Origin of the sequence: Actinoplanes sp. NPDC049265 (assembly GCF_043197135.1) — a bacterium.
Taxonomy (GTDB): domain Bacteria; phylum Actinomycetota; class Actinomycetes; order Mycobacteriales; family Micromonosporaceae; genus Actinoplanes.
In genome coordinates, this window is the sequence record NZ_JBICSP010000017.1 from 1 (window position 1) to 56,118 (window position 56,118).

Sequence of the window (56,118 nt, forward strand, 5' to 3'; positions counted from 1 at the left end):
TTGCCAAAGGAATCGCGAGGCAAAACAAAACCTCGCCATAATTGGCACTGGCTTATCTAGCACCCTGTTGAGTTCTCAAAGAACAACCACACACCAAACTAACGAACCTCAAACAGAGATCCGCGCTTGGGGCAACCGCTCCAATTTCCTGGTCTCCCAGGCAAACCCGCGCTGACACACACCATCTGAGATGGTCAAGTCGTTCGGGTTATCCGTCAGACCGGCCGATGATCGCTTAGCGATCCATCTGCCCGGCTCCTGCGGCTTTCCTACTCTAGCCGGTCGGTCTCGCTGGCGCAAATCCGGTTTCCCGTGCTTCACACCCTGCCTCGCCCGGTGCCTCCGACGAGCATAGCGCGCGTCTTTGGCGGTGGCCCGGTGGCTGTCCGAAGAATCCTCTTCGTCCGGCTCCGTGTGCCGGGGAGAAACTTACGCGACGGGTCCGTCGAAACGCAAATCGGCCCCCGGCCGTGCCAGAGTGGCAGGCATGACCGAGTCCTCCGCACCAGCCGGCGACGTCCTGTTTGGCCTGCTCTCGCCCGTGTGGCAGCTGGTCATCGGGCTCATGGTGCTGGTTACGGTCGTGGTCGCCGTCACCCGGCTCGTCCGCCGCGGCCCGTCCCGCATGGGCGGCGCGATGCTGCTCGTCGGCGGAGCCCTGGTCGGCGTCGCGGTGGTCAGCTACCTGGTAGCCCAGATCTAGAACGGGCCAGATGCCCGGTAGCCCAGCTCTGAAAGTGGTCAGCTACCTGGAGGCCCCGATCTAGAACTAGCCGGCCCGCCCGGGCCCAGATCTGAAAGTGGCCAGCTACCCGGTTGCCCAGATCTGGAACCGGATCTAGAAGAGGCGACGGTTGGCCAGGCTCGGCACCTCGGTTCGGATCTTCTCCACCCGGGACAGATCGAGATCGGCCGTGACGATGCCCACGACATCCGGCGCCTGAGCGATCACCGTCCCCCACGGGTCGATCACCATGCTGCGCCCGAAACACGTGCGGTCCGGTTCGTGGTCGCCGATCTGGCCGGCCGCCACGACGTAACACTGGTTCTCGATCGCCCGCGCCCGCAGCAGCACCTCCCAATGGTCACGCCCGGTATGCATCATGAACGCCGCCGGGACTACGACCACCTGCGCACCACCGTCCGCGAGGCGCCGGTACAGCTCGGGAAACCGCAGGTCATAACAGATCGAGAGCCCTAGGGGTACGCCCGCCACGGGCGCCACCACAACGTCCTCGCCGGCCGCCACGGTGCGTGATTCCTGGTACGAGACGCGACCCGGGATCTCCACGTCGTACAGATGGATCTTGCGATAGACCGCCACTCGCTCACCCGCCGGCGAAAAGACCAGCGACGTGTTGTAGGTGTGCTCGTCGTCCGGGCCGGTCTCGTGGAACGAGCCGGCATGCACCCAGATTCCGAGCTCCCCGGCCGCCGCCGCGAAGAACCGGGCGAATTCCCCGTCGACCCCTTCCGGCGGAGGCATCCCCTTGGCCCGGCCGAGATAGTCGACGTACTCGGGCAGCACGGCCAGCTCGGCCCCCGCCGCCGCGGCCCGCTCCAGCAGGCCGCGAGCCTCGGAGAGATTTCGCTCACGATCGTCCCGGGCATTCAGCTGGCACACCGCAACACGCATACCCCGAGACTAAGGCGGGTTTTACAACCCGGCCAAGAGCGAAGCGTGGTCCAACAGTGTGGCTGGCGCCGGCCTGGAGACGCGTCATACAGGGTCGTTTCCCGGACGCCGTCAGGCGCGCTCTGGGCCACGCCGCAGCCCTGGTCGGGTTATAAAGCGCGCGGCGGCGAGATGAGGAGCTCAGATCCGATGGGTACGAAACCAGCCGCCAGCAGCGCCCGGAGGCTCGACGCGTTCCCGGGCGAGCATTGAGCCCACACCGGGCGGCCGTCCGGGACGAGGTGGCGGGCGGCACGAGCCAGAGCACGGCCGTGACCGCTCCCCCAGGCGGCGGGATCCACCTCGAACGCCGTCTCCCAGCGCCCGGCCACCCCCCGGCCCAAGATCACGATGCCGTCGGAGGAGGCCCAGGCGCGTACGTCAGCGCGATATCGATGAGCCCGGGCCACCCGGTCATGTATGGAGTCATCGGCGCTCGCCAGCGCGATCTCCGGCGGTCCGGGCAGCGGGCCGGCCATCAGCAGTGCGTCGAGGTTGCCGGCCTCGCCGCGCAGTTGCTCCTCCAAGGCGTCGAGGAAGGCGGGGCGCAGCGGGTCGGCGAAGTCGCCGCGCATCCAGGAGTCGAGCCACCCGCGCCCGACGTCGGCCGCCACCACCACATGGCCCGGCAGAGACAGGACGGCCGCGTGGCCCGGGGCCGGCGCGGGCACCAGCTCGAGCCAGGGGTCGCCGGAAAGACGATCGCCCGCCTCGAGGCGGGCGATCACATTTTTGAGAGTCACGGTGGCGCCCGCGACGGTGCGGGTCAGGCCGACTTCTCCTCGCGCTCGCGGCGGGCGCGACGGCCCACGAACTCCCGCGGGACGATGGTCGGGTTGACGTTTTCGAGGACGACCTCGCGGGTGATGACCACGCGGGCGGCATCCGGGTTGCTCGGGACCTCGTACATCACAGAGAGCAGGACCTCTTCCATGATGGCGCGGAGACCGCGGGCGCCGGTGCCACGGAGCATGGCCTGGTCGGCGATGGCCTCGAGCGCGCCCTGGTCGAACTCCAACTCGACGCCGTCGAGTTCGAAGAGGCGCTGGTACTGCTTCACGTACGCGTTGCGGGGCTCCGTCAGGATCTTGATGAGGGCCTCGCGGTCGAGGTTGCGCACCGTGGTGATCACTGGGAGCCGGCCGATGAACTCGGGGATCAGGCCGAACTTCAGCATGTCCTCGGGCATGACCTTGCTGAAGATGTCGTCGGTGTTCCGCTCGGAGATCGAGCGCAGGTGCGCGCCGAAGCCGACCCCGCCCTGGCCCACGCGGGACTCGATGATCCGGTCCAGTCCAGCGAACGCGCCACCGACGATGAACAGCACGTTGGTGGTGTCGATCTGGATGAACTCCTGGTGCGGGTGCTTCCGGCCACCCTGCGGCGGGACGTTGGCCACCGTACCCTCGAGGATCTTGAGAAGTGCCTGCTGAACGCCCTCACCGGAAACATCGCGGGTGATCGACGGGTTCTCGCTCTTGCGGGCGATCTTGTCGACCTCGTCGATGTAGATGATGCCCTGCTCGGCCCGCTTCACGTCGTAGTCAGCGGCCTGGATGAGCTTGAGCAGGATGTTTTCCACATCCTCACCGACGTAACCGGCCTCGGTCAGCGCGGTGGCGTCGGCAATCGCGAACGGCACGTTGAGCATCCGGGCCAGCGTCTGCGCCAGGTGTGTCTTGCCGCAGCCGGTGGGGCCGATGAGCATGATGTTGGACTTGGCCACCTCGACGTCGCTGCCCGCTCCGGGAGCGCCGGTCGACTCGGCTTGAATCCGCTTGTAGTGGTTGTAGACGGCGACCGAGAGCGCCTTCTTGGCCTGTTCCTGCCCAACCACGTAGTTGTCGAGGAACTGGCAGATCTCCATCGGCTTGGGAAGCTCTTCCCACTTCACCTCGCCGGTCTCGGCCAGCTCTTCCTCGATGATCTCGTTGCAGAGGTCAATGCACTCGTCGCAGATGTAGACCCCAGGGCCCGCGATGAGTTTCTTGACCTGCTTCTGGGACTTCCCACAGAAGGAGCACTTCAGTAGGTCGCCACCGTCGCCGATCCGTGCCACCTACGTACTCCCTGCGCTCGATTTTGCTTCGTCCTTGCACAGCTCATCGTCTGCGGACCCGCGTTGCTGAGGTTGCACGCTCGACGTTACCCGCTGCTGGGCACTTCTCCGACCCCCCAAAACGGGCGTGTCAGGGGCCGGTCAGTCTAGCTCTTGACTGTCCGGCCCCCGATGGACGGTGTCAGCTACCCGCGCCCACGGTCTGCAGGCTCTTTTTGCGGCTGACGAGCACGGTGTCGACAAGACCGTACTCCTTGGTCTCATCGGCCGTCATGATCTTGTCGCGGTCGATGTCCTTGCGGACCTTCTCAACCGTCTGGCCCGAGTGCTTGGCCAGCAGCTCTTCCAGCTGGGTACGCATCCGCAGGATCTCGCGGGCCTGGATCTCGATGTCCGAGCCCTGGCCGTAGCCGCCCTCGGTGGCCGGCTGGTGGATGATGATCCGCGAGTGCGGCAGCGCCATCCGCTTACCCGGCGAACCGGCGGCCAGCAGCACCGCGGCCGCGCTGGCGGCCTGACCCAGACACACCGTGATGATGTCGGGACGGACGTACTGCATGGTGTCGTAGATGGCCGTCATGGCCGTGAACGAACCACCGGGCGAGTTGATGTACATGGTGATGTCGCGGTCCGGGTCCGTGCTCTCCAGCGTCAACAGCTGGGCCATCACGTCGTTGGCCGACGCGTCGTCCACCTGCACGCCGAGGAAGATGATCCGGTCCTCGAACATCTTGTTGTACGGGTTCGACTCCTTCACGCCGTACGACGTGCGCTCGACGAAGGAGGGCAGGACGTACCGGTTGTGGACGGGCGCGAACCCCGGAGGCATGGTCAGGTCGGTCATCGTTCTGCTCCTCAGTTCAGCGTCCCGGCGCCCTCGGGAACCTGAGTGGCCCCGGTGATCACCTTGTCGATGAAGCCGTAGTTCTTGGCCTCCTCGGCCGTGAACCAGCGGTCCCGGTCGGAGTCGGCCTCGATCTGCGCCTGGTCCTGGCCGGTGTGGAAGGACACCCGTTCCTGGAACATGCGCTTGGTGTAAAGCATCTGCTCGGCCTGGATGGCGATGTCGGCGGCCGTACCACCCATACCACCCGACGGCTGGTGCATCATGATCCGCGCGTGCGGCAGCGCGAAACGCTTGCCCGCGGTGCCCGCGCAGAGCAACAACTGCCCCATCGAGGCGGCCATGCCCATGGCCACGGTCTGAACGTCGTTGTCGATGAACTGCATCGTGTCGTAGATCGCCATGCCGGAGTAGACCGAGCCACCCGGTGAATTGATCCAGAGGTGGATGTCGCGCTCCGGGTCCTCGGCGGACAACAGCAGGAGCTGCGCGCAGATGCGGTTGGCGACCTGGTCGGTCACCTCGCTGCCGAGGAAGATGATGCGCTCACGCAGCAGCCGGTTGAAGACCGAGTCGTCGAGGTTGCCACTGAGTTCGCCGCCCCGCAGGACGGGACTCGCAGGGATGTGCAGGTCGGTCATGGCAGCCCTTCACCGCTGACTGAGCCGGCCGAGCGATCCGGCCGGCAAGTGGTCCTGATTTACGACCAACGTAACCGGTCGGATGCCCGGCGGCTTCCCGCTCGGGCGGGTGTTCGCTGTCAGCGCAGGGGTCAGTGGACGTGGCCCTCGTGGTCGTGACCCGCGTGCTCGGCCTCGTTGGCCTCGCGGAGGTCGTCCAGCGTCAGCGTGTTGCCCTCGGTGTCCTGCATGGTGACCTTTTCCAGGACCGAGGCCAGCGCCTTGCCCCGGCGCACGTCGCCGAACACCGCGGCCGCGTTACCCGACTGGACCAGCTGGTCGTAGTACTGCTGCGGGGACATCTGAGCGCGCTGGGCGCGGTGCACGATCTCGTGACCGAACTCGTCGTCGGAGACCTGGATGTCCTCGGCGTCGGCGACCGTGTCGAGCAACAGCTGGATCCGGACGCCCTCGGTGGCCGCCTCGGTCAGCTCGGTGTCGATCTGCTCCTCGGTCTTCTCCTCGGAGGCGAGGTAATCCTCCAGGGTGGCGCCGATCCGCTCGAGCTGGTCGGTCATGGCCTGCTTACGGCCGTCGACCTCGTCCTTGACGATGCCCTCGGGCGCCGGGATCTCGGCCGCCTCGACGAGCTGCTTGAGGGCTTCGTCACGGGCGGCGTAGATCTGCTCGACCTTCTTCACCCGGCCGAGCCGCTCGCGCAGGTCGCCGCGCAGCTCCTCGAGCGTGTCGAACTCGCTGGCGAGCTGGGCGAACTCGTCGTCGATCTCGGGCAGCTGCTTGTCCTTGACGCTGCGCACCTTGACCTCGACCTCGGCGTCCCGGCCGGCGAAGTCACCGCCGACCAGCTGTGTGGTGAAGGTCGCGTCGGCGTCGGCGGACAGGCCGACCAGCACCTCGTCGAGGCCCGGGAGCAGCTGCTTGCTGCCGACCTCGTGGGAGATGTTGGTGGCCGAGCCGCCCGGCACCTCCTCGCCGTCGACGGTCGCCCTGAGGTCGAGCTGGACGTAGTCGCCCTCGGCGGCCGGGCGGTCCACCGTCTTCAGCGTGGCGAAGCGCTCACGCAGCCCGTTGACCTGCTCGTCGATCTCGCTGTCGCCGATCTCGACGGCCGGCACGGTCACCGAGATGCCGGAGAGGTCGGGAATGGTGATCTCGGGGCGGACATCCACCTCGGCGGTGAACTTCAGCGGCTCGCCGTCGGTGAACTCGGTGATCTCCACCTCGGGCCGGCCCAGCGTCTTGACCTCGTGCTCGCGGACGGCGGCCAGGATCTGCTGCGGGATCGCCTCCTGCACGGCCTCGTTGAGGACCGCGCTCCGGCCGACCCGCTGGTCGATCACCGCCGCCGGGATCTTGCCCTTGCGGAAGCCCGGAATCTGCACCTGCGCGCCGATCTCCCGGTAGGCCTTCTGCAGGCTCGGCTTGAGCTCGTCGAACGGCACCTCGATGGCGAGCTTCACCCGGGTCGGGCTCAGAGTCTCGACGGTGCTCTTCACAGGCGTACTCCTTGTTACTTCGAATGGCTGTGTGACAGTCGGGGTGGCGGGATTTGAACCCACGGCCCCTCGCTCCCAAAGCGAGTGCGCTACCAAGCTGCGCCACACCCCGTGGCGGGGCCAGTGTATGCGGTCGGCGTCAGCGGGTGCGCTCCGGAGTCGCCCGAGCGACTCACGCGACCCGCTGAGGGGGTATCCGGTTCGCTTCGAGCAGCCGCATTCAGTACGCTGTCACAGCACCACGCGGGCGTAGCTCAATGGTAGAGCCTCAGTCTTCCAAACTGATTACGCGAGTTCGATTCTCGTCGCCCGCTCCATGTTCGAGCAGCTAGACAGCTCGGTCAAGCGACGAACGCCGCTCGAGCCGGCGCCTCGCTGGCCAATCGGCATCCTCAGCTAGAGCAAACTGAGTAACGGCTTCGATTTCGCGTCGCCTGCGCCGAGAAGTCGCAGCTCAGAGGCTCGTCGGCGACTCGGCTTCCGCATCAAGGCGAGTCACTACCACCCACCGTGCCTCGAACATCGTGCCCAACAATCCCGCCGCCAGCCCCGGCAAGCCGCTCGTGCGCCCGCCCAAAGGCAGACGCAGAACACGCCAGCCAGCGCTAACCCGCCCATGGATCATCAAGTGCGACCCCGCTCCCAAGAAGTCTGCCGTTTAGGCATTTGATCCGGTTGACGCTGCCCTCGACCGGCCCTGAGCTGAAGGGCAGGCTCAGCCCGGCGGTGTCAGGAGGGGACGAGGCCGCCGGCTCGCTCCTCGCGGAGCGAGCCGGCGGGGCACTACCGGTTCGGTTCGACCCTGATCATCCCCGGCGGATTGAGGGCCGCCGCTTCACCGGCGACGCTCTCGTTCGCCGCCGGCAGCCACACCTCGCGACCGACGACTCTCGGTAACTTCGACGCGATCACCACCACGCTCGGGAGGAGCGAAAGGAAAACCAGCGCGAAGGCCACAAGCCCCAGCACACCCGCCACGGTCCGACCGCCCGCGACGCCTCGCGTCCAGTCGAGAACCATGAACACGGCCGCGAGCACGAACAGCGCCAGGATCGCCGGGATCACCGCGTACTCGATCACCTTACGAAGTCGCGTGACAGCGGCGATCCGCTCCGCCGCATCTGAACCGAGTGGCAGTTCCACGGTTGCGGTCCGCGTCCAGGCCAGCCGCGGCATTGGCAACGCCACCGCGACCAGCTCACCGGTGCCCACCATCGGACTGACCGGCCAGCGGACCGCACCCAGATCGGCGAGCCGGATCCGCACGTCGACACGCGACTCCGGCATCAGCGACAGCCCAGGCGGTAAGAATAGTGTGCCCGGTTGCGCCAAACTCTCGACTTCCAGACGTGCATAGTCACCCAGAGACCCTTTCGCCGTAAACAACGATCCTCATAGATCTTTTCAGCAAACCAGGCGATCGCGCCGATGACGACCCCGATCACGGCAAACGCGGCGGGAACAACCGCGCCGATCCTGGTCGCGGCGTGTGGAGAGGCCATGGCCGCTAACACTCCCTGGATGCCGGCGTAGAAGAACATCCTGGTGGAGGCCCCGAAGCGGCGCCGCTCCCGAACCAGATTTGTTGGAAATTTGTTGGGGAACGACGCCGAACCTACCCGTCCCAGGCCGGACCGAGCCCCGACGATTTGTGGCCGGCTGGGTTTGCGCGGCGGGCCGGCGGGACGGCAGCGGGGGCAGGTTCTCAGGGTTGGGTGGTCTGCGAGGGGTTTTGCCTTGCCTTTGGGGCGGCGAAGGCGCGGGCTGCTACCAGGTTCAGGACCAGGGTCGCGGCGTTGGTGGCGGCTAGGCCCTGGGCGTTTGAGGTCTTGTTGTGGGCCCAGTCGCAGATGCCCTTTACCACGATCCAACTGACGCCCTCGCGGACCGATGACGCGTAGACCGCCGCGCCCTCCATCTCGCCGCCCTCGGCGTCGGGGTAGCGCGCCTTCAGCACTTCGCGCAGCGCCGACGAGTCGACCAGCACGTCCCACGAAAGCAGCACGCCGGGCCAGACACGCACGCCGGGAGGCGGTTCGGCGACCGCGAAACGCTCGACCAACTGGTGACCCGCGGTGACCACGTCGCCGCGGTCCCGGTCCTCGGTCTCGCCCGCCCGTACGTTGATCACCCGGAGCTGGCGGCCCACGATGACGTCGCCCAGGCGCTGGCGTTCCTCGTGCAGACCGAAGCAGATGCCGACCATGATGACGTGGCTCGGGTGCCACTCGTCGATGAGTCTCGGCACGCTGTAGGCGGCCGACACGGGGCTCGTGATGCCCATACCGACCTGGGCGAGCAGCACGTCCACGCCACCGATGAGGCCGAGCCGGTAGACCGGGTGGCCTTCGGAGAACTCCAGCACCGCCTCGGCGTCACCGTGCCGTCGGGCCTGGGCGAGCACCGCGGCCCGCTCGACCGGGGTGGCGACCACCAGGAGGAGTCGCCGCGGGCGCAGGGCCTCATCGATCGCCCGCCGGTACTCGCCGGTCAGCTTGCGCCGATAGCGCAGGTAGAAGACCAGGCACACGACGGCCATGGCGATCGTCATCGGGAGAAAGACACCGGCTATCAGGCCCGTGCTCCGGGACCAGAACGTCTCGGCGGTGAGCCCGTCCGGGTACTGCCAGATCAGCCGGTGGCCGACCCATTCGAGTGCCGCCGGGAACGTCACCGGGCGACCGGCGCACGGGCTGGCGCAGGCACCGCGCTCCCAGCCGGCCACGCTCGTCGCCATCGCGAACGCCATCGCGGCGACGCCCCCGAGCCAGAGGAAGAAGAACGCGCCGGTCTCGGTGACCCGGTGACTGCGCGCGGGCAATTGCCTGGGTGCCCGCAGGCTGAGTTCGGGGTCGGGCCGGCCGGTGTCGAGGTCGTCGGCCCAGGCCGCCACCCGGGCGCGCATGTCCCGGGTGGTGATTCCGTCGCGCGGGCAGGCCAGGGCCACGTCAGCGCCGCCGAGGGCGGTTAGCCGGCGCGCGACGTCGGCGAGCAGGGCGTGGCCCTGCTCGGGCCGGCCGATGTGGTGACAGAGGGCCATCGTCCACTGCTCGAACGGCGCCTGCTCGGCGGCCACCTGATCGACCCGCGGTCGTGGGCGGCCCAGCGCCCGCAGGCCCCGCCCGGCGAGCGCGAGCAGTGCCACCACCTGATCGGCGACGACGGCGAGGAGCAGGAGGAGTTCGACGAGTTCGAGCCCGAGCCAGGTCCAGGTGGGCCCGATCGTCCGGCGGATCGCGACGAGGACGCACGCCACCACCAGGAAGATCAGGAACTCGCCGACCATGATCGCCAGGTTCCAGTGCCGGTCGAGTACGCGCAGCAGCCGCCCCGAGCCCTCGACCGCACGATCGGCGGGCCGCCTGAGCATCGCGTAGGAGCCGGGGCCGTGCCAGATCAGGCGGCCGTCGCGATCGGCTCGCCGCAGCTGAAGCCAGATCGGACCGCGCGTACGGATGAGACCCAGCGTGCGAGGACGCAGCTGCCGGACCACATCGGATCCGCTCTCGGCTGCGCGCGCCCTGCGTGCCGCCGCCCGGAGGTCACCGATCGACGGCCGCTCAGCCATGAGACAACCATAGGAGACCCCACCCAGTGGGTAGGCCTACGACTACTGGGAGTCCGGCTTGCGGGGCGGCACGAGGGCGCGGGCCGAGGCCAGGGCGGCCAGGGCCGGGGTGCGGTAGGTGGAGATCACGCTTGGGCTCATGAGATGACGGTCGGCCGTGCGGGTTGCAACGCCGGGTGCCGGAGGGTTGCGTGATTTACCGTAATCAATTGACTACATAACGTACGCCTCGACCGCCTTGACATGTGACTGTTTGGTCTCATAACTTTGCGTCATGACGGATGACGACCGGGTGTTCAAGGCACTGGCCGATCCGAGCCGTCGGTTTCTGCTCGATCTTCTGTTTCAGCGCGACGGCCGCACGCTGACGGAACTCGAGTCCGAGCTGGAGATGACGCGCTTCGGCGTGGCGAAACACCTGAGGGTCCTTCAGGACGCGGGTCTGGTCGTGACGCGCCGCTCGGGCCGGGAGAAATTGCACTTCCTCAACACCGTGCCGATCCGCCTGATCCACGACCGGTGGATCGACAAATACACCGAACGCCAGGTCACGGCCCTGGTCGATCTCAAGAACGCGCTGGAGGACGAGGAATGACCACCACGACGACGCAGGTGCACCGCATCTGGATCAAGGCGACTCCGGAACGGATCTGGGCGGCCATCGCCGACCCAGAGTGGAACGGACGGTACGGGTACTCGGCCGTCGCGACCTACGAGCTCGAGGCGGGCGGGCGGTTCCGGCAGTACGCCAACGACGGCATGAAGGCGTACGCGACGCAGCACGGCTTCGAGATGCCCGAGGTGATCGCCGACGGTGAGGTGATCGAGGCCGACCCGCCGCGCCTGCTCAAGCAGACCTGGAAGCTGCAGATGGACCCGGGCACGGCGGCCGAGGCGTACTCGACCCTGACCTACGAGATCACCGAGTCGAAGTCCCAGCCGGGCACCTGCAAGCTGACCGTGATCCACGAGCTGCCGGAGTCGCCGGCCACCTTCGCCATGGTTGCGGGGAGTGACGAGGAGGGCGCCGGTGGTGGCTGGGCGTGGGTGCTCAGTGATCTCAAGTCGCTGGTCGAGACCGGCCGGGGCTTCAACGAGTAAGCCACCAGTGGTAGGCCTCGGCGGTATCCGCGCGGCGCGGATACCGCCGATCCTGGTCGCGCGTTGGTGGAAGGTTAAAACAACCCTATGACCCAGTTCCACGCGTCGACGACCCAGCCGGTCTGCCGCAGGTGCGCGACACCCACGCCGACCAGGAAGATCGCGGTGACCACATGCGAGGCCTTGGCGCTGCGGCGGACCCGGCCGAACTGCTTCTCCAGCACCTGACGGCCGACCAGCCGGCACAACGCGAACAGGCCGGCCGCGACCAGCAGGCTGCTCACGAAGACGATCACCGCGGTGGTCAGGTCGCCACTGGTCGAGATGACCCAGATGCCCCAGCAGACGAACGCGAAGAGCAGGCCGGCCGTCGTCCACTCGCCGCCCCGGCGCAGCTCACGCCAGGAGAACTCGCGGTGCTGCGCTGCCGGCGCGCCGGCACCGGGCCAGCCGACGCCGGTGGGCTCGTGCTCGGCCTGGAACTGGGCCGTGCGGGGGGTCACCGACGCGCGGCCCCGGGAGAACGGGCTCGGATCGGGTGGGACCGCCGCACCCGGCGGGACGGCCTGCGCGGTGGGCTGGTCGGCCCACGGGTCCTGTGGCGGCATGTCGAGCGTCCGCTCCGGCCACTGCGGTTGCTCCGGCATTGTGCTCCTCCCGGACGATTCCGATGCGGCAAACCTGACACCGCCCGCCTTCGAGAGTAACGAGGGCGCAAATCGTTGGCCTCGGCGTGCCCGGTCCGTTACACAGAACGGCATGACCACGGGAGATGACGTCGCCGTACGCGCCGCCACAGCGGACGACTGGGACGAGATCCACAGCCTGCTCAACCTGGTCTTCCACGATCCGGACGACGAGGAGGTGCGACGGGTCGAGGGGTCGGTCTACGAGCCCGAGCGCGGCCTGGTCGCCACCGACGGCCCGGTCATCGTCGGGCACGCGGCCGCGTACACCCGTGAACTGACCGTGCCCGGCGCCATCCTCCCGGCCGCCCACGTCACCCTGGTGGGTGTCGCACCCACGCACCGGCGGCGGGGCGTCCTGAGCCGGATGATGCGGCGGCAGCTGGCCGAGATCGCCGAGGCCGGGCGCGAGCCGATCGCGGTGCTGTGGGCCAGCGAGGGCCGGATCTATCCGCGGTACGGGTACGGCCTGGCCGCCCAGCGCCTCTCGCTGCACACCAACACCCGCGAGCTGAGCGTGCCCGGAACGCCCGCCGGCCGGCTCCGGCTGGTCGAGCCGGCCCAGGCCACCGGCGACTTCGCCAAGGTCTACGAGCAGTTGCGGGCCGACCGGGTCGGCTGGTCGTCCCGCGACGACCGATGGTGGCGGTTCGTGCTGGCCGACTACGCCTCCCGGCGGCAGGGTGGCACCGAGCGGCACGGCGTGGTGCACGAGGGCCCGGACGGCCTCACCGGCTATGCGACGTGGCGGACCAACGACGGCTGGGACGCGAACGGGCCGACCTCGAAGGTGAGCGTGAGCGAGGTGGTCGCGGCCGACCCCGAGACGTACGCCACCCTCTGGCGCTTCCTGCTGACCCTCGACCTGACCCGCTCGTTGCACGCCACCTGCCTGCCCCTCGACGACCCGATCCAGCACCTGGTCGACGAGCCCCGGCAGCTCGGCGCCCGGGTCCAGGACGGGCACTGGGTCCGGATCACCGACCTGCCGGCCGCGCTGACCGCCCGCCGGTACGCCACCGACGTCGACGTGGTGCTGGACGTCACCGACCCGCTGCTGCCGGGCAACACCGGCCGCTGGCGGGTGACCGGCGGCGCCTGCGAGCCGGCCACCGGCCCGGCCGACCTGGCCTGCACGATCACCGAGCTGGGCGCGGTCTACCTGGGCGGGACCACGCTCGCCGCGCTGGCGGCGGCCGGGCGGGTACGCGAGCTGACCCCGGGCGCGGTCAACCGGGCGTCGCGGGCCTTCGCCTGGCACCGGATGCCCCAACCGCTGCAGATCTTCTAAGGTTTGGGGATGACTGAGCCCGAGCGTCGCCGACGGAGGGTACGCACGTCACACACCCCGGAGCCGGTGGAGGAGCAGCCGGCCGAGCCGGTGGCCGAACGGCCGAAACGGGCCGGCGAGGACGCCGAGCGCGGGCTGCGGGGTCTCGTCGGCTCGGGGTCGTCGCAGGTCAGCGTGGGTGCCGCGATGCGCGCGCGGGACGCCGCCCGCCCCACCGACGAGCATTACGCCGAGGCCGCGAAGCTGCCCGTCGTTCGCCGGAACTGGACGCCCCGCGAGGAACTGCCCCGCAACCGCTAGCCGGCCGGGATCGGCGGCAGGGCACGGGTGCGCTCGTACTCGGCCAGCTGGTCGATCCGGCGCTGGTGGCGCTCGTCGCCGGAGAACGGCGTGGCCAGGAACGCGTCCACGAACGAGGCGGCTTCCTCCGGGGTGTGCTGGCGGGCGCCGATCGCGCAGACGTTCGCGTCGTTGTGCTGGCGGCCCAGCTCGGCGATCTCGACCTTCCAGACCAGGGCCGAGCGGACCCCGGCGACCTTGTTGGCGGCGATCTGCTCGCCGTTGCCGGAGCCGCCGATGACGACACCCAGGCTGCCCGGGTCGGCGACGGTCCGCGCCGCGGTGTGGAAGCAGAAGGCCGGGTAGTCGTCCTCCGGGTCGTACGCCTCGGGGCCGATGTCGGTGACGTCGTGTCCCTGCTTGCTCAGGTGCTCGACCAGGTAGTTCTTGAGCTCGAAGCCGGCGTGGTCGGAGCCGATGTACACGCGCATGGACACGATCCTTTCAGAAGGTCAGGGCGCTGCGCAGGACCGCCGCGATCTGATCGGCGGCGGCGCGGGCGGCATCGATGACGGCCAGCTTGCGGGCGAAGCCGTGGTTCATCTGGGCGTAGCAGGTGTGCACCACCGGGACGCCGGCGGTGACCAGCGCGTCGGCGTAGTCGGCACCCTCGTCGCGCAGCACGTCGTACTCGGCCGTGATGATCAGCGTGGGTGGCATCCCGGACAGGTCGGGGGTGGCCAGCGGAGCCACGTCGGGGGTGAACCGCAGCGCCGGATCGGGCACGTAGGCCGACCAGGCCAGCTGCATCGAGGCCTTGTCCAGGCCGTACTCGCCCAGCTCGGCGTAGGACTCGGAGGCGCACAGCGGGTCGAGCGCCGGGTAGATCAGCACCTGGTGGTCCAGTGGCGTCGCGGCGTCGCGCTGGCGGCGGGCCACGACGGTGGCGATCTGGCCGCCCGCGCTGTCGCCCGCGATCGCGATCCGGGACGGGTCCAGGCCGAGGTCCGCACCCTCTTTCCGGAGGTACGCGAGGACGGCCTCGACGTCGGAGTGGGCGGCCGGGAACGGATGCTCGGGGGTCAGCCGGTAGCCGACCGAGACCACGGCGCATCCCGACCGATGGGCGATCCGGCGGCAGAACCGGTCGAAGGTCTCGATGCTGCCGTACGCCCAGCCGCCGCCGTGCACGTACACCACCACCGGCAGGCCGGCCCCGGTGGCGTAGAGCCGGCAGGGCACACCGGAGGCCTCGAAGTCGGCCACCACCGGCAGCGGAAACGCCGGACCGCACTCGGCCTCGTTGGCCGCCTCCATCGCCTCGCGGACGAACCGCACCTGGGTCAGCGGGTCAGCCGCCAGCACCTCGGCGGACGGCCGCATCCGGAGTGCGGCCGCCGCCGAAACCTGTGGGTGCAGCATCAGCCCAGTTGGGCCAGGACCAGGCCGCCGCGCGCCTTGGGCGTGAACCAGGTGCTCTTGCGGGGCAGTTTCTGCCGCTGGAGGTTGACCGTGACGAAGTCGTCGACGGTCACCGGGGCGATCAGCACGGCCAGCTCGGAACGGGCCGCGTCGACCTCGGCGCGCAGCCACTCGGCCGAGTAGTCGCCGCCGACGTAGCTGACCCGCTTGTCACCCGGGTCGAGCCCGAGCACCCGGCCCAGCAGCACCCGCTCGACCCGGGCGTGGTCCAGGTTTTCCACAGCCGGTGCGTTGGGGTCGGCCGGCAGCTGGACGCTGTAGGTGCGGCCGTCCACGTACAGCTCGATCGTGCCCTTGGCCGGGATCTCCGCCGGCCGCGGCAGGTCGGTGACCGTCGCGCCGGCCGCGGTGAGCCGCTCGACCAGCTCGCCCGGCGGCACCGGCAACTCGCTGATCAACCGGTTGTAGGGCTGGATGGCGACCGACGCGGGCGTGGTGACCACGGCCAGGAAACGCGGCAGCCCGCCGGTCTGCGCGGCCAGGCTGCGGTGGTTGCCGTCGGCCACGACCAGCTCGCCACCGCCGGCCAGCGCCAGCAGTTCGTCCTGCCGCGGGCCCGGGGGCAAGGTCCAGATCTGATGGGTACGCCCGGACTGGTCGGTGTCGGTGGCGTCCGGCTCGCCGGCCGACTCGGTGGCGGCCAGCAGCGCCGCGTGCAGCTCGTCGCCGCGCCCGGTCTGCAGCAGCAGCACCGGCGACAGCAGGGTCTGAACGGTGCCGGCCAGCGCGACACGCTCGCGGACCTTGGCCAGGAACACGTCCTCGTTGCGGATGACCAGGCCGGGCTCGTCGGCACTGGTGGAGATCTGGTCGGTGTCGACCATCGTCCACAGGCCGACCGCGGGCTGTTCCCCCGGCGCGGTGATCCGGTAGAGCACCGCCACCTGCTCGGCCGCCGTGTAGTCGCCGCGCTCCTGCTGAGCCGAGAGCCGGGCGGCCGCGCCGGGCAGCGCGTCGGTGAAGGTCTGGCCGAGCGAGCCGGGCGCGAGATGTGGCATCTCGATGGCCAGGCTGCTCGCGGGGTTCGCCGCGATGATCGCGGTGATCTCGGAGTCGTCGGCGAATTCGTCGTAGTTCTGCGCGCCAGTCTGCGCGGCGGAGATCCAGGCCCGGCTGATCGGGTGGGCGACCGTCATGCGCGCAGGCTACCGGGCGGGCCGACGGTGCCGTCCCACCGGCATGTTGCCGCGTGACCGTTGCAACTGTGCTCGCCGCCAGTTGTCCATCGTCCGGTCGATCGGGAGGGCGACGACCGTCACCGGCGGCGCCACCATCGCCGCCACGTCCGGATCGGTCCACGTACCCCGGTGCACCGCGATCGTCGAGGTGGCGACGCTGTCGCTGGCACTCACAGCAACCCTCCGGGTCTCTCGTGTCGTTCACTCCATCCAACGACGCGATCAACCCTGAGGTGTGTTTTCAATCAAAGATCGGACCGAGGTCCCGGGTGCGTTTGAGCTCGAAGAACCCAGGCGTGCTCATGCACAACAGGACTCCGTCCCAGAGCTTGCCGGCGGCCTCCCCCTTCGGCGCCGGGGTGACCACCGGGCCGAAGATGGCCACCTTGTCGCCGTCCGGGCCGGGCGCGTGGATCACCGGGGTGCCGACGTCCATCCCGACCGGCTTCATGCCCTCGTCGTGGCTCGCCCGTAGCTTCTCGTCCCACCGGTCGCTGTCGGCCTCGGCGGCCAGCACCGGGTTCAGGCCGACGTCAGAGAGAGCCTCGGCGTACAGCTTCTCGCCGCGCTGGTACTTGTGCAGGTGGATCCGGGTGCCCAGGGCGGTGTAGAGGTCCCGCAGCACCTGCGGGCCGGCCGTCTCGGCGGCGGCGACGCACACCCGTACCGGGCCCCATGAGGTGTCCATCATCGCCCGGTAGTCGGCCGGCAGGTCGCGTCCGTCGTTCAGCACCGACAGGCTCATCACATGAAAAGTGATGTCCAGCGGACGCACCTTTTCGACCTCGAGCAGCCAGCGTGACGTCATCCAGGCCCAGGGACACACCGGGTCGAACCACATGTCGACCGTCTCACGTTCAGTCATGCTGGGATCCTCTCTCCGTAACGTGGCCTTCTCCAGGTGAGGTGCACCACGCCGCCAGGACATAGGGTGACGTGGAAAACTCTCGACGGGGGCCGGGTCGGTCCTTTGCGATGCGAATGGAGTGATCGTGGCCGGAGTTCGTAACCTGACCCAGGTCGAGGCCGCCGAGCGGGCCCGCCTGCTCGAGGTCGACGGGTACGACATCACCCTCGACCTGACCGACGGCTCGGGCAACCCGGGCGAGGTCACCTTCCGCTCCACCACCGAGGTCAGGTTCACCTGTGGTGAGCCCGGCGCCGAGACCTTCATCGAGGTGGCCGCGAGCGGCATCCGGTCGGCCACGCTGAACGGGACACCGGTAGACCTGTCCGGCTGGTCGGCCGAGGCGGGACTGACGCTCACCGGGCTGGCCGCGAGCAACACGCTGGTGGTGGACGCCGACTTCGCGTACTCGGCCAGTGGTCAGGGCCTGCAGCGCAGCATGGACCCGGTCGACAAGGAGATCTACCTCTACAGCCAGTTCGAGACGGCCGACGCGCAGCGGGTCTTCGCCTGCTTCGACCAGCCCGACCTGAAGAGCGTCTACACCTGGCACGCGACAGTCCCGGGCCACTGGCGGGTGATCTCCAACATGCCGGTCGACACCGAGGCCAAGGCCGGGGTCGGCGCCAAGACCGTGCACTTCCCGCCGTCAGTCCGGATGAGCTCGTACATCACGGCGCTGTGCGCGGGGCCGTACCACGAGGTCCGCGACGAGCACGACGGCATCTCGCTGGGCGCGTTCGTCCGCCAGTCGATGAAGCAATACCTCGACGCGGACGACATCTTCAACGTCACCAAGCAGGGCTTCGACTTCTTCCACGAGCAGTTCGGCGTGCGCTACCCGCTGCCCAAGTACGACCAGCTGTGGGTGCCCGACTTCAACGCCGGCGCGATGGAGAACTTCGGCTGCGTCACCCACGCCGAGGCCCACTACATCTTCCGGTCGCAGGTCACCGACTTCGAGTACGAGCAGCGCGCCAACACGATCCTGCACGAGCTGGCCCACATGTGGTTCGGCGACCTGGTCACCATGCGCTGGTGGAACGACCTGTGGCTGAACGAGTCGTTCGCCGAGTGGGCCAGCCACTGGTGCAACACCAGCGCCACCCGGTTCACCGACGCCTGGACGACGTTCCTGTCCATCCGGAAGAACTGGGGCTACCGCCAGGACCAGCTCTCCTCCACCCACCCGGTGTACTGCGAGATGCCCGACCTGGAAGCGGTCGAGGTCAACTTCGACGGCATCACGTACGCCAAGGGCGCCAGCGTGATCAAGCAGCTGGTCGCCTACGTCGGGCTGGACTCCTTCCGGGCCGGCCTGCGCGCCTACTTCGGCAAGCACATGTGGTCCAACGCGACCTTCGACGACCTGCTGACCGAGCTGGAGGCCGCGTCCGGCCGCGAACTGCGCAAGTTCGCCGCCCAGTGGCTGGAGACCGCCCAGGTCAACACCCTGCGCCCGGTGGTCGAGATCGCCGCCGACGGCACGTACGCCAACGTGGTGGTCCAGCAGGAGGCACCGGCCGAGTACCCGACGTTCCGCACCCACCGCATCGGCGTGGGCCTCTACGACCGGCGGGGCGACCAGCTGGTCCGCCGGGAGCTGCTGGAACTGGACGTGACCGGCGAACGTACCGAGATCACCCAGCTCACCGGCCGGCCCGCCGCCGACGTCCTCCTGCTCAACGACGACGACCTGACCTACGCCAAGCTCCGCCTGGACGATCGCTCGATGGCCGCCGTGGTCGACCACATCGCCGGCTTCGACTCCTCCCTGGCCCGGGCCCTGTGCTGGGCCGCCGCTTGGGACATGGTCCGCGACGCCGAGCTGGCCACCCGCGACTATGTGGCCCTGGCCTGCAGCGGCCTGCCCGCCGAGAAGGACATCAACCTGGTCACCGCGACCCTGCGCCAGACCCAGACCGCTCTGACCATGTACGCCGACCCGGCCTGGGCGCCGTCCGGCTGGGCCAAGCTGGCCGAGGTCGCGCATACCGCCCTCGCGGCGGCGACACCGGGCAGCGGTTTCCAGCTGGCCTGGGCCCGCGCCTACATCGCGTCCGGCCGCGGCGCCGGCGACCTCACCGCCCTGCGCGGCTGGCTGAACGGCGAGGGCGTGCCCGAGGGCCTGACCGTCGACACCGAGCTGCGCTGGTCGCTGCTGCAGGCTCTGGCCGCGCGGGGCGAGGCGACGGACGAGCAGATCGGGTACGAGCTCGACAATGACCGCACGGCCAGCGGGGAACGCGAGGCCGCGTACGCCCGGGCCCTGCTGCCGACCGCGGAGAACAAGGCCGAGGTGTGGTCGCGCCTGACCGGCGACGAGGAACTCCCCAACTGGCTGCACCGTTCGCTGCTCCAGGGTTTCCAACACTCGACCCAGATCGAGCTGACCAAGCCCTACGCCCAGCGCTTCTTCGACGTGATCGACACGGTCTGGAAGCGCTCGGACAGCGAGCCGGCTCAGGAGTTCGTCATGATGGCCTACCCGGCCTACCAGGTCAGCGACGAAACAGTGGCCCAGACGGACGCCTGGCTCTCCACCGAGGGCCACAACCCGTCCCTGCGCCGCCTGGTCGCCGAGGGCCGCGACGGCGTCGTCCGTGCCCTGCGGGCTCGCAAAAAGGACACCGCAACAGCCTGATCGTCACTTCGTCACCACCCAGCGTGCGTACGCTGGGTGTGTGACGACAGTGGCCCGCTGGACGGCTCCCGAGGGCCCGTGGACCGAGCCCGACCTGCGCCTGTTCCCCCAGGACGGCCACCGCTACGAAATAGTCGACGGCAGCCTCCACGTGACCCCGCCCTTGGACCAGCCGCACGAGGCCATAGTCCAAGCGGTGATCACCACGCTGCGCGGCGCCGCCCCCGAGGGCTGGTGGGTCTGCCCCCGCCTGGGCCTGGCCTTCGGCCCCCACCGCCTGATCCCCGACGTGACAGTCCTGCGCCCCGACTCATCCGGCACAGTCTGGGCCACCCCCACCGACGTAGCCCTGGTGATAGAGGTCGAGGACCCCACCAGCGCCCGCTACGACCGCCTCCTGAAACCTTCCCTGTACGCCGAGGCCGCCATCCCCCACTTCTGGCGAATCTCCAGCGGCCCCACAGTCCACACCCACACCCTGACCAACCAGGGCTACGACTTGCAGCAGTCAGTGACCCCGCCAAATCTAGTCCAGCTCACTGACCCGTACCCCGTACGGTTAGCCCCTTCAACCTGGACTTAGCCGCCCCACACCCCACGGACCCAAGCACATCCAAACCTGGACTCAGCACCCACCGCCCCCACTCACCCACGGGGTTCTAGAGCGCAACCAAAGTCGCATTTCGCCCAGCCGGCGACTTGGCCGCGAAAAGTACGAGGCGCAGCCGAAGTGCTTTTCGTGGCCAAGTCGCCGGCCGCCCCCAGGGCGAAATGCCGGAGGAGCGAAGCGACGACCAGCCAACTCAGCAGCCGCGTGCACCCAGCCCAGCCACTCCCACTGGACCTACCCGCCCAGCGTAAATATTCCCCCGCGCGCGGTCAGTGCTCCCTCGCGCGCGGTCAGTGCTTCCCCGCGTGGGGTCAGTGCTTCCCCGCGTGCGTAGCCAACTGATCGAGCCCAGCGAGCACGCCCCCCGCCAGATCCCCACCCGCGAACGACGCCGCCATGGAAAGAGCGGCCAGCTTCGCATCCCGATCGGAGATCCGCTTCCGCACGTCACTCCCGGTGACAATCTCCAGCACCCGCTGGTTGGGCGAAACAGCCACCAGCACAGCCCGGGCCGCCCCCTCGATCTGCCGGTGCAGCCCCTCAGCCGTCTCGCGAACCGGCTCGGCCAGTTCTCCCACGTAAACGCTGAAGATCAGCCCCGTCTGCTGGTCGGCGACCCGCAGAGCCTCATCCAGCCGCAGCAGCTGCCGGGTGGTGAACGGCCCATCGAGCGCATCGGCCGTGGCCTCGGTCAGCGTCGGCCCACCCGGGGACTCCACCGGGCTGGACGGATGCGGCTCGTGCGAGTGACCCTCGGGCCCGTCCACACCCGTGGTGGAGGAGAGGGCGACGGTTTCACCAGCGGTCACTTGCGCCTCCAACCGGACCGGGCCGAACGGGCCGGCCGGACGAGTCCTCGATTACCCCCGCCTCGATGGCAGGCGCGGTGCCGGCGCCGGCGGCGGGCCCTGTGCGCTCGGGCGCGGACAGGAACCACGTCGGCGCGAAGTCGTAGGGCCGGCCGGGCCGGTAGCGACGCGTGGGCCGCCCGGCGCTGCTGCCGGCACGGGCCAGCATGACCACGATCGCGACGACCGCGAGCGGGATCAGCAGGTAGACCAGAACGGTGCTCAACACGGACACGCCTTCACGGTAGCGGAGTGCGGTCCCTCCCACCGCGTCGGGTCTCTTCCTGCTTCTTCACCCCCGAAGGATCTACGCGGAATGCGCCGGGAGGTGCGAAAATCACCCTCACGCGCCGTTCGCGGAAGATCGTGTCCGAGGGGGAGCCCATGCGCAGATCGATGTTCGCCGCCGTCGCGGCCGCCGCCGTGCTGATCCTGTCTGTGCCCTCCGCCGCCACCGCGGCCGCCGCCGTCTTCGTGGAGATGAACCCGAGCACGGTGCGCCCGGGTGACGAGGTGGGCCTGCGGGCGAGCTGCACCGACAACCTGAACCCGGCCACGGTGGAGGCCGAGCCGTGGGGTTCCATCCAGGTCAAGCCCAGTTTCGGCTTCCTCACGGCGACCACGCGAGTGGCCCGGTCGACCAAGGCCGGCGACTACCGTGTGACCCTGCGCTGCCCCGATAAGAGTTCGGCCACGGCCGTCCTGCACGTGGTGGCCCGGATCGAGCCCGCGCAGGGGCCGGCCACCGGTGGGGGCGGCACCGCGCCGGGGCGGCAGGCGCCGTTGATGATCGGTGGGGGCGCCGGCGCGATAGTGGCCGGGATAGCGCTGGCCGTGTACGCCGCCCGCCGCCGGCGCCTGGGCTGATGAGTCCGGCCCGCCTGCCGGAGTCGGTGCGCCGCAAGCGCCCGGCCGAGATCGTGGTGCCCCGGCAGCGCCCGCCCGAGATCGACCCGCCGGCCCGGCCCCCGGCCCATCCGCCCCCGGCCGGCGACGCGCCGCGGCCACAGCCCCCGGCCGGCGACGCCCCGCCGAGGCGGCGCTTCCCCCGCGTACCCAAGCCTGGAAAAGCCCTCAACGCACGCGGCCGCCGGTTGCCGATCGGCTGGATCGCCGGCGGCCTGGTCTTTCTGGGTTTGTTCGGCGTCGGCATGGGCCTGGGCAACGCCACGGTGATCGACATCGGCGGCTGGTTCCGGGGGCCCGACAAGCCGCCGCCGCGCGCGTTCCCGGTGCTGGAGCCGAGCCGCCCGCTGCGGCTGACCATCCCGTCGATCAAGGTGGAGGCGCCGATCCTCGAGGTGGGGCTGGCCAAGGACGGCTCGGTCGACGTGCCGCCGCTGCAGCGCCACAACGAGGCCGGCTGGTTCGGCCAGGGTCCGACGCCGGGGCAGTTCGGTCCGGCGCTGATCGTCGGGCACGCGGACACCCGCACCGGGCCTTCGGTGTTCCACAGCCTGGCCAAGCTCAAGCCCGGCCAGGTCGTCGAGGTGCTGCGGGACGACCGCGAGGTGGCGCAGTTCACGGTCAACTCGGTGGAGAACTACGGCAAGGCGAAACTGCCGATCAAGCGCGTGTACGGCGACTATTCTCGCCCGTCGCTGCGCCTGGTGACGTGCGGCGGCGAGTGGCTGGGCGGCAGCCGCGGCTACAGCGACAACATCGTGGTCTTCGCCAGCCTGACCGGCACCAGGAAACGCTAGGCGGCCTCGGCCTCGGGGACCGCGGGCAGGTCGAGCCAGTCGGCCCAGCGCGGGTCGGGGGTGCGGTGGCCGAGGACCCGCCAGGCCACGCCGCGCGGGGCGGCCGGGGCCTGGTGGAGCCGCCAGCCCAGCTCGGCCGGCGTCTTGTCGCCCTTGCTGTGGTTGCACTTGGCGCACGCGGCCACGACGTTTTCCCAGGCGTGCAGGCCACCGCGGCTGCGCGGGAAGACGTGGTCGATGGTCTCGGCCGAGCCGCGGCAGTAGGCGCAGCGGCCGCCGTCGCGGGCGAAGATGGCCCGGCGGGAGAGGCCGATGTGGGTGCGGTACGGCACCCTGACGTAGCGGGTGAGGCGGACCACGCACGGGACGGGCAGCGTGTGATGGGCGCTGTGCAGCAACCCGTCACCGTCGGAGACGCACTCAGCCTTGGCGGTCAGCACCAGGATGGTCGCTCGACGCACCGATACGACGCACAGCGGCTCGTAGGTAGCGTTCAGAACCAACGCGGAAGAGCCCACTATGGGTCGTATGTCAGGCATCGCGATCACCTTTCAGGTGTGTTGCTGCTCACCGCTCCCGTTTAGCTTGTTACGTGTGCTGGACATGACGCCGGGGAAGCCCGGCGATCTCCGGTACCCGTGGGCCAATAGTCCCTGATGGTTGACGGAATTGCGAGCACAATCTGTGGCCGGGCGGTAAACGTCTGAGGTCACCCATGCGGATTAGCGGTTCAGCCGCCGCCGGTACGGTGGTCTCCCGTGTTGCCCTTAGCTCCCACACCACCCGGTCCGTCCACCCCGAGCGTCGACTTCTCGCCGAGCATCGAGGACATCACCAAGGGCTGCAACGCCGACGCGTTGTGCCGTCAGGTGTACGAGATGACCGGCAATCAGTGGCTGGCCAACAGCAGCTTCCTGATCATCGTGAAGCCGCTGCGGGTGATCGGGATCATCCTGGCCGCGATGCTGATCCGCTGGATCCTGCACCGGGCGATCCGCCGGCTGACCACGAGCACCTCCCGCGCGTCGATGCCGGCGCTGCTCAGGCCGTTGAAGGAACGGACCGAGGCCTCGGCCGAGGAGGGCCAGTTCATCCCGGAACGCCGGCGGCAGCGGGCCGAGGCGATCGGATCGGTGCTGCGCAGCTTCGTGACCGCGATCGTGTTCACCATCGCCGTGCTGCTGGTGATGAGTGAGTTCGGCTTCGACCTGGCACCCCTGCTGGCCAGCGCCGGCATCGTCGGCGTGGCGCTCGGTTTCGGCTCCCAGAGCCTGGTCAAGGACCTGATCGCCGGCCTGTTCATGCTGCTCGAGGACCAGTACGGGGTGGGCGACTCGGTCGACCTCGGCGACGCCAGCGGCGTGGTGGAGTCGGTCGGCCTGCGGATCACCACGGTTCGCGACGCGCGCGGCGTGCTCTGGTATGTGCGGAACGGCGAGATCCTGCGGGTCGGCAACAAGAGTCAGGGCTGGGCCATGGTGGTGATCGACATCCCGATCGGCTTCGTCGGCGCGGAGGAGGCGATCGCGGTGATGCGTACGGCCGCCCTGCGCGTCGCCGAGCAACCGGATCACGCCACCGAGTTCCTGGAACCGCCGGACGTGGTCGGCGTCGAGACGATCACGGTCGACGGCGCCACGATCCGGACCATCGCCAAGACCACCGCGGACGGGCAGATCTCGGTGCAGCGCGAGTTGCGCCGGGCGCTGAGCGACGCGCTGGACAGCTCGGGCATCTCCGGCCGGATCGCCGCCTCGCGTCTGCTCCCCCGCCCGGCGGCGCCCTACGGCACGGCCAGTGAAACGGGCGGTCCCCAGTAAAAGACACGAACGGGCGATGTCCCTTCTCGCCCGTTTGAGGACTAATCCAGCCGTACGCCCTAGCCACGAGTCGGCCGATCGGGCAGAATCCCGCACAGAGCATCTGCACGTGCAGCCTCAAGTACGCGTGCCTGTCGACGGGAAGCGGGGGCCGGGTGACCGACGACCGACCGGTGACATTCCGGGACGTCTTCGCCGTGTCCGAGTACCGCGCTGCCTATCTCGCCCTGATCGCCTCCTGGATCGGCGACTACCTGGCCCGGGCCGCGATCACCGTGCTGGTCTTCCAGGCGACCGAGTCGGTCATGCTGTCGGCGGCGGCCTTCGCCACCAGCTACCTACCCTGGCTGCTGTTCGGGCCGCTGCTGTCGGCGCTGGCCGAGCGGCACTCGTACCGATCGGTCATGGTCCTCGGCGACCTGGCTCGTACTGCGATGATTCTTGTCCTGGTCGTTCCCGGCGTGCCGTGGCCGGCGATCCTCGCCGTGCTGTTCGCGGTGACCCTGACCAGCGTGCCGATCCAGGCGGCGCGCTCGGCGCTGATGCCGCTCATGCTGACCCGGTCGCAGCTGGTCGTGGGCATGGCCGCGAACGCCACGACGATCCAGGCCGCGCAGGTCGGCGGCTACCTGATCGGCGCGACGGTCTCGGCCGCGGTGAACCCGCACCTGGCGATGATCGTCGTCGGCGCGCTGTTCGCCGCCTCGGCACTGCTGGTCGCGGCCGGGGTGCGACCGCGACCGCCCGCGGTTCCGGCCGAACAGCGCACCCACCTGCTGCGCGAGTCCGCGGCCGGGTTCCGGATGGTCTTCGGCAGCCCCGTCCTGCGGGCGATCGCCCTGCTCGCGTTCTCCATCTCGGCGTTCTCGATCGTGCCCGAGGGCCTGGCCGCGGCGTGGGCCGCGCAGGCCGATCCGGCGTCGGTGAGCCGGGGCGTCAGCCAGGGCATGATCATGGCGGCGGGCCCGGTCGGTTTCGTGATCGGCGGCCTGATCACCGGCCGCCTGGTCAGCCCGGCCACCCGGCACCGCCTGATCCGCCCGCTGACCGTGCTGGCCCCGCTGGTGCTGATCCCGGCCCTGGCCTCGCCACCGGTCCCCATGGTGGTGCTGCTCACGCTGCTCTCCGGCGCGGCGATGGGCGGACTGATGCCGACCCTGAACACGCAGTTCGTCCTCGGCCTGCCGCACGGCTACCGGGCGCGGGCGTTCGGCGTGGTGCAGCAGGGCCTTCAGGTCGCGCAGGGCGGTGCGGTCCTGCTCACCGGCGTCCTGGCCGACCACGCGCCCGTTCCGGTGGTGGTCGGGCTGTGGAGCGTCGCCGGCGTGATCCTGATGCTGCTGCAGGCCGCGCGCTGGCCGCGCGCCGCTCTGCACCCCGAGCCGGTCCCGGAGCCCGCGCCCACCGCCCGTCCGCGTTTACGCGAGGCGGCTGGCACGATGGATGCGTGACCGCACCCCGAGAGCTGCCCCTCACCCCGTCCTCCCCCAAACCCGCGGAACCCGTGGCGGAGGCCAGTTTCTTCGTGGCCGTGGGCGGTGAGCCGACGTTCCGGCGCCTGGTCGACAAGTTCTACGAGGGCGTGGCCACCGATCCCCTGCTCCGCCCGATGTATCCGGAGGAGGACCTGGGCCCGGCGGCCGACCGGCTGACCCTGTTCCTGATGCAGTACTGGGGCGGCCCGAACACCTACTCGGCGTCGCGCGGGCACCCGCGGCTGCGCATGCGCCATGCCCCGTTCGAGGTGACGCCGGCGGCCCGGGACGCCTGGCTCACGCATATGCGGGCCGCGGTCGACTCGCTCGGCCTGCCCGAACCGCACTATTCGGCCCTCTGGGACTATCTGGAAAGGGCTGCGTATTTCATGGTGAACGCCGAGTAAGAGGGTAAAACGCATCCAGGCCGGTACCTGGCTCGTTGTTCGGTTGATCGCCACCCGACCATGGAGCCGCCCTCATGCGCCGACGATTGTCCGCCACCGCCACCGCGTTATTGACGCTGACCGCCCTGACCGTCGCCGGGACACCGGCCTTCGCCGATCTGGCGCAGTCCAGGATCGTCTCCGACAATCCGGTCGACTTCACGCCTCATGTGCTCGACGGCACGGTGTGGACCATCACGGTGGTCGGTGACACGGTCGTCGTCGGCGGCAGCTTCACCAAGGTCACCAACAGCGCCAGGACGCAGACCTACGCAAGGCGCAACATCTTCGCGTACGGCCTGAGCGACGGCGCCGTCCGCTCGTTCGCCCCTACCGTCGACGGCGCGGTGTACGCCCTGGCGCCCGGCGCCGACGACACGGTCTACGTCGGCGGCGCGTTCAAGACCGTCAACGGCGCCGCCCAGCGTGGCCTGGCCCGGGTCTCGCTGACCAGCAGCGCACGGCAGGCCAATTTCACGGCCAAGCAGAACTGGGGCGACACCCGGGCGATGGCCGTCCGGGGCCGGTGGCTGTACGCCGGCGGCACCTTCTCGGCCGTCAACGGCACGGCACGGGCGGGCTTGGTGCGGATCAACGCCTTGACCGGCGCCGTGGACACCGGCTTCGACGCCAAACTGTCGGCCCCCGGCCTGGCCCGCACCCGGGTCGAGCACTTCGACATCACTCCGGACGGCACCAAGCTGGTAGCCATCGGCGCCCTGCTCAAGTCCGGAACCGCCGACCGCACCCAGATCGCCATGTTCGACGTCTCCGGTCCCACGGCATCCTTGTCCAGCTGGTACACCGACGCCTACAAGCCCGAGTGCATGGAGGGCTTCGACACGTACCTGCGCCAGGTCAAGTTCTCCCCCGACGGCTCCTACTTCGTGGTGGCGGCCACCGGCCGTGCCTCTTCCCCCACCACCCTCTGCGACTCGGCGGCCCGATTCGAGGTGGCGGGCGCGGGTAAGCACAACCCGACCTGGGTCCAGCGCACGGGCGGCGACTCGCTCTACGCGGTCGCGGTAACCGGCGCCGCGGTCTACGTAGGCGGCCACCAGCGCTACTTGGACAACCCCTACGGCACCGACGCCAAAGGCCCAGGCCCCGGCGCGGTCAAGCGCGAGGGCATCGGCGCCCTCAACCCCACCACGGGTAAGGCTCTCCCGTGGGACCCCACCCGCTCTCGCGGCGTGGGTGCGCGGGCTCTGGTCACGACCCCCAACGGCCTGCTGGTTGGCTCCGACACCGACAAACTGGGCAAGGAATACCACGGCCGAGTAGGCATGTTCCCGCTCACCTGATCCCCCACCCACGGGGTCCTAGAGCGCAACCAAGTCGCATTTCGCCCAGCCGGCGACTTGGCCGCGAAGAGTACGAGGCGCAGCCGAAGTGCTTTTCGTGGCCAAGTCGCAGGCCGCCCCCAGGGCGAAATGCCGGAGGAGCGAAGCGACGACCAGCCAACTCAGCAGCCGTATGCAACCAGCCCAGCCACCAGGCCCGCCCTTACAGCAGAGCCCCTTCATCATGCAGCCAGTCCACAAACGACGTGGCCACGGCAGCCCCGCAATCGAGCATCTCCACAAGCAGCGCGTCATGCGCGCCGGAGTTCAAGGGAACCTGCAGCTCCGCGTAAATGGGAAGCTGCCCCCGCTCCGTGGGATCCCCCACGTAAGCCTTGCAGAACCGCCGAGTGTGGTTCCACTCGTTGACCACCCGGTAGGCCCGATCGGCCCAGTCCGGTGGCACCGTCGAGTGGGGCCGGGCCCGCATCACCAGAATCTCGTCGTCCGGCCCTTCGAGGGTGAACAGCACCGCGTGCCGCTCCCACATGGCCAGCAGGCTCCCGCCCCCGTCGGCCAGGAACCGGATGTCGAGCAGATCGAGCGCTTTCCCGATGCGGTCGAGGGTGACCGGCTGGACCTGGTCCCCCGACTCGATCGTGGTGGACAACTCGGCCGCATGCCCGGGTTCGCGCTGGGCCGGCACTCCGACGCGAACGGCGCCCGCACTGCTCTGCAACGCGACCTCGCCACCGGCTTCACCCCGGCCGCCCCCGGTTGCCCCGGGACGCCATGACCACCACGGCATCGTTGTGCACCTCGCTCCCCAGCAGGTCGCCCGCCGGACGTAGCGGGGACCTCGGGCAGGGACGCTACCCGTACAGATCTCGGAGGTCATCCCCCCAACCGGAGGGCGCGACCGGTTGTCCGATACGCCATCACCCTTTCGGGTGAGAGGAGATAGGCATAACAGTCAATTTCTTGACCCGCTGTAGCCATGCAACTCCATATGGTGCAGAAACTCCCACCCAGCGTCCCGAGACGAGCACTCTCGCATCAGGACCCTCCACATCGTCCGGTCCGAGAAATCCCATCCGCGAGGTCGCCTGAACGAGCCGCTGCGGAATCTCCACCGACTCGCCCTGGCCGGGCGTGACCACCAGTGCGACGTGATCGAGCAGAGCGTCACGAACGGCCCGCTGGCCCACCGCACGACCCAGTCCACCCCCCGTGACCTCGCGCAACGTGCCGGCGGCGGCCGCCGCGAGCTGGTTCAGCTCGGCCACCGCCACCCGTTCGACCACTGTCGCGCCGCCGGGCGGGAGCGGCCATCGCCAGTCGGTGTCCCGTCGCGCCGGCAACTCGGGATCCGATCGCGACAGATGCGACAAAAGCTCGGCCGCGGACACCGTGATGTCGCTCTCGACGGTGCCGGAAACCTCGCGGGTGACGATGACATCCCAGGGCAGCCGGGCCCACAGCGCCACCCGTTCCCCGGCCGGGCGCAGCCGCACCGGGGCAGAACGGTCGAGCCGGACCAGCCGGGCCAGGAAGGCGCCGGCGTCCGGGATACCGGTCAGGCTCATTCTTCGACGTACGGCTCGAGGAAGTGCCGTTCCGCCTCGGACAGCCGCCGAGGGAAGCCCTCCGCCAGGTTGTAGGGCACGCAGACCGACTTCGCCCGGCCAGCCAGGTTGCCCTCGTCGAAGAGCTCGTAGGCCACGGTGAAGCGGGACGCGCGCAGTTGCGAGATCCACATCTCGATGCGGACCCGCGGCGACGAAGCCGCCCCAGCAGACCCGGCCCCGGAATCGACCGACGCTGGATCACCCGCCTCGCGCCGCGGTCCGTAGTCGACCGGCCGCAGGTAGTCGACCTCGTGGCGGGCGATGACGATGCCCTCCTCGAACGAGGTCAGGCCCTGGGCGCGGGCGGCGGTGAAGAACATGGCGACGCGCGCCTCCTCGTACAGGGTGAGGAAGCGCGCGTTGTTGACGTGGCCGTACACGTCCATGTCGGACCAGCGCACGGCCGCGTCGTAGACGTACCTAGTCACGGGTGAGCTTGCGGTAGGTGACGCGGTGCGGGCGGGCCGCTTCGGCACCGAGGCGGTCGATCTTGTTCTTCTCGTACGCCTCGAAGTTGCCCTCGAACCAGAACCACTTGTCCGGTTCCTCCTCGGTGCCCTCCCACGCGAGCATGTGGGTGGCGACCCGGTCCAGGAACATCCGGTCGTGGGAGATGACCACCGCGCAGCCCGGGAAGTCGAGCAGCGCGTTCTCCAGGCTGGAGAGCGTCTCCACATCCAGGTCGTTGGTCGGTTCGTCGAGCAGGATCACGTTGCCGCCGATCTTCAGCGTCATCGCGAGGTTGAGCCGGTTGCGCTCGCCGCCGGACAGCACCTTGACCGGTTTCTGCTGGTCGGGCCCCTTGAAGCCGAACGCGGCGACATAGGCGCGCGACGGCATCTCGACCTTGCCGACCATCAGGTGGTCGAGGCCGTCCGAGACGACCTCCCAGACGGTCTTGGCGCCGTCGAGGCCGGAGCGGTTCTGGTCGACGTACGACAGGGAAACGGTCTCCCCGACGCGGACCGAGCCGGCGTCCGGCTGCTCGAACCCGACGATGGTCTTGAACAGCGTGGTCTTGCCGACGCCGTTCGGGCCGATGATGCCGACGATGCCGTTGCGCGGCAGCGAGAACGACAGGTGGTTGATCAGCGTACGGCCGTCGAAGCCCTTGACCAGCTCGTTGGTCTCGATGACCGTGTTGCCCAGACGGGGACCCGGCGGGATCTGGATCTCCTCGAAGTCCAGCTTGCGGGTCTTTTCCGCCTCGGTGGCCATCTCCTCGTACCGCTCCAGGCGGGCCTTGCTCTTGGTCTGCCGCGCCTTGGCGTTCGAGCGGACCCACTCGAGTTCCTCGGACAGCCGCCGCTTCATCTTGGCGTCCTTGCGGCCCTCGACCGACAGACGCTGCGCCTTCTTGTCGAGGTAGGTCGAGTAGTTGCCCTCGTAGCCGATGGCCCGGCCGCGGTCGAGCTCGAGGATCCAGCCGGCCACGTTGTCCAGGAAGTACCGGTCGTGGGTGATGGCGATGACGGTGCCGGCGTACTTGGCCAGGTGCTGTTCCAGCCACTGCACGCTCTCGGCGTCCAGGTGGTTGGTGGGCTCGTCCAGCAGCAGCAGGTCGGGCGCCTCGAGCAGCAGCTTGCACAGGGCGACCCGGCGGCGCTCACCACCGGAGAGCTGGGTGACGTCGGCTTCCGGGGGCGGGCAGCGCAACGCGTCCATGGCCAGCTCGAGCTGGGAGTCGAGATCCCAGGCGTTGACGTTGTCGAGCTGCTCCTGGAGCTTGCCCATCTCTTCCATGAGCTCGTCGGTGTAGTCGGTGGCCATCTGCTCGGCGATGGAGTTGAACCGGTCGAGCTTGGCCTTGGTCTCGGCGACGGCCTCCTCGATGTTGCCGAGGACGGTCTTCTCGTCGTTGAGCGGGGGTTCCTGCGCGAGCATGCCGACGGTGTACCCGGGCATCAGCCGGGCCTCGCCGTTGCTCAGCGTCTCGAGCCCGGCCATGACCTTGAGCAGCGTGGACTTACCGGCACCGTTGGGGCCGACCACGCCGATCTTGGCGCCGGGCAGGAAGCTCAGCGTGACGTTGTCGAGAACGACCTTGTCGCCGTGCGCCTTGCGCGCCTTCTCCAGCGTGTAGATGTACTGGGCCACGGTGCGGCCTACCTCCGTGTCGACGACGAATGAGAGTAATGAGTGCCCATCCTCCCAGGGCACCCGATGTACAACCCCGCCGACCCTCCCCGCAATTCCGCGGGCCGGTCCAGGAGCTGTCGCGAATTCGCTTCCGGGGCGCTTCGACCGGGACTGAATGTGAGACGGGTCCTAGGACAGGGCCGGCTGGGTCTCCTTGCGGCCGTCGTTGTGGTGGGTGATCAGGAGACGATCCTTGTTCACCGACAGGGTGGTGCCATCGTTGGCCGTGGCCAGGTAGTCCTTGGACCGGCGTTGGACGTCGTCGACGAACAGGGCGGTCTCACCCTCGACCCACTCGTCGCCCTGGTTGCCGATCTTGTTGGCGTGGTAGAAGAAGTGGCCGGACCCGTCCTTGCAGATGTAGACGTCCGACCGCTCGGTCTTGATGTGCACGACTATCACGAGCGGTCCGGGGTATCCGGCCTTTGCCGCGGCGTCGAGCGTCTCCTGACGGCACGGCTCGCCATTGAGCGTCGGCGTCTCGGACGGTTGCGAGGTTTCCGGCTGCACGCCGGTCGACTGCGAGGTGCCGACGTCCGGGGTGTTGTTCACCGGGTTCAGCGCCTCGCGACGGTCGCGGTCGTTGGCGAGCAGGATGCCGGCGGAGATGCCGATGATGCAGAGAAACGTGGTGGCGATGACCACAGGGAAGAACAGTGGCCGTCGTGGCGGGGGAAGATCATCGGACACGCTCACCGGATCAGGATGCCACCCGGCCGCCACAACCGGGGACCCCACATCCAGCTACGCACAGTAGGCTCACCGGTGGGAACTAGCTACGACCCGGAGGTGCACTCAGCGTGGCCGAACGAAGTTCCTTCGTCGTTGTCGCCAACCGTCTGCCCGTCGATGAGGTGATCAACGACGACGGCGAGCGGCAGTGGCGGCCCAGTCCCGGTGGTCTGGTCACCGCCCTGCACCCCGTCCTCGCCGAACACCAGGGCACCTGGATCGGCTGGGCCGGTGGCGACGGTGAGGCTCCGGAGCCGTTCGAGCTGGAGGGCATCCGCATCCACGCGGTGCCGCTCAGCAACGACGAGCTCGAGCGCTACTACGAGGGCCAGTCGAACGCCACGATCTGGCCGCTCTACCACGATGCCGTCGAGACGCCGGTCTACAAGCGTCGCTGGCGTGAGACATACCGGCTGGTCAACCAGCGTTTCGCGGAGGCCGCGGCCGAGGTCGCCGAGGAGGGCGCCACGGTCTGGGTGCAGGACTACCAGCTCCAACTCGTACCGGCCATGCTCCGCGAACTTCGCCCCGACCTGCGGATCGGCTTCTTCCTGCACATCCCGTTCCCGCCGATCGAGCTGTTCATGCAGATGCCGTTCCGGGCCGAGGTGCTGCGCGGCCTGCTCGGCGCCGACCTGGTCGGCTTCCAGCAGCGGCTGGCCGCGCAGAACTTCGTGCGCCTGGCCCGGCATCTGCTCGGCCTGCGCTACGAGGGGCAGTCGATCCAGGTCGACGGGCGCAAGGTCAAGGCCGGCGCGTTCCCGATCAGCATCGACACCAAGGACATGGAACGGCTCGCCGCCGACCCCAAGGTGCAGGCCCGGGCCAAGGAGATCCGGGCCGAGCTGGGCGACCCCGAGACGATCATCCTGGGCGTCGACCGGCTCGACTACACCAAGGGCATCGAGCTGCGCCTCAAGGCGTTCCGCGAGCTGCTGGCCGACGGCAAGCTCAAGGTCGGCGACGCGGTGATGGTGCAGGTCGCCACGCCCAGCCGGGAAAGGGTCGAGCACTACCAGACGCTGCGGGTGCGGGTCGAGCGCGAGGTCGGCCGGATCAACGGCGAGTTCGGCCGGGTCGGCGTGCCGGCGGTGCACTACCTGCACCAGTCGATGCCCAAGGCGGAACTGGCGGCACTCTACGCGGCGGCCGACATCATGATGGTCACGCCCCTGCGCGACGGCATGAACCTGGTCGCCAAGGAATACGTCGCGTCCCGGGCCGACCGTGGTGGCGCGCTGGTGCTGAGCGAGTTCGCCGGGGCCGCGACCGAGATGCGGCAGGCGTTCCTGTGCAACCCGCACGACCCCGACGGCGTGAAGGACGCGCTGCTGCGGGCGGTCGGGGCCGAGCCGGCCGATCTCAAGCGCCGGATGCGGACCATGCTGCGGCACCTGCGCAGCCACGACGTCGCCGCCTGGGCCAAGAGCTTCCTGGACGAGTTGTCCGACGCGGCCGACCTCTCGACCCCGGACCAGCCCTAGAGATAGAGGCAGAAGGGGTGGCCGGCCGGGTCGAGGAAGACCCGGACGTCCTCCTGCGGCTGGAACTCGGCGAGAACGGCGCCGGCCTTCTCGGCGTGGGACCCGGCCTCCTCCAGATCGGCCACCTGGATGTCCAGGTGCGCGCCCATCTGGGGGTCGCCGGGGCTCGCGGGCCAGACCGGGCGTACGTAATCGCTCTCGGTCTGGAAGGACAGCCCCGCGCCGCCGGCCGGCGCGCTCAGCCGGACCCACCCCCGTTTCTCCTGGATCACCGACCAGCCCAGCAGGCGCTGGTAGAAGCCGGCCAGCTCGTTCGCGTCGGCGGAGTCGAGGACGACCGCGGTCACCATCATCTGTGGTCTGGCATCCATGGCGGTGAGTTACCCCCCGGTCACAAGATTCACGCCACGACCGCGGCGACTTCTCCGATCACCACGACCGCGGGCGGGCGGATGCCGGCCTCGGCCGCCTCGGCCGCGATCGATCCGAGCGTGCCACGCAGGCTGCGTTGCGCCTCGGTCGAGCCCTCCTGCACCACCGCGGCCGGGGTGGCCGCGTCGCGCCCGTGCTTGATCAGCGCCTCGGCGATCAACGGCAAATTCTTCAATCCCATGAGTACGACCACAGTCCCGCGCATCCGGGCCAGCGCCGCCCAGTCGACCAGCGACGCCTCGCTGTCCGGGGCCACGTGACCGGAGACCACGGTGAACTCGTGCGCCACCCCGCGGTGCGTGACCGGGATGCCGGCCAGCGCGGGCGCCGCGACCGCACTGGTCACGCCCGGGACCACGCGCACCGGAATTCCGGCCTCGGCACAGGCGATCGCCTCCTCGCCACCCCGCCCGAAGACGTACGGGTCACCGCCCTTGAGCCGCACCACGAACTTCCCGGACCGGGCCCGGTCGACCAGGATCCGGTTGATCTCCTCCTGCGCGGCCGACGGGCCGTACGGGATCTTGGCGGCGTCCACGAACTCGGCGTCCGGACGCAGGTCGGCCAGGAGCGGGCCGGGCACCAGCCGGTCGGCCACCACCACGTCGGCCGCGGCCAGTAGACGCCGGCCGAGCACGGTGATCAGCTCGGGGTCGCCCGGCCCGGACCCGACCAGGGCCACCCCGGGCGGCATCGGCTCGGCCGCGGTCGCCGCCTCCAACGCGCCCGCCACCAGGTCACGGACGCCGATGGCGCGACGGCGATCGCCACTGTCGGTGACCGCCACGGTGATCTCGCCGTGCCGGGTGACGGCCGGTGTCCAGGCGGTCGCGGCGTCGCGGTCATCCGCGCGTACGCAGAAGACCCGATCCTCCTCGGCCGCGGCACTGACCTCGGCCGCCGCCACGGGGTCGTCGACCGCCACCTGCACCAGCCACGCCCCCAGAACGTCGTCGGGGGTGAACGGACGCGCGGTCCACCGAATGCGGCCCTGGTCGGCCAGCGCACGCAGCGCCGGGGTCAGCTCGGGCGACACGACCTCGACCCGGGCACCGGCGCTGAGCAGGGCCGGCATCCGCCGGGTGGCCACCGCGCCGCCGCCGACCACGAGCACCCGGCGGCCGTCGAGGCGAAGTGCGAGGGGGTACAGGTTGTTCACTTTTCCGATACTCCGGCGCTGTCGAAGGTGGCGACGTCGTGCAGGACGCGGACCGCGGCGGCCACGATCGGCAGGGCGAGCAGGGCGCCGGTGCCCTCGCCCAGGCGCAGGCCCAGATCGAGCAGGGGGGTGAGGCCGAGATGGGCGAGCGCGACGGCCGCGCCCGGCTCGGCCGAGAGGTGCCCGGCGACCATCGCGGCGACCGCGTCCGGGGCCAGCGCCGCGGCGGCCAGGGCGGCGGAGGCGGCGATCACGCCGTCGACGATCACCGGGACGCGGCGCTCGGCCGCACCGAGCAGGAAGCCGGCCAGCGCGGCGTGCTCCAGCCCGCCGACCGCGCCCAGCACGGCGACCGGGTCGGCCGGGTCGGGCGTGTGCCGGGCCAGCGCGTCGGCGATGACGGCGACCTTGCGGGCGTACGTCTCGTCGTCGATCCCGGTGCCGCGGCCGGTCACGTCCTCGGCCGGGCGCCCGGTGAACGCCGCGATGAGCGCCGCCGCCGGGGTGGTGTTGCCGATGCCCATGTCGCCGGTGAGCAGGCACCGGGCGCCGCCGTCGATCAGCGCGTGGGCGACCGAGACGCCGGTCTCGAGCGCCTGCCGGGTCTCGGCCGGTGTCATCGCCGGCTCGGCGGTCAGGTCGCGGGTGCCGTGGCGGACGTTCGCGTCCAGCAGGTTGGGGCCGCCGAACAGCTGGTGGGCCACGCCGACGTCGACGACCAGCACGTCGGCGCCGTTCTGCCGGGCGAACGCGTTGATCACCGCGCCGCCGGCCACGAAGTTGGCCACCATCTGGGCGGTGACCTCCTGCGGCCAGGGCGAGACGCCACGGGCGTGTACGCCGTGGTCGCCGGCGAAGATGGCCACGGTGGCCGGTTCGGGCAGCGGCGGCGGACACTGACCGGCCAGGCCGGCCAGGCGTACCGACAGGTCTTCGAGCGCGCCCAGCGACCCGGCCGGCTTGGTCAGCCGGGCCTGCCGCTCGCGGGCCGCCGCCATGGCCGCCTCGTCCGCCGGCCGGATCGCGGCGATGGTGGTCTCCAGGCTCACAGCAGCTCCCTCTCGCCGGGTTCGTCCGCGGCTCGCACCACGTCGTTGAGCGCCTCGATGAACGCGTCCGTCGTGGCAGTGTCGCGCACCGCGATTCTCAGCCAGTCGGGGCCCAGCCCCGGGAAAGTGTCTCCCCGGCGCACCGCCCAGCCTCGTTCCCGCAGCTCAACACGGATTTTGTCAGCCCCACCGAGTCGGATCACGACGAACGCGGCGGCCGGCTCCCCCGCCACCGTGATGCCTGGCACACCACGGAGCGCATCCACCAAATAGGCACGCTCCGTGGCAAGCTGCTCGGCGATCGCACGCTCCATGGCCACCGCGTGGTCACCGGCGATCACCGTGGCCGCGACGAGCGCGGGCGTCGAGACGGGCCACAGCGGCAGCGGGGACGCCAGCCGCCCGATCAGCTCGGGCGCGGCCAGCGCGTACCCGATCCGCAGGCCGGCCAGCGCCCACGTCTTGGTCAGACTCCGCAGGACCACCAGGCCGGGCAGGTCGCGGCGGGACGCCAGGGACTCCGGCTCGCCGGTCACCCCGGGCCGGAACGTGGTGTCGGCGAACGCCTCGTCCACCACCAGCACGCGGCCGGGCCGGGCCAGCTTCGCGATCTCGGCCGCCGGGTGCAGCACCGACGTCGGGTTGGTCGGGTTACCGACGATCACCAGGTCGCTCTCGGCGGGCACCAGCCCCGCGTCCAGCCGGAAGCCGTCCGCCTCGGTCAGCAGCACCCGCTCGACCTCGTGCCCGGCCGCCCGCAGCGCCGCCTCCGGCTCGGTGAACTGCGGGTGCACCACGACCGGCCGCCGCACCCCGCGCAACGCCTGCGCGATGATCACGAAGGCCTGGGCCGCGCCCGCGGTCAGCAGCACCTCGCCCGGGGTGCGCCGGTGCCGGGCCGCGACGGCGGTCAGCGCTTCGCTCTGGTCCGGGTACGCCGCCAGCCCGGTCAGCGAGGCCGCGATCGGTTCGGCCAGCCACCGCGGCATCGGCGCCCGGCGGACGTTGACCGCCAGGTCGATCAGCCCGGCCCCGACCTCCGTGTCCCCATGGTGGCCCAGGTCGTACGTCATGGGGTCAGCATGCCGGAACCGGGATGTCCCTCTCACTTCAGCCGTTTGATCCGTACATGAGGCTTTTTGCCATACCTTCGAAGAGTGATGAATCGACCCCTCTCCGCAGTCGGCCGGATCGCCCCTCTCATCCGCGCGGGCCTGATCGCGGGGGTCGTCATCGCCGGCCTCGCCTACCCCCTGGCCGCCATGGCCGGCTACGGGATCAAGGCCGGGTCGGACGCCCTGCAGAGCATGCCCGAGGAACTGTCCGTCGCCCCCGCGGCCCAGACCACCTACGTGTACGCCAACGACGGCAAGACCCTGCTGACGACCTTCTACGAGGAGCACCGCAAGCCGACCGACCTGGCCGACATGTCGCCGTACCTGACCCAGGCGATCGTGGCGTCCGAGGACACCCGGTTCTACGAGCACCACGGCGTCGACCCCAAGGGCGTGGCCCGCGCGTTCGTCGCCAACCAGCAGGCCGGCGGTGTGTCCCAGGGCGCCTCCACGCTGACCATGCAGTACGTGCGCATGGCCCTGCGCGACGGCGCCAAGACCCCGAAACAGGCGATCGAGGCCACCGAGCAGACCACCGCCCGCAAGCTGCGCGAGATGCGGCTGGCCATCGAGGTCGAGAAGCGGCACAGCAAGCAGGAGATCCTCGAGCGCTACCTGAACGGCGCCTACTTCGGCCACCGTGCGTACGGGGTCTACGCCGCCTCGCAGGTGTTCTTCTCCAAGTCGCCGGGCAAACTCACGCTCACCGAAGCGGCCCTGCTGGCCGGACTGGTCAAGGCCCCGTCGGCGTACGACCCGGCGGTGCACGACCAGCGCGCGGCGACCGAGCGGCGCAACTACGTGATCGACCAGATGCTCAAGATGGGCGTGATCACCGCCGAGCAGGCCACCAGCGCCAAGAAGGCCAAGATCAAACTGAAGCTGAGCACCCCGCCCAACGACTGCATCTCGGTGCCCGAGAGGCTCAACGACTGGGGTTACTTCTGCGACTACTTCCGCAGCTGGTGGCTGGAGCAGCCGGCCTTCGGCATCGACCCGCCCGAACGCGAGGAGACGCTGCGCCGCGGCGGCTTCAAGGTGATCACCAGCCTCGACCCGAGAATCCAGCGGTCGGCGCTGACCCATGTGCTCGACAAGGAGCAGCGCAAGAGCAAGTACGCGCACGGCGAGGTCCTGATCCGGCCCGGCACCGGGCAGATCACGGCGATGGCCGTGAACCGGACGTACTCCCTCGACCAGAGCGACAACGGCAAACACACCGACCGGGCCAAGCGCCGGGAAGGCCTCAAGGGTAACTACCCGAACACGGTCAACCCGCTGCTCGGCGGCGGTGACATGGCCGGCTACCAGGCCGGGTCGACGTTCAAGGTGTTCACCCTGCTCGCCGCCCTGGACTCCGGGCTGCCGCTGTCCACGTCGTTCAACGCGCCACCGGTGTTCCGGTCGAAATACATCACCTCGCCCGGCCCGTCGGCCTGCGGCCGGCACTGGTGCCCGAAGAACTCCAGCAAGTCGATGAGCGGGCGGCAGACCATGTGGAGCGGCTTCGGCAAGTCGGTGAACACGTACTTCGTGTGGCTGGAGCAGAAGATCGGCTCGGAGAAGGCGGTCAAGATGGCCGAGCGGCTCGGGCTCAAATGGCGTACGGACATCGACCGGAAGATGGCCGCACCCGACCGGGCCGGCGGCTGGGGTTCGTTCACCCTCGGGGTCAGCGACGCCACGCCGGTCGAGATGGCCAACGTCTTCGCCACGCTGGCCGCGCAGGGCCGGTACTGCGAACCGCTGCCGGTCCGGGCGATCAACGGGCCGGACGGCAAGCCGGCCGCGTACAAGGGTGTGCCCGTGGCCAAGCCCCGCTGCCACCAGGCCGTCAAGCGGGAGGTGGCGCTGGCGGCGACCGACGCCGCCCGGTGCGTCACCGGCTACGGCGCGGCCAAGGGCGAGTGCGGCGGCTGGGAGACCTCCCCGATGGTCCACGCGGTGCTGCAACGGCCGGTGGCCGGCAAGAGCGGCACCACCGACAGCAACAAGACGGCGTGGTTCTGCGGATTCACGCCCCAGCTGGCCGCGGCTGCCTTCGTCGCCGACCCGGACAACCCCGACGACCTGGTCGGCAGCGGGCGCAGCACGATGTCCAAGTTCACCGTGGCCGAGACCCTCAAGGACGCGCTCAAGGGCCTGCCCAAGGCCAAGTTCACCGAACCGCCGGCCTCGGTCATCGGCAAGAAGTCCGGCCAGCACAAGAAGAACCGCTGGGACCGCGACTGAACGCGCCTTCCCAGTGGTAGCCCCGGGCGGTGTCCGAGTGGGAAATACCGCCCTGGGCTACCACTGAGGTTTGCCAGCCGGCGGCGGCACTCTCAGCCGGCGGCGGCTGACGGGGACGTGAAGCCGGGGCGGCGACGGCGGCCGGTTCGATGCCAGTCCGGGTCGCGGCCGGCCCGGGCCACCACCAGATCGAGCAGCGACGCCTCGTCGTCGGTGGCCACCGCCGGCCCGAACATGCCCGGCACACCCTCGGCCGGGCCCCGCGACAGGAACTCCATCAACGCCTCCAGGATCCGCGGGTCGGCCGCCATCTCCTGACCGGTCGCCTGGGCCAGATCCCAGCTGTGCATGACGACCTCGTCCATCGCGACCAGGCCCAGCTCGGCGGCCGGCATGGTCACGCCGCCCGCCGACGCGGTGCCGGTCCAGGCGGCCGGGTCCTTCCACGCGGTAGCCAACTCCTCCAGCAACACCGGCATCCGGCTGCGCCAGTGCGTCGGCAGGTCGGCGGCCGAGGGCTGCGGAGGCGGGCCGTCGGTGCCGGGTACGTCGGTCGCCTTCCGCGCGGCGGCGGCGAACGCGTACGACAGACCCATCAAATGGTGCAGCAGGTCGCCGACCGTCCAGTCGGGGCACGGGGTCGGTGCGGTCAGGTCCTCGTCGGCCACACCGAGCAACAGTGCCCGGAGCCGGCGGACCGGGGGATCGAAGTCCAGGGGAACTTGGTCAGCCACGCGTAAGCCTCCTTCTCTTCCGCGCGGAGGTATTCCTCTCAGGTTACGGACGTGTCACGACATCCGCCGTGTCGGCTTCGGCGTCAGTGATCGCCGTGACCGACAGTTCCGCCGTCCGTTCCTCGCGTGGCTCGGGCGACCGCTCGATCGGCTGGGTCGCGATCTCGGGGCGCGGGGCCGCCGCCAGCACCAGGCGGCGGGCGATCTCCGGTGCGCCGGCCCAGTGGATGCCCAGCTGGGAGGCGTGCACCTGGCGCCAGACGAAGCCCTCGGGCGTACCCGACCAGGTCCAGGCCGGCCGCTCCCCGGCCCGCGGCGAGACCACCGCGCGCACCTGCTTGTAGCCGGTGATCCGGGCACCCGCCGGGGCCAGCAGCGAGGTGGCGGGCGCCGACGCCTCGCGGTAGCCGGCCACGATCTGCTCGCCGGTGCGCGCGCTCGCGTCCAGCACCCCGCACATCGGCAGGCCGTCCAGGTCGCGGACCAGCCAGGTCAGGCCGGCCCCCTCGGCGGTCACCGGCATGCCGTCGGCGGCGCGCCGGGCGACCTCGGCGGCGAGGCGGCGGTTGGCCGACAGCTCCCCGGCGTACGACTCGGGGAAGCCCGCGCCGAGCACGAGTCCGCGTACCCCCGCCGGAAGTTCCTCATCGCGCAACGGGTCGACCACCGCGACCTCCGCACCGGCCGCGACCAGCAGCTCCGCCGTCTCGGCGTAGGAGAACGTCGCGCCCGGTCCACCGGCCAGCGCGATCACCGGACGCGGACCGGCCGGCGGCGCCGACCCGATCGCCTCGGCCGGCGACCAGACCGGACCGGGCAGCGCGGGCGCCGACGACGCGAGCTGCAGCACCCGGTCCAGGTCGACGCCGCCGCCGACCGCCTCACCGAGCACCTGCACGGCCCGCGCCGCTTCCGAGGTCCGGTGCATGGCCGGAACCACGCCCTCAGCCCGGCCCGGCAGCACGTTGGGCAGGTCACCGCGGCGCAGCGCACCCAGCACGGGCATGCCGATGTCGTCCAGCGCGCTGCCCAGCAGCTGCTCGTGCCGCGACGAGGCCACCCGGTTGAGGATCACCCCGCCCAGATGCACCATCTCGTCGAACATGCGGAACCCATGCACCATCGCGGCCACCGAATGACCCATCGCGGCCACGTCGATCACCAGGACCACCGGGGCGCGCAGCGTGGCCGCCACCGCGGCCGTGCCGTCGATCTCGGGCTGCCCGGTCAGGCTGTCGAACAGGCCCATCGCGCCCTCGATGACCGAGATCCGGGAACCGGACGCGCCGTGCGCGAACAGCGGGGCGATGTGCGCGGAGCCGACCAGGCGGGTGTCCAGGTTGCGGCCCGGACGGCCGGCGGCGAGCCCCAGGTACGCGGCGTCGGTGTGATCCGGACCGACCTTGAAGCCGGCCGCGGGCACCCCACGCGACGCGTACGCGGCGAGAAGCCCGACAGCGATCGCGGTCTTGCCGTGCCCCGACGCGGGGGCGCTCACGACGAGTCGCGGTTGAGCGGTCACTACCAGTTCCCCCCTCCACGTCCGTACTGGATCTCGCACCCTACCCGGACCGCTCCCCCGCGCTGAGATCTTGGGGTGCCCGGTAGCCTCGGAAGGGTGTATCGGTTCCTGCTGACGCCGCGCTGGCTCGCCGCCGCGGCACTCACCGTGACCGCATCGGTCGTCATGGTGTTCCTCGGCAACTGGCAGCTGCACCGATATCACGAGCGCAGTTCGATCAACCACCGCATCGACGCGGCCGCGTCCGGCGCCCCCGTGCCGATGTCGACCGTCCTCACCCGTCCGAGTGGTGTCGGCACGAGCGGGCCCGCCCCCGGTGAAGACCTCGCCTGGACCAAGGTCACCGTCACCGGGCGTTACGACCCGGCGCACGAGGTCCAGGCCCGCGGGCGGACCGTCGACGGGCGCGTCGGCTTCGAGATCCTCACCCCGCTGGTCCTCGGCGACGGCACCGCCGTCCTGGTCGACCGGGGCTGGGTGCCGCCGGCCGAGGGCGGGGCGGTCGCCGCGCCGGTGGCCCCGGCCGCGCCCCCCGGCACGGTCACCGTGGTCGGGCAGGTGCACCGCTCGGAAAGCAGGCCTGCCCCGATCGGACGCCGCGACGGGCGCCTCGACACTCGCCGGGTGGCGGTGCCCAAGCTGGCCGCCGAGATGCCCTACCCGCTGTACGGCGCCTACCTGCTCGAATCGGCGCCGGCACCCGGATACCTGGCCATACCGATCGACCACGAGGACGCGTGGCAGAACGGCGGATACACCGTTCAATGGTGGCTGTTCGCGGTGATGGCGCTGCTGGCGTACGGGTGGCAGGCCCGCAAGGAGGCGCACGGCGAGGGGCCCCGACCGACGCGGGACCGGGTCGCCGACGCCGACCGGGCCGCCACGGTGGTCCCGTCGACGCGGGAACCTCGGTAGGGTTCAGGGGTGACTTCCACGCCGAGCGACCCCTGGGGTGAGCCAGTGCCGGTGCCGCCGACCGCACCGGTCACCGGGGCGCAACCGCCGGCGTACCCATCACCGCCGGTGCAGCCCTATCAGAGCCCGGCCGACCTGCTGCCGCCCGGCCCGGTCATCGTCCAGGTCGGAGAGATCGGCGTCACCTCGACCGTGATCCACACGCCGGCCGGGGACATCCCGCTGGCCGGGTCGAACTGGCAGGTCCACGACTACTGGCACCACGAGCAGCGCATCCCGCAGTGGGCGATCATCTGCGCGGTCGCCGGCTTCTGCGTACTCACCGTCTTCAGCCTGCTCTTCCTGCTGGTCAAGGAGACCATCGCGCGCGGCACGGTGCAGATCACGGTGACCAACGGCACCCGGCAGTACGTCGCCCGCATCCCGGTCACCGACCAGGCCCAGGTGGCGGCCATCCACCAGCAGATCAACTACGTCCGGTCACTCGCCGCCCTGTAAGCCCTTGACCATGTCGATGGTGTCGGCCTCCTCCGCCTTCTTGTCGTCGCGGTAACGCAGCACCCGGGCGAACCGCAACGCCACCCCGCCCGGATAACGCGGCGACGTCTGCACCCCGTCGAAGGCGATCTCCACCACCTGCTCCGGCCGCACCGTCACCACCCAGCCGTTGTCTCCGGTCGCCAGCTCCTGGAACCGTTGCGTCTGCCAGCGCAGCAACTCGTCGGTCAGCCCCTTGAAAGTCTTGCCGAGCATGACGAATCCGCCGGTACGCGGATCCCGGGCCCCCAGGTGCAGATTGGACAGCCACCCCCGGCGGCGCCCATGCCCCCACTCGACGGCCAGCACCACCAGGTCGAGCGTGTGCCTCGGCTTCACCTTGACCCAGGCCGAACCGCGCCGCCCCACGTCGTATGGGGCCTCCCGCGCCTTGACGACCACCCCTTCCTGGCCGGCCGCCAGCGCCGCCGCGAACGCCTCGGCCGCCTGCCCCTCCGTCTCGACCGTGCGCCGCCCCACAATCAGCTCACCCGGAACCGACTCGGCCAGCGCCGCCCAGCGCACCCGCCCCGGCTCGTCCAGCAGATCGGTGCCGTCGACATGCAGCAGATCAAAGAACCACGGCGTGAGTACGGGCCCTTCCCCCTTTTCTCGCCGGGTCGCCGCACGGCTCGACGTCTCCTGGAACGGCCGCGGCCGCCCGCTCACGTCCAGCGCCATCGCCTCGCCGTCGAGCACCAGCTCACGCCCCGGCAACCGCCGCACCGCCGCCACCACATCGGGCAGCCGCGCGGTGACGTCGTCCAGACTCCGCGTGAACACGGAAACGTCATCCCCCGACCGATGCACCTGAATCCGGATCCCGTCCAGCTTCACATCCACCGTGGCCGGTGCCCCCGTCGCCAGCAGGGCCGCCGCCACATCCGGCGCGCTCTGGGCCAGCATCGGCGTCAGCGGCGTACCCACCCGCAGTGAGAACTCCCCCAGAGCCGCCGCCCCACCGCCCAGCGCGGCCACCGCCACCTGCTTGAGATCCCCCGACAAGAGCAATGCGCGGCGTACGGCCGTCAGAGGCACCGCCGCCGCCTTGGCGACCGCGTCGGCGAGCAGTCCCGCCTGGGCGCCCTGCCGCAACTCGCCACCGAACAGCCCCACCAGCAGCCGCTGCTCGTCCGCGGTGGCCGCCCCGAACAACGCCCCCAGCAACTCCCGCCGCCGAGCCTGCGACCCGGCCCCCGCCACCACCGAGATCTCGGCAATCGCGTCGTCGACAGCCCGCACGGTGAGCGTGGCCACCTCGGCCGGCGGCGGCCTGTCCCGCAGACTGGCGTAGCCGACGCCGGTCTGCCGTTGCCGCAACTCGCCGGCCAGGAAGGCGGAACCGGCGGCGAGCTCGGCCGGCTCCATCCGCCGCAACGCATCGGCCAGCAACTCAACCTTGGCCTTGCGCCCCGACGTCCCACTCACGGCGGCTGAGGTGGCCGCCACATCAACGAAGAGCACGAGCCCATCCTGGCAGCTACCTACGACATTTTCCCTGCGTGAAGCGTGGTCGTGGGCGGACACGGGCCGACGCCGCCCGGGACCGGCCGACCGCGGCGGCGCGGCCGGATCGGCGGAACGGCGAGGCCGGTGCGGCGCGGTGTGAGAGGGCGCGGCGAGGCGCTCGGCGGGGCTGCGGAGTGGGCGGGGGCAGCGCGTCCCGACGCGGGCGGGGCAGCGCATCCCAGCGTGGCGCAGGCGCGGCGGCACGGGACGGAGCGGGGCGGCGCAAGGCCGGGGCAGCCCGACGGCGAGGTAGGCGGCGGACGTTGGGTGACGTTGCTCGGTGGGGCGGGGGTCGGGCCCGGCGCACTCCCCCGTTGAGTGGCCGGGCCCGGCCCGCGGTCGGCCCGGATCGAAGGCCCGGACGATCCGGGTCGTGCCCGCGCCGGAAAGGACTGGCGGCTCGGGCAGCTCGTTGGCGGATGGCCGGCCCGCTCGTGGGCAGGTGACGGGCCGGCCATCCATGAGGCGGGAACCACGGGGACAGTGGTCCCGCCGATCCGGCTGGGGGTGCAGCCGGAGGTCAGGGAGGCGCCACCTCGAACGCGAGGGCGGCGGGGTGGTGGCGGCTCATCATGCGGCTATCGGCTCGACCACGCGGAAGCCGCGGGCGCGGACCGCGTCGGCGACTCGGCTCAGCTCGGCGTCGACCTCGCAGAGGGCGGACGAGAGCTCGGCCAGGTGGTCGTTGAGGGCGGTGTCGTCCCAGCCGGAGATGTCGACATCCACCAGCGCGGTGACGACGGCGCGGAGGCGGGAGATCGAGTCGTTCGAACGCATGTTCGAATCCTAGAACCTGATGATCACGCAAGCAAGCCCAGATCACCCATCCGGGTTGCTACGGAACGAGGAGGCCGAGGTCGGTCACGGTGAATGCGTCACAACAGCGCCAGAGACAGGGAGCCGGCCAGAGATCGGGAGCCCGGCCAGGAATCGGAAGCCCGGCCAGAGATCGGGAGCCCGGCCAGGAATCGGAAGCTCGGCCAGAGATCGGAAGCCCAGCCAGGAATCGGAAGCCCAGCCAGAGATCGGAAGCCCAGCCAGGAATCGGAAGCCCAGCCAGAGATCGGAAGCCCAGCCAGAGATCGGAAGCCCAGCCAGAGATCGGAAGCCCAGCCAGAGATCGGAAGCCCAGCCAGAGATCGGAAGCCCAGCCAGGAATCGGGAGCCGGCGCCTTGCGAAGAGGCGGCGGCGCCAGAGAAGAGGCGGCGGCAGAGAAGAGGCGGCGGCAGAGGAGAGGCGGCGGCAGAGGAGAGGCACGGCGCCAGAGAAGACGAGCCGGCGCCAAGGAGGTGGCGCCGGCCGGAGAAAAGGACCTAGGGCTCAGCCGCGCAGGTTGCGCAGCAGCATCGCCTCGGCCAGGCAGACCCGCTCGAACTCGCCCAGGTGCAGACTCTCGCCGGGGCCGTGCGCGTTCGACTGCGGGTCCTCGACGCCGGTGACCAAGATCTTGGCCTGGGGGAAGAGCTCGCGGAAGGTGGCGATGAACGGGATCGAGCCGCCGACGCCCATGTCGACCGGCTCGGTGCCGTCCCAGGCGTCGCGGAACGCGGCCCGCGCGGCGTCGTAGACGGGACCGGTCGCGTCGATCACTGTGGGTTCGCCGTCGGTGTCGGGGGTGACCTCGACCCGGGCGCCCCAGGCGACGTTCTTCTCCAGGTGGGCCTTGATCGCGGCGTACGCGCTGGTCGCGTCGTCGCCGGGGGCCAGCCGCACGCTGATCTTGGCGCGGGCGGAGGGCTGGAGCGCGTTGGCCGCCTCGGCCGCGCCGGGTGCGTCGATGCCGAGGACAGCGATGGCCGGCTTGGTCCAGATGCGGTCGGTGATCGTGCCGGTGCCGGTGAACTGGACGCCGTCGAGCATTCCGGCCTCGCTGCGGAACCGGTCGGCGGGATAGTCGACGGTGGCGCCCTCACGGCCGGCCAGGCCGTCCACCGCCACCTCGCCGGCCTCGTCGTGCAGGGTGGCGATGAGGCGGGCCAGCACGGTCAGGGCGTCGGGGACGACGCCGCCGAACATGCCGCTGTGCACGGCGTTCTTCAGCACCTTGACCTCGGCGAAGAGGCTGACCAGGCCGCGCAGTGAGGTGGTCAGGCCGGGTACGCCGATGTCCCAGTTGCCGGAGTCGGCGATCACCATCACGTCGGAGCGCAGCTCGTCCTGGTACGCGTGCAGGATGGCGTCGAGCGACTCGGAGCCGTATTCCTCCTCGCCCTCGGCGAACACCACCACGCCGACCGGCAGGTCGTCGCCGAAGGCCCGCAGCGCGGCGACGTGGGCCATCACGCCGGCCTTGTCGTCGGCGGCGCCGCGGCCGTAGAGCCGCCCGTCGCGTTCCTGGGGTTCGAACGGCGCCCCGTGCCACAGTGCCGGGTCGCCGGCCGGCTGGACGTCGTGGTGCGCGTACAGAAGAACGGTGGGCGCGCCGGGCGGGGCCGGCTTGCGGCCGATCACGGCCGGGTGGCCGCCGCCTTCCCGGACGATCTGCGTCTCGAGGCCGCAGCCGCGCAGCAGCTCGGCCACGGCCTCGGCCGAGCGCTGCACGTGCGAGTGGTCGAAGCCGGGGAACGCGACGCTGGGAATGCGGATCAGGTTTTCCAGGTCGGCGCGGACCCCGGGCATCTCGCGCCGGATCGCAGCGCGCAACTCATCGTCAGAGAGGCTCATAAGCCAGAACTTTAGAACCTTTCCAATTCTTGCGCGATTTAGCGCCCCGAGAGCGAATGTCGAAGGGTTCTAGGCGGGCGGGGTGTCGCCGTCCTGTCCGTTCGGCCGCTGACCCCACGTGCGGGCGCTGCGGGCGGCCGACCCGGCCAGGTCGGCGGCGCCGTCACCGAGCTTGCGCAGCAGCCCGACCAGCGGGTCCTGCGACTCGTTGAAGGTCTCTCGGTATGAATTGGCCGCCGCCTTGACGTCGTCGGTGACCGAGGCGTTGCCGTCGCCGTCGCGGCGCGGGTACTCGCCGCCGAGGATGGCCGCGTATTCGCCGGAGTCGACCCACTTGCGCAGGGCCGCGGCCCGGGCGACCGGCACCGGGTGGCTGGAGTAGATCGTCATGCCCAGCTTGAGGACACTGTCGCGCAGGTCGCCGCCGGACTCGTATTCCTGCGCCTGCTCGAGGAACGCGGTGGTGTCGATCTGGGTCAGGTCGCCGCCGCCGGCCAGCTTCATCAGCAGCCGCAGCGAGGCGGCCGGGTCTTGGCCGGCGAGCAGGCCGGCGCGGTCGGCCGAGAGCTCGGCCTTGCGCCACCACTCGAACATGGCCGCGATGATGGCTCGCAGCGCGATCGCCCCGACCGGCAGCCAGGCCAGGTTGGCGGCCCACTTGGTCAGGATCATCATGATCGTCTTGTAGACGGCGTGGCCGGAGCGGACGTGGCCGATCTCGTGACCGAGCAGGGCGCGCAGTTCCTCGTCGTCGAGCTTGTCGACCGCACCGGTGGTGATCACGATGAACGGCTTGTCGATGCCGATCGCCTGACCGTTGATCGACGGGTCCTGGGTGACGTACAGCTGGGGCAGCTCGGCCACGTCGAGCGTCTGGGCGGCCTCGGTGAAGCGCTGGTAGATCGAGGGATATTGCCGGTGGTCGACGCGGATGGCGTTGGCCAGGAAGGCGAGGCGGAAGGCCCGCTCGTTCCACATGCCGAAGAACGCCTTGACCACGTCATCGAAGCCGCGCAGCTCGCGCAGGGCGGTCAGGGCCCCGCGGTCGGCCGGGTGCTCCCAGGCGCGTGAGCTGATCCCGGTGAGGGTGACCCGCCGCCGGGCCGGGCGGCTCTCGTCCTCGGTCGTCATCGTCCACCCGCTCCTTCGCCGCCGTGTCCGCGGCTGATCGTCGCCTACCCCGGCGGGGTCCGCCAGAGCCGTTCGTACCGGTCGTCGTCACCGGTGACCGTGCCGTCGACCAGCAGGTCGGCGTGCGCGGCGGTGCCGTCGGCGGTGAAGTGCCGGGCCTCGGCACGCCGCCACCGGTCAAGGTACGCCGCAAACGCAACGTCATGTCCCCCGTCGCGCTCGATGACCCGCTCGCGGCAGAGCTCGGGCGGTGCGCTGACGAACACGCTCAGGCTCAGCTCGGGCCGGATCACCTCGCGCGCGGACGACACGCCTTCGACGATCAGCACATCCGGGGGTTCCACCCGCACGACCTCGTCGCCGAAGCGTCCGCACGTCCAGTCGTAGCGACGGTATGCGGCGGTCAGCCCCCGGCGCATCGGGGATAACACTGATTCCTCGAACCGGTGCCAGAAGGTGAACTGGTCGTTCCAGCCGTCGAGCAGGTCGTCGGTGTGCACGACGGGCGCCTTGGCGGCGCGGCCGAGCCGGTTGGCGAACCAGGTCTTGCCGGCGCCGCTCGGCCCGTCCACGGCGACCAGCCGGGTGCCGCCCAGGCGTGGGAGGACGCTGTGCCCGGCGGCGGCCAGGTCGGCGAAGCGTTCGCTGGTCACGGTGCCCCCGGCGGCAGCACCGGCAGGCCCGCCGGCGCGCCGTTCTCGATCAGCCGCCACAGCGCGCCGGTGTCCAGATGCTCCTCGATCAGATCACCCAGAAGATCAAGACCCTTTTCCCGTACGCCGGAGAAGTTCGTCCCCGGCGCCGCTTTCCAGCCGGTCCTCCCGGCCTGCCGGGCCGCCGTGGTGAGGAAGCGGCGGCGGAACTCGTCGGATTCGAAGGCGCCGTGCCAGTGGGTGCCGCTGACCACGCCGGCCACGGCACCTTCGGGCCGCCCGTCGGCGTAGGTGATCAGCGGTGCCGTGGCGTCGGCGCTGGACACGTACCCGTGGTGGATCTCGTAGCCGGTCACGGGCGCGCCCAGCGCGTACCCATCGGGCCGGGAAAGGTTTTTGCGGCGGCCGAACGTGACCTCGACGGGCAGCAGGCCCAGCCCGGGCACGGTGCCGCGCCGCGACTCGACGTCGTCGTGGATGGCCCGGCCCAGCATCTGGAAGCCGCCGCAGAGGCCCAGGACGGGCCGGCGCCGGGCGGCGTGGGCGAGCACGGCGTCGGCCAGGCCGGTGTCGCGGAGCCAGGCCAGGTCGCTGACGGTCGACTTGGAACCGGGCAGCACCACCAGGTCGGCGTCGGCCAGGTCGGCCGGCTCGACCGTGAGCCGCACCTGGACCCCGGGCTCGGTCGCCAGGGCCTCGGCGTCGGTGGCGTTGGAGAGGCGCGGCAGGCGGATGACCGCGACGCGCAGCCACTCGGTGCCGTGCGGCGGGCCGGGACGGCCGAGCGTTCGTCCGTAGGCCAGCGAGTCCTCGCCGTCGAGCCAGATGTCGTCCGCGTACGGCAGCACGCCGAGGACCGGCCGCCCGGTCACCTTGGTGATCATGTCGAGGCCGGGCTGGAGGATCTCGGGGCTGCCCCGGAACTTGTTGATCACGAAGCCGGCCACCCGGGCCTGGTCGGCGTCGCTGAGCAGCGCGACAGTGCCGTGCAGGGCGGCGAACACCCCGCCGCGGTCGATGTCGCCGACCACGATCACCGGCAGGCCGGCCCGCTCGGCCAGGCCCATGTTGACGAAGTCGCCGGCCCGCAGGTTGATCTCGGCCGGGCTGCCGGCGCCCTCGCAGATCACCGCGTCGTACTCGGCGCGCAGTTCGGCCAGCGCGGCGTACGCGGTCTCGGCCAGCCGAGGCTTGATCGAGCGGTAGTTGCCCGCGGTGACCGTGTCGACCGCCTCGCCCAGCAGCACCACCTGGCTCGACCGGTCGCTGCCGGGCTTGAGCAGCACCGGGTTGAACCGCAGGTCGGGGGCGATGCCGCCGGCGGCCGCCTGCATCGCCTGGGCCCGGCCGATCTCACCGCCGCGCCCGTCCGGTCCGACCACGACCATCGAGTTGTTCGACATGTTCTGGGCCTTGAACGGCGCCACCCGCACCCCGCGCCGGCGCAGCCACCGGCAGATTCCGGCCGTGACCACGCTCTTGCCGGCGTCCGAGGTGGTCCCGGCGACCAACAGTCCTCCCCCATGCACCCCTGAACGCTATCCGCAGCCCGGCCGCCAGCACGAGGGACGCCGCCCCGACCGCGCCCGACAACCGTGCCGACCGCTTGATGTCGGCGGCCGACGGCTTCGGGCCGTCGCCCAGGAACGGGCGCACCTCGCTGCGGCTGAAATAGACATTCCGGCCACCGAGGCGTACGCCCAGCGCCCCGGCCATGGCCGCCTCGCACTGCCCCGAGTTGGGCGAGGGGTGGTCGTTGCGGTCCCGCCGCCACACCCGCCACGCCTCCGTCCGGTCACCGGCCAGGCCGACCGTCAGCAGGCCGGTCAGCCGGGACGGCACGAGGTTGAACAGGTCGTCGAGCCGGGCCGCGGCGGTGCCGAACCGGGCGTACCGGTCGGATCTGTGCCCGACCATCGCGTCGAGCGTGTTGGCGGCGCGGTAGCCGAGCAGCCCGGGCAGGCCGGCGACGGCACCCCAGAACAGCGGCGCGACGACGGCGTCGGAGGTGTTCTCGGCCACCGACTCGACCGTGGCCCGGGCCAGTTCCCCGTGGTCGAGCGCGTGGGGGTCGCGGCCGCAGAGATGCCCGAGCCGGCCGCGCGCGGCGTCGAGGTCGTCGTTCGCCAGGTGGGTGGCCATGGTCCGGGCCTCGCGGCGCAGCGTCCGGCCGCCGAGCACGGTCCAGGTGGCCGCGGCGACCAGGGCGGCCCGCGCCACCGGCCGGTCCCGGGTGATCGAGGCCAGGGCCGCGGCGGCCGCCACCGGCGCGCCGACGGCCAGCGTGGTGAAGAGAACGCCGTTGCGCCGGCGCGAGGCGTAGAGCTCGTTCTCCAGCCGGCCGGCCGCGCGCCCGTAGCCGGCCACCGGGTGCCACCGCCGGGGGTCGCCGAGGGCGAGATCCAGGGCGTATCCGGCGGCCAGGCCCACGGCGTCAGCGGTGTTGATCACGCTCCGATTCTGCCAGCCGCCGTGACACGTACATGCCGGATTTAGCGTCCCCAGTGGACTGTCGCGGATCCGACGGGAAACATACCGTTCCGCCCATAAAGTCCGGGACTATGCCTTCCCGACGTAAAGTCCTGACCTCCCTGGTCGCGGCCTCGGTCACGGCCGGCTGCGGCGACAGCTCACCACCCACGAGCACCGGCAAAGGCCTCGACCAGGTCACCTACCTCACCGGTTTCGGCGTTTCGCCGCGCGAGACCTACCCGCACGTCGGCCTGAGCCAGGGGTACTTCACCGAGGCCGGCATCGACCTGACCATCCGCCCCGGCCAGCCCAGCGACGCCAACCTCGGCACCCTCGCCGCCGGCCAGGCCCAGTTCGCCTCGGTCGACTTCGTCAGCGCCGTCCGCGGCACCAAGAAGTTCACCGACTACCGCGCCGTCATGGCCGTACAGTCCAGCACCCTCCTCTCGATCATCACGCTCGACGGCCGGGGCATCACCAAGCCCGCCGACCTGGCCGGACGCAAGCTGGGTGCGGCGCCCGCGGCCGCGTCGCACACCCTCTTCCCCACCTACGCCCGGCTGGCCGGCCTCGACCCGGCCGCCGTGACATGGATCGACTCACCCGCCGACCAGCTGCCGTCGCTGCTGGTGAGCAACCGGGTCGACGGCATCGGGTCGTACGCGATCGACATCCCCACCATCCGCACCGCGGCACAAGGCAAGACGCCTGTCGCGCTGCCCTACGGCACCTACATCAAGGATCTCTACGGCACCGTCGTCGTCGCTACCCGGTCCGTTGTCGACGGCGACGCCGATCTGGTTCGCCGGTTCACCGGGGCGATGGCCAAGACCGTGCGGTTCGCGGTGCACAACCCGGCCGAGGCGGGCCGGCTCGTGCAGGCCGCGCTGCCGACGGTCAAAGGCACGGTGGTGGCCGAGGTGATGGGGCTGATGGCGCCGTACGTCACCGAGCCGACCCTGGACCGGGGGCGGGTCGAGCGCAGCATCGGCGTACTCCAGAAAGCCGGTCTCGCGGCGCCCGGCCTCACTCCCGACCAGGTGGTGGCATTCGCATGACCGCACAGGGGTACGCCTTCGACAACACCAGCACGGTGGCCGGCGAACACCACCGCGCGCTGACCGAGCTGCTCGACGCCGAGTCACAGGCGCACATCGAGCAGCTGATCGACCCGGCCGGCCGGCGCTGCCTCGAAGTGGCGGCCGGCGGCGGCAGCATCGCGGCGTGGCTGGCCGGGCGGGGCGCCGACGTGGTGGCCACCGACATCGCCCCGCTGCCGGTGCCCGGGCTGACCATCCGCGAGCACGACATCGTGACCGGCGAGCCGCTGGGCCCGTTCGACCTCGTGCACGCCCGGCTGCTGCTCAACCATCTGCCGCGGCGGGCGGAGGCGCTGCGGAACATGGTGGCGGCGCTCGCACCGGGCGGCGTACTGCTGACCGAGGATTTCATCCCCGGATTCGGGCCCTTCGTCCTGTACGCGCCGGACCCGGCGCAGACCGATGTGCTGACCCGATACCTGACCGCGCACCTGGACACGCTGGCCGCCCACGGCAACGACCGCTACTGGGGTCATCAGGCTCCGGCCCGGTTCGTCGCCGAGGGCCTGACCGACGTGAGCCTGCGCGCGCACGGCGGCAGCTGGCACGGCGGCGGTCCCGGCGCTCGCCTGCTCCGCGCCGGCATTCCGCAGCTGCGCGCCGGCCTGCTGGAGCGCGGCCTGACCGAGGACGATCTGGTCGCGGCGGACGCGGCGCTGAGCGACCCGCGGGTCATCCTGATCGGCTTCCTCACGCTGCAGACCAGCGGTTTCCGTCAGTGAGTGCGGGCCCAGGGCACGAGCAACCGCTCGAGCCCCACGATCGCGTAGAACAGGACGACGCTGACCCCGGCCAGCAGCGTGACCGCCGCGAAGGTCTGCGCGGTCTCGCTCTGGCCGGTCGAGCTCTGAATGACGAAGCCCAGGCCGGCCACCGTGCCGGCCTGGAACTCGGCGATCACGGCACCGATCACGGCCAGCGTCATGGCCACCTTGAGGCCGACGAAGACCTGCGGCAGCGCGGCCGGCACCCGCACCTTGAGGAAGGTCCGCCAGGCCGGCGCCTCCAGCGACCGGGCCAGCTCGAGAAACTCGGGCGGCGTCGACGCCAGCCCTGTCACCATCGAGATGATCACCGGGAAGAAGCAGACCAGGAAGACCATCACCACCTTGGTCACCGGCCCGAAGCCGAACCACAGCACGAGCAGCGGCGCCACCGCGACCTTGGGCACGGAGTTGAGCGCGAGCAGCAGCGGGAAGGTCATCCGCTCGACCACCCGCGAGCTGACCAGCGCGAGCGCGATCACGGCACCGACCACGACCGCGGCCACGAACCCTTCGACCACCTCGACCACGGTGTATCCACACTGGACGAGCAGATAGCCCGGCAGGTCGAGGAACGCGGCCAGCACATCCGGTGGGGCCGGCACCAGGGCCGGGTTCACCGGAAAGATCAGGACGGCCAGCCACCACGCCGCGACCGCCAGAACCAGACCCAGCACCGGGAGCGCCCGCATGGATCTCAACCTAATCGAGGCCGCCGGACTCGGACATACCTTCACCGCGCGCCGCGGCCCGGTCGAGGCGCTGCGCGACGTCTCGCTCATGGTGCCGCGGGGCTCGTTCCTGGCCGTGGTCGGCCGGTCCGGCTGCGGCAAGTCCACGTTGCTGCGTCTGATCGCCGGCCTGCTGCAGCCCACCCAAGGCAAGATCAAGATCAATGGCCGGCCGGTACGCCGCCCGTCCCGCGACGTGGCCCTGATGTTCCAGCGCCCCGCCCTGTTTCCCTGGCACTCCGTACTCGAAAATGTCCTGCTTCCGGTGTCTCTCCTCGGCGAGCGCCGCGCCTCCTACCTGGACCGCGCCCACGAGCTGCTGAATCTGACCGGCCTGGACGGCTTCCAGCACCGGATGCCCGGCGAACTCTCCGGCGGCATGCAGCAGCGGGTGGCGCTGTGCCGTTCGCTGCTGCTGCGCCCGCGGGTGATGCTGATGGACGAGCCGTTCTCCGCCCTGGACGCCCTGACCCGGGCCGAGCTGGCAGTCGAACTGCAGCGCATCCACCAGGCCGAGTCGGCCACCACCATCCTGGTCACCCACTCGATCGAGGAGGCGGTGCTGCTGGCCGACCGGGTGGTCGTCCTGTCCCCGCGCCCCGGCCGAGTCCGCGAGATCGTCGACATCCCGATCCCCCGCCCCCGCACCCCCGGTCACGCCGCGCATCAGTCCAGGGCGGCCCGGGCCGCCGCCCGCCTCAACGAGCTCCTGCTCACCCCGTCCGAGCCGGTGGACAGGTGAGGATCCACTCGCCCACCTGCTCGTAGCCGGGGGCGTCGGCCTCGGGGACCAGGTGCGCGAGGTCGGCGACGAGCCGGACGAGATCGGGCCGGACCCGGTCCGGCAGGTGATCCTTGCGGTCCCAGATCATGGCCCGGATCTCGTCGTCACCGGCGGTCCCGGCCAGCTTCGCGTTCAGGGCCAGAAGGACGCCGTGGCTGGCCGCGTCGGTCATGCCGTAGCCGCCGGCCAGCTCGGCCAGCAGCGGCAGCAGCGTCCGGAGGCTCTGCTTCCGTTCGGCCGGGGTGTCGCCGCCGACCGTACGCAGCGGCCGAGCCAGCGCCTCGAGCCCGTTGCCGGGATCCTCCACGAACGACGTGACGGTGCCGGCCTCGCCCTTCGCCACCAGATCCAGCGCGGCGACATGGCCCGACAGTTGCGGGTCGGGACGGGCGAACGGCTTCACCAGCGCCCCGAGCGTCCTCGCCTCGGGGCTGAACAGATCGATCGACCACTCCCGGACCGGCTTGGTCAGGAGCGGCATGATCTCGGCCGGTGGCTTCGGGTGCGCCGGTCGGCGATCCTCACCCGCCGCGTAGGTCAGCAACGGCAGATCCAGCTGCGCGGACGTGGGACGGCCGGTCGTGCTGCCACCCTT

57 protein-coding genes and 2 tRNA genes (1 of these 59 only partly in view) are annotated in these 56,118 nt (G+C 70.5%); 21 read left to right on the top strand and 38 right to left on the bottom strand.

Annotated features, from left to right (window positions below):
- Nucleotides 1-487 precede the first annotated feature (487 nt).
- The gene (locus ACGFIO_RS32450) at nt 488-703 is read left to right on the top strand and encodes a hypothetical protein (RefSeq protein WP_392832052.1); all 216 of its coding nucleotides are present in this window, start codon (nt 488-490) and stop codon (nt 701-703) included.
- Between the two features lie 135 nt (nt 704-838).
- Here the strand turns inward: ACGFIO_RS32450 and ACGFIO_RS32455 are convergent, their stop codons facing one another.
- The 7 genes from ACGFIO_RS32455 to ACGFIO_RS32485 all read right to left on the bottom strand — a co-directional run bounded on the left by ACGFIO_RS32455 (nt 839) and on the right by ACGFIO_RS32485 (nt 6,827).
- Complete coding sequence (locus ACGFIO_RS32455; RefSeq protein WP_392832053.1) at nt 839-1,636, bottom strand: carbon-nitrogen hydrolase family protein; 798 nt, start codon at nt 1,634-1,636, stop codon at nt 839-841.
- A 149-nt stretch (nt 1,637-1,785) separates the two neighbouring features.
- A complete protein-coding gene (locus ACGFIO_RS32460; protein WP_392832055.1) occupies nt 1,786-2,418 on the bottom strand; it encodes a GNAT family N-acetyltransferase in 633 nt (210 codons plus the stop codon).
- Between the two features lie 23 nt (nt 2,419-2,441).
- Nucleotides 2,442-3,734: an ATP-dependent Clp protease ATP-binding subunit ClpX gene (gene clpX / locus ACGFIO_RS32465; RefSeq protein WP_392832057.1), complete on the bottom strand. Its 1,293-nt coding sequence runs from the start codon at nt 3,732-3,734 to the stop codon at nt 2,442-2,444.
- 181 nt (nt 3,735-3,915) lie between these two features.
- A complete protein-coding gene (locus ACGFIO_RS32470) occupies nt 3,916-4,578 on the bottom strand; it encodes an ATP-dependent Clp protease proteolytic subunit (protein WP_392832059.1) in 663 nt (220 codons plus the stop codon).
- A gap of 11 nt (nt 4,579-4,589) precedes the next feature.
- Nucleotides 4,590-5,219, bottom strand: a complete 630-nt coding sequence (locus tag ACGFIO_RS32475; RefSeq protein WP_392832061.1) for an ATP-dependent Clp protease proteolytic subunit — start codon at nt 5,217-5,219, stop codon at nt 4,590-4,592.
- A 131-nt stretch (nt 5,220-5,350) separates the two neighbouring features.
- Nucleotides 5,351-6,715 (bottom strand): trigger factor, encoded by a 1,365-nt coding sequence (gene tig / locus ACGFIO_RS32480; protein ID WP_392832063.1) that lies wholly within the window; start codon nt 6,713-6,715, stop codon nt 5,351-5,353.
- A gap of 38 nt (nt 6,716-6,753) precedes the next feature.
- A tRNA-Pro gene (locus ACGFIO_RS32485) sits at nt 6,754-6,827 on the bottom strand.
- Nucleotides 6,828-6,958: 131 nt separating this feature from the next.
- Between ACGFIO_RS32485 and ACGFIO_RS32490 the strand changes: the two genes are divergently transcribed.
- Nucleotides 6,959-7,032: transfer RNA gene (locus tag ACGFIO_RS32490), tRNA-Gly, on the top strand.
- 466 nt (nt 7,033-7,498) lie between these two features.
- Here the strand turns inward: ACGFIO_RS32490 and ACGFIO_RS32495 are convergent.
- Both ACGFIO_RS32495 and ACGFIO_RS32500 read right to left on the bottom strand, forming a co-directional pair.
- Nucleotides 7,499-7,981 carry a hypothetical protein gene (locus ACGFIO_RS32495; RefSeq protein ID WP_392832065.1) on the bottom strand — a complete coding sequence of 161 codons (483 nt, stop codon included), beginning with the start codon at nt 7,979-7,981 and terminating at the stop codon, nt 7,499-7,501.
- 439 nt (nt 7,982-8,420) lie between these two features.
- Nucleotides 8,421-10,283 carry a hypothetical protein gene (locus ACGFIO_RS32500; RefSeq protein WP_392832068.1) on the bottom strand — a complete coding sequence of 621 codons (1,863 nt, stop codon included), beginning with the start codon at nt 10,281-10,283 and terminating at the stop codon, nt 8,421-8,423.
- 274 nt (nt 10,284-10,557) lie between these two features.
- On the opposite strand from ACGFIO_RS32500, the gene ACGFIO_RS32505 reads away from it, so the two are divergent.
- A complete protein-coding gene (locus ACGFIO_RS32505; RefSeq protein ID WP_392832071.1) occupies nt 10,558-10,878 on the top strand; it encodes an ArsR/SmtB family transcription factor in 321 nt (106 codons plus the stop codon).
- The gene (locus ACGFIO_RS32510) at nt 10,875-11,384 is read left to right on the top strand and encodes an SRPBCC domain-containing protein (protein ID WP_392832074.1); all 510 of its coding nucleotides are present in this window, start codon (nt 10,875-10,877) and stop codon (nt 11,382-11,384) included. The genes ACGFIO_RS32505 and ACGFIO_RS32510 overlap by 4 nt, the downstream gene beginning before the upstream one ends.
- A 74-nt stretch (nt 11,385-11,458) precedes the next feature.
- Here the strand turns inward: ACGFIO_RS32510 and ACGFIO_RS32515 are convergent, their stop codons facing one another.
- The gene (locus ACGFIO_RS32515) at nt 11,459-12,031 is read right to left on the bottom strand and encodes a DNA-directed RNA polymerase II (protein WP_392832077.1); all 573 of its coding nucleotides are present in this window, start codon (nt 12,029-12,031) and stop codon (nt 11,459-11,461) included.
- Nucleotides 12,032-12,143: 112 nt separating this feature from the next.
- Between ACGFIO_RS32515 and ACGFIO_RS32520 the strand changes: the two genes are divergently transcribed.
- Nucleotides 12,144-13,361 (top strand): GNAT family N-acetyltransferase, encoded by a 1,218-nt coding sequence (locus tag ACGFIO_RS32520; protein WP_392832080.1) that lies wholly within the window; start codon nt 12,144-12,146, stop codon nt 13,359-13,361.
- Between the two features lie 9 nt (nt 13,362-13,370).
- A complete protein-coding gene (locus ACGFIO_RS32525) occupies nt 13,371-13,661 on the top strand; it encodes a hypothetical protein (RefSeq protein ID WP_392832082.1) in 291 nt (96 codons plus the stop codon).
- Here the strand turns inward: ACGFIO_RS32525 and ACGFIO_RS32530 are convergent.
- The 5 genes from ACGFIO_RS32530 to ACGFIO_RS32550 form a co-directional block, all read right to left on the bottom strand.
- Nucleotides 13,658-14,131, bottom strand: a complete 474-nt coding sequence (locus tag ACGFIO_RS32530; protein ID WP_392832083.1) for a ribose-5-phosphate isomerase — start codon at nt 14,129-14,131, stop codon at nt 13,658-13,660. The genes ACGFIO_RS32525 and ACGFIO_RS32530 overlap by 4 nt on opposite strands.
- Before the next feature lie 13 nt (nt 14,132-14,144).
- Nucleotides 14,145-15,062 carry an alpha/beta hydrolase gene (locus ACGFIO_RS32535; protein WP_392832085.1) on the bottom strand — a complete coding sequence of 306 codons (918 nt, stop codon included), beginning with the start codon at nt 15,060-15,062 and terminating at the stop codon, nt 14,145-14,147.
- Nucleotides 15,062-16,258, bottom strand: coding sequence for a DUF1015 family protein (locus tag ACGFIO_RS32540; RefSeq protein ID WP_392832086.1), 1,197 nt, complete (start codon nt 16,256-16,258; stop codon nt 15,062-15,064). Before ACGFIO_RS32540 ends, ACGFIO_RS32535 begins: the two co-directional genes overlap by 1 nt.
- 9 nt (nt 16,259-16,267) lie before the next feature.
- Nucleotides 16,268-16,474: a hypothetical protein gene (locus ACGFIO_RS32545; RefSeq protein WP_392832088.1), complete on the bottom strand. Its 207-nt coding sequence runs from the start codon at nt 16,472-16,474 to the stop codon at nt 16,268-16,270.
- A 67-nt stretch (nt 16,475-16,541) separates the two neighbouring features.
- On the bottom strand, nt 16,542-17,165 hold the full coding sequence (locus ACGFIO_RS32550) for a disulfide bond formation protein DsbA (protein WP_392832090.1): 624 nt from the start codon (nt 17,163-17,165) through the stop codon (nt 16,542-16,544).
- Nucleotides 17,166-17,292: 127 nt separating this feature from the next.
- Here ACGFIO_RS32550 and pepN point away from each other — a divergent pair, with 127 nt between their 5' ends.
- A complete protein-coding gene (gene pepN / locus ACGFIO_RS32555) occupies nt 17,293-19,851 on the top strand; it encodes an aminopeptidase N (protein WP_392832092.1) in 2,559 nt (852 codons plus the stop codon).
- A gap of 40 nt (nt 19,852-19,891) precedes the next feature.
- Nucleotides 19,892-20,434, top strand: a complete 543-nt coding sequence (locus ACGFIO_RS32560; protein ID WP_392832095.1) for a Uma2 family endonuclease — start codon at nt 19,892-19,894, stop codon at nt 20,432-20,434.
- 338 nt (nt 20,435-20,772) lie between these two features.
- Here ACGFIO_RS32560 and ACGFIO_RS32565 read toward each other — a convergent pair whose 3' ends face one another.
- A complete protein-coding gene (locus tag ACGFIO_RS32565) occupies nt 20,773-21,180 on the bottom strand; it encodes a DUF5130 family protein (RefSeq protein WP_392832478.1) in 408 nt (135 codons plus the stop codon).
- A gap of 76 nt (nt 21,181-21,256) precedes the next feature.
- Nucleotides 21,257-21,544 carry a hypothetical protein gene (locus tag ACGFIO_RS32570; RefSeq protein ID WP_392832097.1) on the bottom strand — a complete coding sequence of 96 codons (288 nt, stop codon included), beginning with the start codon at nt 21,542-21,544 and terminating at the stop codon, nt 21,257-21,259.
- Nucleotides 21,545-21,693: 149 nt separating this feature from the next.
- Here ACGFIO_RS32570 and ACGFIO_RS32575 point away from each other — a divergent pair, with 149 nt between their 5' ends.
- Entirely contained in the window at nt 21,694-22,176 is a 483-nt protein-coding gene (locus tag ACGFIO_RS32575; RefSeq protein WP_392832098.1) for a hypothetical protein, read from the top strand.
- Nucleotides 22,176-23,012 carry a class F sortase gene (locus tag ACGFIO_RS32580; RefSeq protein WP_392832099.1) on the top strand — a complete coding sequence of 279 codons (837 nt, stop codon included), beginning with the start codon at nt 22,176-22,178 and terminating at the stop codon, nt 23,010-23,012. Before ACGFIO_RS32575 ends, ACGFIO_RS32580 begins: the two co-directional genes overlap by 1 nt.
- On the opposite strand, the gene ACGFIO_RS32585 is transcribed toward ACGFIO_RS32580, so the two are convergent.
- Nucleotides 23,009-23,551, bottom strand: a complete 543-nt coding sequence (locus ACGFIO_RS32585; RefSeq protein WP_392832102.1) for an HNH endonuclease — start codon at nt 23,549-23,551, stop codon at nt 23,009-23,011. The genes ACGFIO_RS32580 and ACGFIO_RS32585 overlap by 4 nt on opposite strands.
- Nucleotides 23,552-23,770: 219 nt before the next feature.
- Between ACGFIO_RS32585 and ACGFIO_RS32590 the strand changes: the two genes are divergently transcribed.
- From ACGFIO_RS32590 to ACGFIO_RS32605, 4 genes are all read left to right on the top strand, one after another.
- Nucleotides 23,771-24,832 carry a mechanosensitive ion channel family protein gene (locus ACGFIO_RS32590; protein WP_392832104.1) on the top strand — a complete coding sequence of 354 codons (1,062 nt, stop codon included), beginning with the start codon at nt 23,771-23,773 and terminating at the stop codon, nt 24,830-24,832.
- Between the two features lie 155 nt (nt 24,833-24,987).
- Nucleotides 24,988-26,283, top strand: coding sequence for an MFS transporter (locus ACGFIO_RS32595; RefSeq protein WP_392832107.1), 1,296 nt, complete (start codon nt 24,988-24,990; stop codon nt 26,281-26,283).
- Nucleotides 26,280-26,714, top strand: coding sequence for a globin (locus ACGFIO_RS32600; protein ID WP_392832110.1), 435 nt, complete (start codon nt 26,280-26,282; stop codon nt 26,712-26,714). Before ACGFIO_RS32595 ends, ACGFIO_RS32600 begins: the two co-directional genes overlap by 4 nt.
- Nucleotides 26,715-26,788: 74 nt before the next feature.
- The gene (locus ACGFIO_RS32605) at nt 26,789-28,057 is read left to right on the top strand and encodes a PKD domain containing protein (RefSeq protein WP_392832113.1); all 1,269 of its coding nucleotides are present in this window, start codon (nt 26,789-26,791) and stop codon (nt 28,055-28,057) included.
- 202 nt (nt 28,058-28,259) lie between these two features.
- On the opposite strand, the gene ACGFIO_RS32610 is transcribed toward ACGFIO_RS32605, so the two are convergent.
- The 5 genes from ACGFIO_RS32610 to ACGFIO_RS32630 form a co-directional block, all read right to left on the bottom strand.
- Nucleotides 28,260-28,844, bottom strand: coding sequence for a YbjN domain-containing protein (locus ACGFIO_RS32610; protein ID WP_392832116.1), 585 nt, complete (start codon nt 28,842-28,844; stop codon nt 28,260-28,262).
- 130 nt (nt 28,845-28,974) lie between these two features.
- Entirely contained in the window at nt 28,975-29,622 is a 648-nt protein-coding gene (locus ACGFIO_RS32615; protein ID WP_392832119.1) for a hypothetical protein, read from the bottom strand.
- Nucleotides 29,619-30,092, bottom strand: coding sequence for an acyl-CoA thioesterase (locus tag ACGFIO_RS32620; protein ID WP_392832122.1), 474 nt, complete (start codon nt 30,090-30,092; stop codon nt 29,619-29,621). The genes ACGFIO_RS32615 and ACGFIO_RS32620 overlap by 4 nt, the downstream gene beginning before the upstream one ends.
- Nucleotides 30,085-31,761 carry an energy-dependent translational throttle protein EttA gene (ettA, locus tag ACGFIO_RS32625; RefSeq protein WP_392832124.1) on the bottom strand — a complete coding sequence of 559 codons (1,677 nt, stop codon included), beginning with the start codon at nt 31,759-31,761 and terminating at the stop codon, nt 30,085-30,087. The genes ACGFIO_RS32620 and ettA overlap by 8 nt, the downstream gene beginning before the upstream one ends.
- Before the next feature lie 171 nt (nt 31,762-31,932).
- Nucleotides 31,933-32,499, bottom strand: a complete 567-nt coding sequence (locus ACGFIO_RS32630; protein WP_392832127.1) for a hypothetical protein — start codon at nt 32,497-32,499, stop codon at nt 31,933-31,935.
- A 104-nt stretch (nt 32,500-32,603) separates the two neighbouring features.
- On the opposite strand from ACGFIO_RS32630, the gene ACGFIO_RS32635 reads away from it, so the two are divergent.
- Nucleotides 32,604-34,019, top strand: a complete 1,416-nt coding sequence (locus ACGFIO_RS32635; protein ID WP_392832130.1) for a trehalose-6-phosphate synthase — start codon at nt 32,604-32,606, stop codon at nt 34,017-34,019.
- On the opposite strand, the gene ACGFIO_RS32640 is transcribed toward ACGFIO_RS32635, so the two are convergent.
- Genes ACGFIO_RS32640 through cobC form a run of 4 tightly spaced genes read right to left on the bottom strand, consistent with a single transcriptional unit; the run spans nt 34,016 to nt 37,768 of the window.
- Nucleotides 34,016-34,390 (bottom strand): VOC family protein, encoded by a 375-nt coding sequence (locus ACGFIO_RS32640; protein ID WP_392832133.1) that lies wholly within the window; start codon nt 34,388-34,390, stop codon nt 34,016-34,018. The two genes, ACGFIO_RS32635 and ACGFIO_RS32640, sit on opposite strands and share 4 nt — an antisense overlap.
- 29 nt (nt 34,391-34,419) lie before the next feature.
- A complete protein-coding gene (gene cobA / locus ACGFIO_RS32645) occupies nt 34,420-35,610 on the bottom strand; it encodes a uroporphyrinogen-III C-methyltransferase (RefSeq protein WP_392832136.1) in 1,191 nt (396 codons plus the stop codon).
- Complete coding sequence (cobT, locus tag ACGFIO_RS32650; protein ID WP_392832139.1) at nt 35,607-36,659, bottom strand: nicotinate-nucleotide--dimethylbenzimidazole phosphoribosyltransferase; 1,053 nt, start codon at nt 36,657-36,659, stop codon at nt 35,607-35,609. Before cobT ends, cobA begins: the two co-directional genes overlap by 4 nt.
- Nucleotides 36,656-37,768: an Rv2231c family pyridoxal phosphate-dependent protein CobC gene (cobC, locus tag ACGFIO_RS32655; RefSeq protein WP_392832141.1), complete on the bottom strand. Its 1,113-nt coding sequence runs from the start codon at nt 37,766-37,768 to the stop codon at nt 36,656-36,658. The genes cobT and cobC overlap by 4 nt, the downstream gene beginning before the upstream one ends.
- A gap of 48 nt (nt 37,769-37,816) precedes the next feature.
- On the opposite strand from cobC, the gene ACGFIO_RS32660 reads away from it, so the two are divergent.
- Nucleotides 37,817-40,006, top strand: coding sequence for a transglycosylase domain-containing protein (locus tag ACGFIO_RS32660; protein ID WP_392832143.1), 2,190 nt, complete (start codon nt 37,817-37,819; stop codon nt 40,004-40,006).
- Nucleotides 40,007-40,098: 92 nt separating this feature from the next.
- On the opposite strand, the gene ACGFIO_RS32665 is transcribed toward ACGFIO_RS32660, so the two are convergent.
- Both ACGFIO_RS32665 and ACGFIO_RS32670 read right to left on the bottom strand, forming a co-directional pair.
- Nucleotides 40,099-40,740, bottom strand: a complete 642-nt coding sequence (locus ACGFIO_RS32665) for a TIGR03086 family metal-binding protein (RefSeq protein ID WP_392832146.1) — start codon at nt 40,738-40,740, stop codon at nt 40,099-40,101.
- Nucleotides 40,741-40,783: 43 nt separating this feature from the next.
- A complete protein-coding gene (locus ACGFIO_RS32670) occupies nt 40,784-42,262 on the bottom strand; it encodes a cobyrinate a,c-diamide synthase (RefSeq protein ID WP_392832149.1) in 1,479 nt (492 codons plus the stop codon).
- 96 nt (nt 42,263-42,358) lie between these two features.
- On the opposite strand from ACGFIO_RS32670, the gene ACGFIO_RS32675 reads away from it, so the two are divergent.
- Nucleotides 42,359-43,177, top strand: a complete 819-nt coding sequence (locus ACGFIO_RS32675; RefSeq protein WP_392832152.1) for an SURF1 family protein — start codon at nt 42,359-42,361, stop codon at nt 43,175-43,177.
- A gap of 9 nt (nt 43,178-43,186) precedes the next feature.
- Nucleotides 43,187-43,675: a hypothetical protein gene (locus ACGFIO_RS32680; RefSeq protein ID WP_392832154.1), complete on the top strand. Its 489-nt coding sequence runs from the start codon at nt 43,187-43,189 to the stop codon at nt 43,673-43,675.
- Here the strand turns inward: ACGFIO_RS32680 and ACGFIO_RS32685 are convergent.
- The 7 genes from ACGFIO_RS32685 to ACGFIO_RS32715 form a co-directional block, all read right to left on the bottom strand.
- Nucleotides 43,658-45,178, bottom strand: a complete 1,521-nt coding sequence (locus tag ACGFIO_RS32685) for an ATP-dependent DNA ligase (RefSeq protein ID WP_392832157.1) — start codon at nt 45,176-45,178, stop codon at nt 43,658-43,660. The genes ACGFIO_RS32680 and ACGFIO_RS32685 overlap by 18 nt on opposite strands.
- Before the next feature lie 615 nt (nt 45,179-45,793).
- Nucleotides 45,794-46,000: a hypothetical protein gene (locus ACGFIO_RS32690; protein ID WP_392832159.1), complete on the bottom strand. Its 207-nt coding sequence runs from the start codon at nt 45,998-46,000 to the stop codon at nt 45,794-45,796.
- A 544-nt stretch (nt 46,001-46,544) separates the two neighbouring features.
- Nucleotides 46,545-47,888 carry a dipeptidase gene (locus ACGFIO_RS32695; protein ID WP_392832162.1) on the bottom strand — a complete coding sequence of 448 codons (1,344 nt, stop codon included), beginning with the start codon at nt 47,886-47,888 and terminating at the stop codon, nt 46,545-46,547.
- A 69-nt stretch (nt 47,889-47,957) separates the two neighbouring features.
- A complete protein-coding gene (locus ACGFIO_RS32700; protein WP_392832164.1) occupies nt 47,958-49,019 on the bottom strand; it encodes a M48 family metallopeptidase in 1,062 nt (353 codons plus the stop codon).
- Nucleotides 49,020-49,063: 44 nt separating this feature from the next.
- Nucleotides 49,064-49,672, bottom strand: coding sequence for a uridine kinase (locus ACGFIO_RS32705; RefSeq protein ID WP_392832166.1), 609 nt, complete (start codon nt 49,670-49,672; stop codon nt 49,064-49,066).
- A complete protein-coding gene (locus tag ACGFIO_RS32710) occupies nt 49,669-51,132 on the bottom strand; it encodes a cobyric acid synthase (protein WP_392832481.1) in 1,464 nt (487 codons plus the stop codon). The genes ACGFIO_RS32705 and ACGFIO_RS32710 overlap by 4 nt, the downstream gene beginning before the upstream one ends.
- Nucleotides 51,026-52,120, bottom strand: a complete 1,095-nt coding sequence (locus ACGFIO_RS32715; RefSeq protein WP_392832484.1) for a cobalamin biosynthesis protein — start codon at nt 52,118-52,120, stop codon at nt 51,026-51,028. Before ACGFIO_RS32715 ends, ACGFIO_RS32710 begins: the two co-directional genes overlap by 107 nt.
- A 113-nt stretch (nt 52,121-52,233) precedes the next feature.
- On the opposite strand from ACGFIO_RS32715, the gene ACGFIO_RS32720 reads away from it, so the two are divergent.
- Together ACGFIO_RS32720 and ACGFIO_RS32725 are read left to right on the top strand one after the other, a co-directional pair.
- Nucleotides 52,234-53,202 carry an ABC transporter substrate-binding protein gene (locus ACGFIO_RS32720; protein WP_392832168.1) on the top strand — a complete coding sequence of 323 codons (969 nt, stop codon included), beginning with the start codon at nt 52,234-52,236 and terminating at the stop codon, nt 53,200-53,202.
- A complete protein-coding gene (locus tag ACGFIO_RS32725; RefSeq protein ID WP_392832171.1) occupies nt 53,199-53,966 on the top strand; it encodes a class I SAM-dependent methyltransferase in 768 nt (255 codons plus the stop codon). Before ACGFIO_RS32720 ends, ACGFIO_RS32725 begins: the two co-directional genes overlap by 4 nt.
- Here the strand turns inward: ACGFIO_RS32725 and ACGFIO_RS32730 are convergent.
- Nucleotides 53,960-54,700, bottom strand: coding sequence for an ABC transporter permease (locus ACGFIO_RS32730; protein WP_392832175.1), 741 nt, complete (start codon nt 54,698-54,700; stop codon nt 53,960-53,962). The genes ACGFIO_RS32725 and ACGFIO_RS32730 overlap by 7 nt on opposite strands.
- Here ACGFIO_RS32730 and ACGFIO_RS32735 point away from each other — a divergent pair.
- Nucleotides 54,699-55,481 carry an ABC transporter ATP-binding protein gene (locus tag ACGFIO_RS32735; RefSeq protein WP_392832178.1) on the top strand — a complete coding sequence of 261 codons (783 nt, stop codon included), beginning with the start codon at nt 54,699-54,701 and terminating at the stop codon, nt 55,479-55,481. The two genes, ACGFIO_RS32730 and ACGFIO_RS32735, sit on opposite strands and share 2 nt — an antisense overlap.
- Here the strand turns inward: ACGFIO_RS32735 and ACGFIO_RS32740 are convergent.
- Nucleotides 55,453-56,118 carry the 3' end of a hypothetical protein gene (locus ACGFIO_RS32740; RefSeq protein ID WP_392832181.1) on the bottom strand. 1,401 nt of this gene lie beyond the right edge of the window, so 666 of the gene's 2,067 nt are visible here — the last part of the coding sequence; its start codon lies beyond the right edge, outside the window — the gene reads right to left on this strand; its stop codon occupies nt 55,453-55,455. The two genes, ACGFIO_RS32735 and ACGFIO_RS32740, sit on opposite strands and share 29 nt — an antisense overlap.

Coding starts and splice junctions, on each gene's coding strand:
- ACGFIO_RS32640 (WP_392832133.1), bottom strand. CDS start 34,390: ATGGATGCCAGACCACAGATGATGGTGACCGCGGTCGTCCTCGACTCC.
- ACGFIO_RS32615 (WP_392832119.1), bottom strand. CDS start 29,622: ATGAGCCTGACCGGTATCCCGGACGCCGGCGCCTTCCTGGCCCGGCTG.
- ACGFIO_RS32695 (WP_392832162.1), bottom strand. CDS start 47,888: ATGAGCCTCTCTGACGATGAGTTGCGCGCTGCGATCCGGCGCGAGATG.
- ACGFIO_RS32530 (WP_392832083.1), bottom strand. CDS start 14,131: ATGCGCGTGTACATCGGCTCCGACCACGCCGGCTTCGAGCTCAAGAAC.
- ACGFIO_RS32450 (WP_392832052.1), top strand. CDS start 488: ATGACCGAGTCCTCCGCACCAGCCGGCGACGTCCTGTTTGGCCTGCTC.
- ACGFIO_RS32475 (WP_392832061.1), bottom strand. CDS start 5,219: ATGACCGACCTGCACATCCCTGCGAGTCCCGTCCTGCGGGGCGGCGAA.
- ACGFIO_RS32535 (WP_392832085.1), bottom strand. CDS start 15,062: ATGCTGCACCCACAGGTTTCGGCGGCGGCCGCACTCCGGATGCGGCCG.
- ACGFIO_RS32700 (WP_392832164.1), bottom strand. CDS start 49,019: ATGACGACCGAGGACGAGAGCCGCCCGGCCCGGCGGCGGGTCACCCTC.
- ACGFIO_RS32455 (WP_392832053.1), bottom strand. CDS start 1,636: ATGCGTGTTGCGGTGTGCCAGCTGAATGCCCGGGACGATCGTGAGCGA.
- ACGFIO_RS32550 (WP_392832090.1), bottom strand. CDS start 17,165: ATGACTGAACGTGAGACGGTCGACATGTGGTTCGACCCGGTGTGTCCC.
- ACGFIO_RS32505 (WP_392832071.1), top strand. CDS start 10,558: ATGACGGATGACGACCGGGTGTTCAAGGCACTGGCCGATCCGAGCCGT.
- ACGFIO_RS32585 (WP_392832102.1), bottom strand. CDS start 23,551: ATGCCTGACATACGACCCATAGTGGGCTCTTCCGCGTTGGTTCTGAAC.
- ACGFIO_RS32605 (WP_392832113.1), top strand. CDS start 26,789: ATGCGCCGACGATTGTCCGCCACCGCCACCGCGTTATTGACGCTGACC.
- ACGFIO_RS32470 (WP_392832059.1), bottom strand. CDS start 4,578: ATGACCGACCTGACCATGCCTCCGGGGTTCGCGCCCGTCCACAACCGG.
- ACGFIO_RS32735 (WP_392832178.1), top strand. CDS start 54,699: ATGGATCTCAACCTAATCGAGGCCGCCGGACTCGGACATACCTTCACC.
- ACGFIO_RS32730 (WP_392832175.1), bottom strand. CDS start 54,700: ATGCGGGCGCTCCCGGTGCTGGGTCTGGTTCTGGCGGTCGCGGCGTGG.
- ACGFIO_RS32525 (WP_392832082.1), top strand. CDS start 13,371: ATGACTGAGCCCGAGCGTCGCCGACGGAGGGTACGCACGTCACACACC.
- ACGFIO_RS32500 (WP_392832068.1), bottom strand. CDS start 10,283: ATGGCTGAGCGGCCGTCGATCGGTGACCTCCGGGCGGCGGCACGCAGG.
- ACGFIO_RS32725 (WP_392832171.1), top strand. CDS start 53,199: ATGACCGCACAGGGGTACGCCTTCGACAACACCAGCACGGTGGCCGGC.
- ACGFIO_RS32575 (WP_392832098.1), top strand. CDS start 21,694: ATGCGCAGATCGATGTTCGCCGCCGTCGCGGCCGCCGCCGTGCTGATC.
- ACGFIO_RS32540 (WP_392832086.1), bottom strand. CDS start 16,258: ATGACGGTCGCCCACCCGATCAGCCGGGCCTGGATCTCCGCCGCGCAG.
- ACGFIO_RS32515 (WP_392832077.1), bottom strand. CDS start 12,031: ATGCCGGAGCAACCGCAGTGGCCGGAGCGGACGCTCGACATGCCGCCA.
- ACGFIO_RS32520 (WP_392832080.1), top strand. CDS start 12,144: ATGACCACGGGAGATGACGTCGCCGTACGCGCCGCCACAGCGGACGAC.
- ACGFIO_RS32610 (WP_392832116.1), bottom strand. CDS start 28,844: ATGCCGTGGTGGTCATGGCGTCCCGGGGCAACCGGGGGCGGCCGGGGT.
- ACGFIO_RS32580 (WP_392832099.1), top strand. CDS start 22,176: ATGAGTCCGGCCCGCCTGCCGGAGTCGGTGCGCCGCAAGCGCCCGGCC.
- ACGFIO_RS32690 (WP_392832159.1), bottom strand. CDS start 46,000: ATGCGTTCGAACGACTCGATCTCCCGCCTCCGCGCCGTCGTCACCGCG.
- ACGFIO_RS32720 (WP_392832168.1), top strand. CDS start 52,234: ATGCCTTCCCGACGTAAAGTCCTGACCTCCCTGGTCGCGGCCTCGGTC.
- ACGFIO_RS32510 (WP_392832074.1), top strand. CDS start 10,875: ATGACCACCACGACGACGCAGGTGCACCGCATCTGGATCAAGGCGACT.